The organism is Rhodococcus sp. MurmanLake-1 (assembly GCF_056945715.1).
In genome coordinates this window covers 627736-685406 of record NZ_JBWZNF010000002.1, presented here as the reverse complement: position 1 = coordinate 685406, position 57671 = coordinate 627736, and the positions used below count along the sequence as shown (strand labels likewise).

Genomic DNA, 57671 nt, shown 5'->3' with positions numbered 1-57671 from the left:
GCATCCAGCGTGGACACTCAATTTGATGGCAAATCCCACCGCAATCGTGACAGTGAAGGGCGTCGAAATACCGGTCGGTGCGAGTCTGGCGGAGGGCGCCACGCGTAAGAAGTTGTGGAAGCTCGCGACCACCACGTGGCCACCGTACGAAACCTACGCCGATCGAGCATTCGGGCGCCAGATCCGCGTATTTCGACTCCAACCTGTCAAATAGCTGCTGGCGAGCGCAGGATGGGAAGGACCACCCTGCCGATCTCAGGAGCATTCGCGAATGTCCACAGCACTGACTCACGCAGAAGACACACAGATCACAGCTTCCAACGGGCGGATCGCACTGGAGCCGAACCCCCGCCGCATTCGAGCATTCTTCGCTGGTCACGCCGTCGCGGACACCACTCGTTCGGTGTACCTTTTCGAACGCGGCCGCCTGCCGATGTACTACATCCCTCGCGCGGACGTTCGCACCGAATTCCTCGTCCCGACGTCGACGACCACCCATTGCCCCTGGAAAGGCGACGCCACCTATTGGACGATCGAGATCGGGGATCGCCGGGCCGAGGACGCCGTCTGGTCCTACCCTGAACAGTTCGACGGTTCCCTGGACCTGAGTGAGTACGCCGCGTTCTATTGGGATCGCATGGACGCCTGGTACGAGGAGGATCAACAGGTCTTTGTCCACGCCCGCGATCCATACGTACGTATCGACGCACTCCCCTCGTCCCGACACGTCCAAGTTTTTGTCGGCGACGTACTGGTCGCCGAGACGACGCGACCCAGACTGCTGTTCGAAACCGGACTGCCCACGCGGTACTACATTCCGAGAATCGACGTTCGCAGCGAGTACTTTGTGCCGTCCCCGACCACCACGGCCTGCCCGTACAAGGGCACTGCGTCGTATCTGTCCTTCACCGGCACAACCGAACTCGCACCGATCGAGGATCTGGCGTGGTTCTATCCGTTCACCACCGCCGAAGCGTCCGGGATCGACAACCACGTGTCGTTCTATCCCGAACGCGTCGGCAAGATCCTGGTGGACGGTACCGAAATCTGACAGGCGCCGAAATCTGACAGGTGCGGGGATCCGAGAAGGTGCGGGTGCCTATCCCACCGAGACAAGGGATTCCGGGATTCGCAGTTCAGTCTTTTCCAGCCGGCGATCGTGCATCCACACCAACGCCGTTGCAACCGAGAAGACCAACCCGGCGATGCATACTCCGTTCCAGCCGTACGACTTCCACACCATCGACCCCACAGCCGAGCCCACGGCGGCACCCACGAAGTAGGTGGTCATGTACACCGAGTTCACACGCGAACGCGCTTCGGGGACAAGGGCGTAGATCACGTTCTGGTTGCTGACGTGCACTCCCTGCAGCGCGAGGTCGGCAAGAACGATGGCAACAAGAAACCACACTATATGCGTGGCACCGGAGGCAAACGGAAGCCACGAGACCAACAGAATCGCGATAGCTCCGCCCGTCGCCACCTGACCCAGTCCCCGATCGGCCAGCCTGCCCGCCACGGTCGCCATCAACGCTCCCGCCACGCCGAGTAGTCCGACCAGGCCGATTTGAGTATCGCTGTAGCCGAATTCGCCGGAGAGAAGAAAGGCCATTGTCGTGAAGACTGTGCTGACGGCAGCAAAAGCCAGCCCGCCCATGGCCGATCGAGTTCTCAGGCGCGGCAAGGTCGCAGCCAACTTCCCTACCGACACGAGCGTTGCGCCGTAGCTTGCCTTCGGTCGATCGGCGGAATCGGAAGGCAGAGATCGCCACAATGCCACGGCCATCACCACCATCAGAACCGCCGCAACCTTGTAGACCGTCGACCAACCTCCCAGTCCGGAGAGCACGCCGGCAACACTGCGCGCCAACAGGATTCCGATCAGCAGTCCACTCATGATCGTTCCGACCACCCGGCCGGACCGCTCAGGTTCGGCCAGTGAGGCGGCAAACGGAATCAGCACCTGTGCAGCAACCGAAAAGACCCCTGCCACTGCGATTCCCACGGCAAGCGTGGCAAAGTTGGGCGCAAATCCGCTGACCGCTTGACCGGTAGCCGCCAGCAGCATGAGCCCTACCGTCAGCTTGCGTCGGTCGACCATGTCGCCTACCGGAACCAGAAGTATCAATCCGAGTGCATACGCGACCTGTGCGATGGTCACCGTCGCGGCCGCTGCGGAGGCCGAGACGTTCAAGTGGTCCGAGATGGAATCGAGGAGTGGCTGATTGAAGTAGTTACCGCCCGCGCACAGACCCGTCGCTGCAGCCATCAGCAGCACTATCGGTAGTCCGAGCCTCGGACGCGCGTCGCTTGAAATCATGTCGTCAAGCATGACCGGCAACACCGACGTGCGTCCAATAGATAGATATGCATGATCTATCTCCAGAAGCGATAGATTGGTGCGATGGAACTACGTCACATCCGCTACGCCCTGGCAGTCACGGAAGACAGACACTTCAGCCGTGCTGCCGCGCGGTTGCACGTTTCACAGTCCGCGTTGAGTGCCCAGATCAGAGACCTCGAAAAGGAACTGGGAGTCGAATTGTTCAACCGCAACAGTCGAAACGTCGGCCTGACTGCTGCCGGGGAGGTTTTTGTCGCCCGCTCCCGTGAGGTGCTCGGCGCCGTGTCGAGACTGGTCAGTGATGTCTCGGCACGGAGCAACGAGCAAGTGCGGCTGACGGTCGGCACCATCACCTCGGCGGGGCGCGTCGACGTCGGCCGTGCGCTGGCAGATCTGACACGCCGCCACCCTGCAATCAACATCACCGCGCGACCGTACGGCAGTGAAGTAGTTATCGAAGGAGTCCGGTCCGGCGCCATCGACGTCGGCATCGTCGGATTGGCCGCAGGCCGCTTACCCAAGAGCTTTGCCGCCGCACCGTTGTGGAGTGAACCCACCGCAGCGTTTGTTGCTCCCGACCATCCCTTTGCCCAGGCCTCGTCGATCAGACTCGAAGACCTACGGGATCACACTCTCGTGGACTTCGCCTCCGGCAGCGAGGCCCGTGTCCAAACCGACCAAGCCTTCGCCGAATCACAGGTCCCACGCGGAAAAACGCTCGAAGCCAACTCGGTGGACCTGATCTGTTCACTGACCGCCAACGGCCTGGGTGTCGGTTTGCTCCCCCAGTCCATGAGCGCCCTACATCCCGAACTGGTCTGTATTCCGATCACCGATGCGCCGCATCGGATCGTCCACGCAATTACCGAACCCACCCATTCGTCGGCGCTCGCCCGCGAATTCGTCGAACTACTCGCGGCGCAGTTCGCTACTTGAGCAGTTTCGACATTCGCCTGTCCGCCAACGGCTTACCGCCTGTCTGGCACGTCGCACAGTATTGAAAAGAACGCTCCGCGAACGACACCTCGCGTACGACGTCACCGCACACCGGACAGGGAAGTCCGGTGCGAGCATGTACTCGCATCCCCGAGCGTTTCTCACCTTTGAGCCGCGCCGCGTCCTGACCTTCCGAACGTTCGATCGCGTCGGCCAGCGTGGACCGCATCACGGCATACAGCGTCGAAATCTGCTCCGGCGTCAGCCGCGACGAGGTCGCGAATGGCGATAGTTTCGCGGTGTGGAGGATCTCGTCCGAGTAGGCGTTCCCGATGCCGGCGATCAGCGACTGATCGACTATCGAGTTCTTGATCCGCGCCGACGTCCCGCCCAGAATCTCTGCGAACTCAGCTTTTGTCACAGCCATCGCGTCCGGCCCCAACCGGGCGATGCCCGGAACCTCCTGCGGATCGTTCACCACCCACACGGCGAGGCGCTTCTTGGTGCCGGCTTCGGTGAGATCGAACGCCGGCGTCAACCCTTCAGGTGTGAAGAAATGAACGCGCAGCGCCAACGGCCCCTTCCCCGGTTTCGGCGGCGTTGGCGACGGATTATCGAGCCACCGCATCCAACCGGCACGGGAGAGATGCGTGACCAACCACAACCCGTCGCAATCCAGAGCCAGATGTTTCCCGAAGCGGGCGGCGCCCGTGACGTCACGCCCTTGCAAAGCCGTGATCGGCGGATCGAAGGTCTTGAGCACACTCAATGCAGCGATATCGACGCGTCCCACTACTGCGCCGACCGCGTGCTGACGAAGGAACCCTGCCAGCGCTTCCACCTCGGGTAGTTCAGGCATGGCATCAGACTAACGCCGACCACGGACACTCACCGTGTGCTCAGTCCGTTTCGGTCAGCAGAACCACCGAGTGTCCACCGCGCGCCTTCGCTGCGTACATCGCGCGATCTGCACGTCGCAGCAAAGTGGGATAGGCGATGAGTGCATCGTCCGGCGATTCGAAAGGACCTGCGACCTTCGCGATTCCGACGCTCAGGGCGACCTCGGAATGGTCGGGAGCAGCGACCGTTGATCGCTGAAGTTCTTGTTCGAGTCGATCGACCGAGCGTTGATCGCCCGAATCGACGATGATGAACTCGTCGCCGCCGATCCGTGCGATCAAGGCCGCCGGGCCGGCGCATTCGACCAGTCTCGATCCGACCTTCTCGATCACAGCGTCCCCGACTGTGTGCCCGTACTCGTCGTTGATGGTCTTAAATCGATCGATGTCGACAGCGGCGACAACGACAAGCGCCGAATTCGCGTACGACCGCTCCAGTAGCAGTCGCACCTCGTCGGCCAGTCCCCTCCTGTTGAGTAGTCCGGTGAGCGGGTCCAACTGCGAATTCAACGCATCGGTGCCGAGAATGGAGAAGATGAACTGACAGGCAAAGGGGATCACGTAGATCGCGGCGCCGACGAGAACTGTCAAAGCGACCAGAACCGGAACATCCGAATAGTTCTCGACAACGGAAATGCGCGTCACAATGCCGATGACTACGACGAATACCCACAGCATGTGCAGGCTCTGTATTCGAGCATTGTGGAAGAACGCGATGTATCCACCGATCACCGAGAACATCACGGCATGGGCCAGTGCCGCAAGTGGATTGGAATACAACAGCATTGCGGCCGCTATTCCCACTTCCGAATAGAGCACAAAGGCGTATGACCAGGAACGGGAGAGGTTGCGCCTCGTCGAGAGGGCGACGGCCATCATCACGGTTATGACGATGATGACTGCGTTCGCGGTGCGCGCGTGCGGAGTGGTCGGTCCCTGTGGACTGAAGCGAGTCAAGAACATGATCACCGTGACCAGCACCAACGAGCAGACGACAAGAAACCGCGAGGCGACGGTCAACCCTTTGTCCGCGAGATAGCGATTGAAGGTGTCGAATTGGTCCGGACGCCGATACCAATCGACAAGTTGAGAAGAGATCAGCCGGAATGCGGGACCGGAGAGCGGCCGTTGAGACGCGACGGCGTCCGAACGCTCCACACCCTCGGCAGATTCCATAGGGTCAGGGTAATCCAGTCAACTCCCCGCAATCAGACAATTCTCACTGTTTGCCGTCCCACATCACAACTCGATCGCCGCCGGCGGCCTTCGCGCGGTACATCGAGGCGTCTGCTACTCGAAACAGTTCCGTCAACTCCTCGTCGGAAATGATCGAAGACCATTCGGCAGAGGTGATCGCGACTCCGACGCTGGTCGTCACCGCCGGATCACGATCGTCGATTCGCAGGTGCCTTCGCAGATTGTCCTCGAATGCGGGCGCTGCACCGACGTCGATCGTGTCCACCAAGACGAACTCGTCCCCACCGAATCTGGCGAAGAGCGCCTTCTCACCGCCGCACCACCGCAGTCGATCAGCAATCTCACGAAGTACGAGATCGCCTTCTTCGTGCCCCCGCGAGTCGTTGACGCTCTTGAACGAATCGACATCGACGATCACAACGACATACGACGACTTGCTCGACGCATGCCCCGTTGCCCCCATTTCGACAACAGCTCGCTGCAGCCCGCGCCGATTCAGAAGGCCGGTCAACGGATCCACATCCGAACTGTCCGCGTCGGAGCCGAGAAGTGAGAGGACGAACTGGCAGGCGAACGGGATGACCACGATCCCGGTGGCGATGATCAGACACAGTGCGGTGGCCAACGCAGGATCCGCGTAGACCGCGACCTTTCGTCCGACCACTGCCAGAACCACGATGGACAGGGCGATGTGAATCGCCTGGAGTCTCGCGTTGTGAAAATACGCGATGTACCCACCGATCAGTATCAAGAGCACGCACTGGATCAACCCGATGAAGGGGTCGCTGTTCAAGAACACACCGACGAATACGCCGACCTCGCAGTAGGCGACAAAAAAGTACGACCACCGACGCGTGATTTCGGGCAGAAGGCAGAAGAGCACGATCACCGCGACCGTGACTCCGATGATGACGGCGTTGACGACGCTGGTGACGTGGTTGTGCACGCCCGCGTCGCTGAAGCGCAGCAGAGTCATCGCAACGATGACCGTCGTCAGGGAACCGATGACCAGCAATCGGACGGCTAGCTCCAGGCCCTTCGTGGCGAGGTATCGATTGAAACTGTCGAACTGATCAGGACGCCGATACCACTGAACGAGAAGGTCGAAAGCCGACTTCACAGCTGATTTTTCACGGCCACGCGGAGCGGGCAGAATCGACTGCAGTCGGTCCTGCCCGAACGATGTCATGCGCAGATCATAGGTGCGCAGACCGTCGTTCGGGATCAAGAGCGCAGGATCGAGGCCGCAAATCCGCGGTCGGTGTCAGCGCCGAACGAGGTACGTGTCCATGATCCAACCGTGCTTCTCGCGCAGCTCCGCCCGGCGCGCGACGATCCGATCTTCGACGTCGCGCAGGTTGCCGGAAATCAACTCCTCGTCCGCGGTTCCGAGGTATGCCCCCCACCAGATTTCGGCATGGTCTTCGGCCACCTGAGTGAAGGTGCAATGCGCGTCGAGCATGACGACGGCGTTGTCCACGCCGTCGGGCAATCCCTCGGCCAGTTTGCGGCCGGTCGTGATGTGGATGGGTTCGCCGATTCGGTTGAGGACGATTCGGTGCTGTGCAGCCAACGACTGCACGCTGGTGATTCCCGGGATGACGGAGTAGTCGAACGTCACTCTCCCGCGAGCGAGCACGCGCTCGACGATCCGCAGAGTGCTGTCGTAGAGGGAGGGATCACCCCAGACGAGAATCGCTCCGACGCCAGGTTCGGCCGCGAATTCCGCTTCGAATTTCGCGGCCCGACGCTCGTGCCAGTCCTCGACAACCCCCTCGTAATCGGTCGGGGTTCGGTCCCGCGGCGGGTCCGTGATCTCGACCACCTTGTAGTCGAGGTGAACGTGCTCGTCGAGGATGCCGGTTCGCAAGTCGACCAGAGCCTGCTTCTCGTCACCCTTTCCGATGATGAAGAACGTATCGGCCCTGTTCATAGCCTTGATCGCCTGAACCGTCACCTGGTCGGGATCACCCGCACCGATACCGATCACCAAGAGTTCGCGCATGTGCCGAGGCTATATTGCCGTGCGCCTTTATTAACCGCGGGAGGTTAATAAAGGCGCACGGCAAGGCAGGCCCTAGACTGATTCCCGTGACTGTCTCCACTGCTTACGAAGACCTCCTCCGGCTCGTCATGGAGACGGGTACTGCCAAATCCGATCGAACCGGAACCGGCACCCGCAGCATCTTCGGTCACCAGATGCGTTTCGATCTTGCCGACGGCTTTCCGCTCGTCACCACCAAGAAGGTCCACCTCAAGTCGATCGTCAACGAGCTCCTGTGGTTCCTGCGCGGCGACTCCAATGTGGCGTGGCTGCACGAGCACGGCGTCTCCATCTGGGACGAGTGGGCCGACGAGAACGGCGAACTCGGACCCGTCTACGGCGTCCAGTGGCGTAGCTGGCCCACCCCTTCGGGCGAGCACATCGACCAGATCACGCAGACCGTCGAGACTCTGCGCTCCAACCCCGATTCGCGGCGAATCATCGTCTCGGCGTGGAACGTCGCCGACATTCCGCAGATGGCGCTGGCTCCATGCCACGCTTTCTTCCAGTTCTACGTCGCCGACGGCAAGCTCTCCTGCCAGCTGTACCAGCGCAGCGCCGACATGTTCCTCGGCGTTCCGTTCAACATCGCCAGCTACGCGCTGCTCACCCACATGATGGCCCAGCAGGCCGGACTCGAGGTCGGCGAGTTCGTCTGGACCGGCGGTGACTGCCACATCTACGACAACCACGTCGACCAGGTCACCGAGCAGCTCGGTCGCGAGCCCCTTCCGTTGCCGACCTTGAAGCTGAACAAACGCGACTCCATTTTCGACTACACCTTCGAGGACGTCGAGATCGTCGATTATCAGCACCACCCCGCGATCAAAGCGCCGGTAGCGGTCTGACGATGACCGATCGCACAGTCACCCTCATCTGGGCGCAGGCCCACGACGGCGTCATCGGCGTCGACAACACGATCCCGTGGCGCGTGTCCGAGGACATGGCTTACTTCAAACGCGTCACCATGGGACATCCGGTGATCATGGGACGGCGCACCTGGGACTCCATTCCGCTGAAGTTCCGGCCGTTCAGCGGGCGTCGGAACATCGTCGTCACGCGCGATCCGCAATGGCAAGCCGAAGGCGCCGAGGTAGTCCACAGGCTGGACGACGCCTTGGCGTTGCCGGACGGTGACGTATTCGTCGTCGGAGGCGGGCAAATTTATTCGGCTGCACTGCCATTCGCGACGCATCTCCTGGTGACCGAGGTCGACCTCGACATCGCCGGTGATGCCTTTGCTCCCGAGATCGGCCCCGAATGGAACCTGAAGTCCGACGAGCCCTGGCAGACCTCGGAGAAGAGCGGGCTGCGCTTCCGCTGGCTGGAATACACGCGCTGACCGACTTCCGCCGATAACGAGGCACCTCGCGAGTGAGTCGGTCATACTCCAAGAACGACATTCACCGCTTCCGAGAGGTCTTCGATGGACAAGAAGTCACTGACCGCTCTCGCTCGTCAACAGTTGAAACTGGCGGGCTCGGCGACCAGCGGTCGCAGTTCACAAACCGTCTACGGCGGCCACCAGCGCAGCCTGCGACAGACGGTGATCGCCCTGAGCGCCGGCAAGAGCCTCGCCGAACACGACAGTCCGGGCGAAGCCACACTGTTGGTCCTGAGCGGGAAGCTGAATCTTGTGTGTGGGAGCGACCAGTGGAAAGGATCCACCGGTGATTTCCTCACCGTGCCGGCCGACCGCCACAGCGTCGAAGCGCTCGAAGACGTTGCATTTCTGCTCACCGTCGCCATGAAGGGTTGAAGTCGGTACCGTCTTCCGGGTGAGCGAAACCGTGATCGAAGTGTCCATCGTCGCAGCCCCGTCCGTTCTGTGGCCCGCCCTGCGCGACCCGTCGCTGATTCGTCGTTGGTTCGGCTGGGAGTACGACGGTCTCGACGACGAAATCGCCCAGATCTACTCCACCGCTGAGGCCGATCCCGAGGCACTGACGCTGAAACTCGGAAACGGTGACCGCTTCTCACTTCTCGAACAAGACGGCAAGACGGTCGTCCGCATCGATCGGCCGGCCAAATCTGCCGACGACGACTGGTACGACGACATCACCGAGGGATGGACGACGTTCCTCCAGTTGCTCAGATTCGCAGTGGAGCACCACGGACTCGCTGAGCGAAGAACCATCTATCTCGACGGCCTGCTGCTCCCTGGCGAGAATGCGGCAACCGTCCTCGGGCTCACCGAAATCGGTTTGGAAGCGGGAAGTCGGTACGCGGCGACAATCGCTCCCGGCGACTATTTCGAAGGCGTCGTCGACTACGTCACCGATCACCAATTCGGGTTGACAGTCGAAGATCTCGGTCCTGGTCTACTCTCTGTCGCGACCCAGTCGGTGACTCCGCAGCGGCCAGACGGAGGCATGTCCATCCTGCTGACCACCTACGACCTGAGCGATGACGAGTTCGACGAAATCAAGCATCACTGGTCGTCGTGGTGGGAAGGTCGCCGTCAGGAGGGCTGACGTTCCGCGAGGCGATATGCTTCGACCATGGTCGAAGCATCGGGTCACAGTCCGGCACGCACGTTCGGCGAGTTGCTCGACCGCCTGGGCGATTCCAATGCAGACATACCGACACTCCACCGTCTGCTCGAGGCGGTCCTGGTGGTCGGTTCAGGTCTGGATCTCGACCTGACTCTCCAACGGATCATCACCTCTGCGACAACGGTTCTGGATTGCCGCTACGGCGCCCTGGGGGTTGCGGCGCCGGGGGGCGGGCTCTCGGAATTCGTGTACGAGGGAATCTCCGGGTCCCAACGCGCGACCATGGGACATTTCCCCGAAGGTCATGGCGTTCTGGGTGTTCTGATGAATCACCCGCAGACTTTGCGTGTGGCGCATCTCGGCGACCATCCCGAATCGGTGGGATTCCCCGCAAATCATCCGCCGATGGAGAGCTTCCTCGGGGCGCCGATCATGATGCGAGGAAAGGTGTTCGGAAGCATCTACCTGACTGAGAAGCGCGGAAAAGCCGAGTTCACCCAAGAAGACGAGGTCATTCTCGAGGCCCTCGCCATCGCAGCCGGCATCGCTGTGGAAAACGCCCGGCTGTTCGAGCAGTCACGAACTCGTGAAAGATGGCTCACCGCAACATCTGCCATTCGCTCGCGGTTGCTGGCCGGTGACTCGCTCGAGGACGGCCTGCAACTTCTTGCCAGTCGCGTTCGGGACCTGACCGGCGTCGACGACGTGATCGTGGTGATCTGCGAGAACGGGTACGCACAGGTTCACGCTGCGGCCAGCGCCCGAACCACGTCACGTGGAGTCAGAATTCCAGCGACGACCTATCCGTTCGACGTGGTGCGGAGCACTCGAAAGCTACAGGTACTCACCACTTTAGGTGCACTCACCGAACTGGTGCCGTCGGCCGGAAGTGCGGTCGTGGCACCGATGTGCGTCGCCTCGGGTGTAGTCGGCGCGGTCATCGTGGCGTCGAACTCGACCAACACGCACTGGGATCACGACGAACTGACCCGGATCGAGTCGATGGCCGAACTCGGCTCCGTTGCAATCGAGTTCGACGAGAAACAAAAGGCGCAACGCCTGTTGTCGGTTCTCGCGGACCGCGACCGCATCGCACGAGACCTGCACGACAACGTCATCCAGCGACTGTTCGCTAGCGGAATGAGCCTGCAGAGCACGCTTCCGGACGAGACCCTCCCGGAGTCGGCGCGCGCGATTGTCAAACGATCCCTCGAACAGCTCGACAAGACAGTCCGCGAGATTCGGACAACCATCTTCGATCTGCAGACTCCCACAGCCACCGATTCGTCGAGCCTGCGCCGACGCCTCCTCGATGTCATCGGCGACGCCACCGCACAGTCCGCCGTGACCCCCAGCGTCCAATTCTCCGGCGCCATCGACACTCTGGTGAATCCCGGGATCCACCAGCACGCCGAAGCTGTGCTGCGTGAGGGGCTGAGCAACGTCCTTCGGCATGCACACGCACACCACATCACCATCGCAGTCACCGCGGACGTCGAATTTGCGATCACGATCGAGGACGACGGCGTCGGACTGCCCTCCGACTTCCACAAGAGTGGACTTCACAATCTCGAGCGCCGTGCCGAACATTGCGGCGGTACGTGCACGATCGTCAACCACGATCCGAGCGGTGCACGCCTGCTCTGGCGAGTACCGCTCGGGCGCACCAACTCGAATCGACCGAAGTCCGGTCGGTAGACCTATCGACTGCCGCTGCGGATTTCGGTGGCCAGCACCGCAGCCTGAGTACGACGCTGCATGCCCAGCTTCGAGAGCAGACGCGTCACGTAGTTCTTGACTGTCTTCTCCGCGAGGAACAATCGCGCGCCGATCTCCCGGTTGGTGAGTCCCTCTCCGATGAGGTCGAAGACTGCTCGCTCCTGATCGGAAAGTTCGGCCAACGGATCAGCTGTGCGGTCGCTACGGATCCGCTGCATCAGCGCCTCCGTCGCCCGACTGTCGAGCAGTGAACCGCCGCGCCCGACTGTGCGGACCGCAGCGACCAGATCGGTTCCGAGAATCTGTTTGAGGACAAATCCCGAAGCGCCCGCCATGATCGCGTCGAGTAGTGCCTCGTCGTCCGCGTACGACGTGAGCATCAGGCAGCGCAGGTTGGGCAGCATCGAGCGCAGTTCGCGGCACAGTTCGACGCCGTTGCCGTCCGGCAGCCGTACGTCCAGAACCGCGACGTCGGCATTGCTCTGCGGTACCGCAGCCAATGCTTCTCCCACGGATGCGGCCTCACCCACCACCACGAAGTCTTCGACCCCGCCGAGTAGGTCGAACAATCCGCGTCTGACGATCTCGTGATCGTCGACCAGGAATATCCGCGTTGTCATCGAACCCCTCCAAAAGACATCTCACGTCGAACGGTACCGGAGACGGTGGACTCAAAAGTCATTGAATGCATTCTCTTCACTTGTTGACGTGCCGGACGATGAGAACCGGGCAATCCGCAGTATGGAGCAGTGCCCGACTGGTCGATCCGAGGAGCATTCCCGCGAATCCGCCGCGCCCACGGCTGCCGACGACGATCAATTGCGCCGTCTCCGCGTATTCGCTCAGCACTCGGACCGGACGGTCACGCGCGACGACTCTCTCGACGACGACGTCTGGGTAACGCTCGGTGAAACCAGCCAATTGCTCGGCAAGAACAACTTCCTCACCTGTCTGGATGCTGCTCCACAGTGGATCGTCGGGGGTGGCGCCCAGGGAGGGCTGCACGCTCACATCGCTCCACACGTTGACGGCGATCAACGTTGCACCCCGAGCGGATGCCTGTTCGAAAGCATGCTCGACTGCCTCGATGCTGCTTTCGGATCCATCGACGCCGACGACGACAGGGCCTTCGGTCGGCGGTCGACCATCAAGCGTCCGGCCCCTGACTACCGCCACCGGAGATTCGCCGTGCGAGACGACCGACACCGTCGCGGAACCGACGACCAATCCGGTGAATTCACCATGCCCGCGGGGCCCGAGCGCAATGATGTACGCGCCCTTGGACAATTCGATCAGGCGATCGGAGACGCTGCCGTCGAGTAGTTCGGTGACGATCTCGAGGTCGTCGTCGATGCTTTGCCGCGCAAGGATCTGCGCGCTGTCCAGACGAGCGGTGGCAGTGCGGCGAAGTTCGTCCTTGAAGCTCTCGGCGAGGTACGGCTCGGAGTAGTAGAAAGCGGGGATGTGCACCACCGTCGCGATGTGCAGCGGACGACCGAGCGCCACCGCCGTTCGAGCGGCCCAGACGACAGCCGACGACGCCGATTCCGAGCCGTCCACTGCCACGACTACGGGTTTGGTTGCACTCATGTTCGTCCCTCCACGATCGACCAGAGAATCTCTTCGCCCTCACACTATTGCCCAATGACGGCAAAAAGGATTCATCAGCCGACGCGAGTCCCGAATCGGACATTCGGAGTTCGGGTGGACTGCGGCAACGGCCCCGCCAACATCCCTTTCGGGCGTCAACGAGGCCACCGGTGCCGGATTCGCACGCAAACCCTGGCTACTCAATCCACGTTAGGCGAAGAACCCGACCGGTCAGAAGTGAAAAAAGTCCCATATGAAAGCGCCAAAAATCGGGTTTCGTGCGCAAGAGATCCCGAATCACCCGCTCTGCTGTGCGCCTTTATTAACCGCCGGCGGTTAATAAAGGCGCACGGCAGGGTCAGTCACAAATCTTGCGGAACTTCTCGATCAGCTGAACACGGCCGTTGCGATCGGCCGCCAACGGCGTGACATTGAGCGTCGTGACGCCGGCTTCGGCGAAGGCTGCGACGCGTTCCTTGACGTAGCTCTCGGGACCGATCAACGACACGGCGCGAACCAGCTCGTCCGGGACCGCTGCTGCGGCCTCGTCCTTCTTGCCCGCGAGGTAGAGATCCTGAATCTTCTCGGCGGCCTCTTCGTAGCCGTATCGCACCGCGAGGTCGTTGTAGAAGTTCTTGCCCTTGGCGCCCATACCGCCGATGTAGAGCGCAAGGCTCGGGCGTACCCAGTCGAGCATGTGGTCGACATCGTCACCGATGGCCAGGGCCGGCGACGCGTACACCTGAAGCTCGCCGAGGCTCGGATCGCGCTTGGCCTTGCCCTTCGCAATCGGCTCGCCCCATACGCTTGCTGCCTTTTCCGGATGGAAGAAGATGGGTTCCCAGCCTTCGGCGATCTCAGCCGTCAGTTCGACGTTCTTGGGTCCGAGCGAAGCGATCAGGATCGGGATGCGCTCACGCACAGGATGATTGATCAGCTTGAGCGGCTTGCCCAGTCCGGTGCCCTTCTCGGCGGGGAGCGGAACCTGGTAGTACTTGCCCTGGTATTCGACCTTCTCGCGGCGCCACACCTGACGGCAGATCTCGACGACCTCACGCGTGCGTCCCAACGGAGCGTCGTACTTGACGCCGTGGAATCCCTCGATCACCTGCGGTCCGGAAGCGCCCAGGCCCATCACGAAGCGACCGTTGGAGACGAAGTCCAGGCCCGCTGCCGTCATGGCGGTCAACGAGGGCGTACGGGTGTAGATCTGGAAGATTCCCGAAGCGAGTTCGATGGTCGACGTCTTGGCCGCCAGGTAACCGAGCTGGCTGACCGCGTCGAAGGAATACGCTTCCGGAACGAAGGCGATGTCCAGGCCCGCCTTCTCCAGGTCACCGACCTCTTCGACGGTTTCGGCGAACCCGCCGCTGTAGTTCAAACCCATACCGATACGCACGTTGTAACCCCAATCCAGACGATTGCCGCCGTGTGCGACGCGCACACAGCCTTGGTACTCCCATCGAACACTTAACTCACATCGAACACTACGGAACATGAGTCCGCATTCATGTGACTACCCCGTTCGTATTCGATGACCGAAACGAACGGGGTAGCGGGAGAACCTGGAGAGGTCAGGATTCTTCGGGGCGAACCACCATGACGGGGCACTTGGCCGAAGCGATCAGAGTATTGCTGGTCGAGCCGAGGAGCATGCCACGGAATCCACCACGTCCACGGCTGCCGACTACAACAAGCTGCGCTTTTGCCGACCAGTCCAGCAGCCGTCCTCGTGGGTTATCGAGGTATACCTCGCGCCGGACCTTCACGTCCGGGTACTGCTCGGACCAACCGGCCAAGCTCTCGCTGAGTACGGCGTGCTCTTCCTCTTCGAGAGACTGCGGGGCAAGCGCAGCTGCCCTCGGGTCTTCGAATGCCGCGCTGCCGAGGTCACTCCACACGTGCAGCGCCACCAACTCGGCACCGCGGAACGCTGCTTCCTCGAATGCCGCGCCCACTGCTTGCGCGCTGAGCGCACTGCCGTCGACGCCGACCACGACGGGTCCCTCCGAAGGCACTGCGCCGTCGCGGTCCCGTACGACGATGACCGGGCACTTGCCGTGACTGGCAACACCGACCGCTGTATTGCCGAGAACTGCCGTCGCCGCCTTGCCTGAAGCGGACGCTCCGACAACGACCCGCCTGGCCTGCGCCGAACTCTCGATCAACCACTGAGTTGCGCTGCCGATGGCGATTTCGGTGTGAACTTCGAGTTTCGGATCGATCTCATGGGCGAATTGTTCCGCCTCTGCCAAGATCGCTTTTCCCGCCTCTTCGACCCATTCGTACACCCCACCCGCGTCGACGTACGGTCCGCCGAAACCGTAAGGCGCGAAGTCGAGAGCGTGGATGATGTCGAGTCGCAATTCGCGCTGGGCGGCGATCTTCGCGGCCTCGCGGAGCGCAGTGGACGCAGTGTCCGAACCCTCGACTCCGACAACAACACTGTTATGTTCGCGTGAACTCATGTGCCCACCTTCCTGAAGAAGTAACCGAGCCACTTTCACTCTAACCATCCCACTTGTCCGGCTTTTTTGGGGTCGCCCCCTCTTCATTTCGGGGACTTAGGTCCCCGAAACTGTTGACGGATAGGAGAATTAGCAGAGCAATCAGGACCAGGTGTGAACGGGATCTCCCGCCCGCATGTTCTCGACGTAACCGCGGAGCATTCCGGTGAGCGCAGTCGAGCGGTCCGCGCCCGAGGCCTCCGCGCGCGCCACGTGCTCTCGTTGCCAGGCGGCACCGGTCTGCCGATTCAGGCACCGCCCCTCGATGACGCCGAGATACCGATCGCGGGCCGCGGCGGACAATCCGAAATCCGCCAAACCCTCGTCCGCCAACGGCAGCAGCCTTCGCAGGACCAACTCGTCGGCACCGACCCAACCGATCTCCGGCCAGTACAAGGTTGCGTCGAGTCCGTACTTGGCGCCGATGTGCAGGTTCTCTTCTGCCGCATGGAACGACATGTGCGACCACAGTGGCCGCTCCGCGTTCACCAGCGCCCGAACTGTGCCGTAATAGAAGGCCGCATTGGCCATGATGTCGACGACAGTCGGTCCGGCCGGCAGCACTCGATTCTCGATACGCAAGTGCGGCTTGCCATCCGAGCAGTCGTACACCGGACGATTCCAGCGATAGACCGTGCCGTTGTGCATCTGAAGCTCGCTCAACTCCGGAACTCCGCCCGCCGCGAGCACTTCCAGTGGATCGATGTCCGACACGTCAGGCAGCAGGGCCGGGAAGTACCGTGAATTCTCTTCGAACAAGTCGAGCACCGAGTGGATCCACCGCTCACCGAACCACACCCGCGGCCGCACACCTTGGTTCTTCAGCTCGAAAGTTCTTGTGTCCGTGGCCTGCTCGAAGATCGGGATGCGCGATTCGTGCCAGAGCGCCTTGCCTGCCAGGAAAGGAGAATTGGCCGCCAACGCCACCTGTACGCCGGCCAGACACTGCGCGGCATTCCAATGCGCGGCAAACTCTTCCGGCGCAACGCGGAGATGCAACTGCATGGACGTACATGCCGCCTCCGGGACTACCGAATTGGTATCGGCCCGAAGAATTTCCACGTCGCTGCCAGGTAGCGCGACACCTTCGACGTCGAGTTCGATGTCCTCGCCTCGAGCGGTGAAAATTTGCTCGTTGAGCAATTCGTAGCGCGGGTTCGCGGTGATCCACTCTCGATCGAGATGCTCGAGTTGCAGGGTCGGCAGCATCCCGATCATCACCATCTCGGCGTCGTGCGCATGGATTCGCGCGTCTGCGACGTCGAGGGAGGCGCGCAGTTTCTTTTCCAATTCGAAAGTTGCATCACCGGTGAGTGGGCCGGGTTCGACGTTCATCTCGACGTTGAACTGTCCGAGCTCGGTTTGGAAAACCGCGGCGTCGTCGATGGATTCGAGCACTTCACGGTTGGACATCGCAGGAGCCATGTCCCCGTTCACCAGGTTGAATTCGATCTCCATGCCCAGCAGCGGCGCCGGCTTGTCGACGGCGTCTCGGAAGTCACCACCGTCGAGCATCTGCTTCATGGCGTCGACGCATGACCGCACTTTCTTGCGAAAGAGCCTACGGTCCGCCCGCGTGAATTCTCGCGCCGTGACTTCTGCACCCATCGCGCATTCCCCCTTCGACGATCAACGTCACTGAAGGCTATCCGGCCGGTGTCACCGACAAACGAGAACTGCGGTGGCACCGGGAAGAATTTCCCGACGCCACCGCAGTTCTCCGAAGGTTTCTCTTACGAGTTGTCTACCCAGGTGACAGCCACGCCGCGAGCCTGCAGCCACGCTGCGGGATCGACCTTTGCGCCGTTCTCGGCAACCTCGAAGTGCAGGTGCGGGCCGGTGGACTGTCCACGGTTACCCACTGTGGCGATCTGCTGGCCAGCATTGACGCGCTGGCCGACGTTGACCTGGTAGTCGTTGACGTGGCCGTACGTGGTGACCGTGCCGTCGTCGTGCTGGACGCGAACCCAGAGGCCGAAACCTGACGCCGGGCCGGCGTCGATGACCTGGCCGTCGGCTGCAGCCAGAATCGGCGTACCGATCGGAGCCGCGATGTCGAGACCGCCGTGGTGTGCTCCCCAGCGCGAACCGAAGGTGGAGGTCAGCGTTCCGGACACCGGCTGCACGGTGCGAGCAGAGGTGCCGGGGTTGATCCCCGCGAGGAACTGCTGTGCCTGCGTGTTGAGATCGGCAGCAAAATCGGGAAGCTCGGGAATGTCGAGAGCGGGAAGTGCCGCCAATTCAGCCGGAACGACAACGCCCTCGGGGAGCAGACCCTGCGGGATTTCGATGCCGGCGATGGTCTGAGTTGCCGGCGCCGCAGCAGCGGTTCCTGCACCCATCTGGCCTGCACCGACGAGGAGTGCACCGGTAGCCGCAGCTACGACACCCGCCTTGACACCGGCACCAGGGCCAGCCGACGGGGTGCGGTGGCGGCCGCTTGCTGCCTCGGGATCGATCTCGAAGACAACATCGTCATTGCCCGTGCGGTGGTGGTTTCCCACAGTGTGTACTCCGTCAGTCGTCGGCGTGCAGCGTCCTTCTGATGAAGCCCGCTCCTCTGTCTGCCGAAGAATGTAACAGTTTGATCAAGGCGGCCGCCACCGTTACCCGATCTTGACCAAAACTATTTCTCGCCGTTCTGTCGGCTGGCGTCCAGTTCTGACTTGAATGCGTCGTATCGTGCCCGGTGAGCGGGTCGGCGACGAATGATCGCCCACGCGATACCCAGAACCACGAACCAGATCGGCGTGACGACAAGTGCCTGCAGGGTGTCGTCCTTGGTTGTCAACGCCCAGAGGATGAAGACGAAGAACGCGAGCACGACCCAGCACATCACGATGCCGCCGGGCATCTTGAACTTCGACGCCTCGTGCAGGTGCGGACGACGCTTCCGGTACACCATGTAGCTCGCCAAAATGATCGTCCACACGAACATGAACAGCAGCGCCGAGATGGTCGTGACGACGGTGAAGGCCTCGATCACGGAATCGCCCGAGAACAGCAGGATCAGCGACGCCAGCAAGAAGATGCAGGAGAACATCAGGGCGTTCGCGGGGACCTTGCGCGAGTTCAGCTTGCCGAGGGCCCGCGGTGCGTCGCCCTCCTGTGCAAGGCCGAACACCATGCGCGAGGTGGAGTAGATACCCGAGTTGGCCGAAGATGCAGCGGAGGTCAGCACGACGAAGTTGATGACAGATGCAGCGATGCCGAGGCCGGCGAGTGTGAACATGGCGACGAACGGACTCTTGTCTGCGCTGATTTCGCGCCACGGAGTCACCGCGATGATCACGGTCAGTGCAACGACGTAGAACAGCAGGACACGAATGGGGATGGAGTTGATGGCCTTCGGCAGGTTCTTCTCCGGGTCCTTCGCCTCGGCGGCGGTGGTGCCGACGAGCTCGATTCCCACGAAGGCGAACACGGCGATCTGGAAGCCGGCCACGAAGCCCATGAATCCGGTCGGGAACATGCCGCCGTCGTTCCAGAGGTTGTCGATACCCGAGGTGGCACCGTTCGGCGCCGTGAACCCGGAGACGACCATGACGATGCCGACGATGATCAGGCTGACGATGGCGACGATCTTGATCAGCGCGAACCAGAACTCGGTTTCACCGAAAGCGCGAACGGTCGGGAGATTGAGGAGCAGCAGCGCCGCGATCGTCAGCAAAGCAGGTATCCATGCTGCAAGACCTGGCCACCAGTATTTGAAATACCCGGAAATCGCGATGACGTCCGCGATGCCGGTGACGATCCAGCAGAACCAGTAGGTCCAGCCGGTGAAGAATCCCGCCCAAGGGCCCAGCAGATCCGCGGCGAAGTCGGAGAACGACTTGTACGCCATGTTCGAGAGCAGCAACTCCCCCATCGCCCGCATGACGAAGAAGAGCATGAAGCCGATGATCATGTACACGAAGATCACGGAGGGCCCGGCAAGCGAGATCGTCTTGCCCGATCCCATGAACAGTCCGGTGCCGATGGCACCACCAATGGCGATCAGCTGGATATGCCGGTTGGACAGCTGACGTGAGAGGTGGGGGTCTTCGCCGGACGGCTTCGTCAGGTCTGGTGTATTCGCGTGGTCGGACACGGAGGATCCCCCTCGTCATACGGTTCATCCGGGGCATCGAAATCGTGCCCGTCGGGGGAACCTCGGAAAATGTGCTCTCTCAAAGTACGCGTGCACTGGCTCACATCAAGCATCGGAAAGCGGACGCCGATAACCTGTCGAGGTGAACACTGACAGCACGGCCCATCAAGACGGACATATCGCCGCGACGCTGTTCGATTTCTCCGGAACCCTCTTCCGTTTGGAGGAGAGCGACGATTGGACCGAGCACCTCGTCGATCATCAAGGCGATCCGCTCGACGTGCACGCTCAAGCCGAGTTGATGCGTCGGATGACCGCGCCGGTGGGCAGAACCGTTGAGATGGACGAAGCCGGGATCTACGCGTGGGAGAACCGCGACCGGGATCCGAAGTTGCATCGTCAGGCTTACCTCGACGTGTTGAGTAAGTCCGGGGTGCCCGATCCCGTTCGAGCCGAAGCTTTCTACGCGCTGCTGGTCGATCCGGACCAGTGGTCGCCGTACCCAGATACCGGTGAGGTCCTTAAGTCATTGTCGGAGAAGGGCGTACGCACTGCCGTCTTGAGCAACATCGCCTTCGACATCCGTCCGGCGTTCGTCGACCGCGGCTGGGACGTCTGGGTCGACGAGTTCGTCCTGTCGTTCGAGGTGGGTGCAGTCAAACCGGAACCCGCGATCTTCGAATACGCCCTGGCACAGCTGGATGTGGATGCGGCGCAGACCCTGATGATCGGTGACAGCGACGTCGCCGACGGCGCGGCCCGAGACGTCGGTTGCCAGTTCGCACTCGTCGATCCCCTGCCGACGACCGAACGTCCGCACGCGCTACTCGACGCAGTGCGGAAGTTCGGGCTTCTGTAGGGAGCGCTCAGACGCCTTCGGTGAGTTCGCGCAACGACGCGTAGCGCTCGCGCACGTGGGGAGCTGGTTCGGCGTCGAATCGTCGCTCTTCCGGTTTCGGCCACACCGGCGGCTGCGTGTCCCCGGACAGTGCCCATGCTGCTTGCCTGCATGCCCCTTCGGCGACGTACTCACCCGGAGCAGGGATTACGACCGGCACTCCGAGAATTGCCGGCGCAATCTCACAGAGAGCGCGAGACTTCGCTCCGCCTCCGACGAGGAGAACTCGCTTCACCTCGACGCCCTGACGAACCAGATCGTCGACGCCGTCGGCCAAGCCGCACAGGAGCCCTTCGACTGCGGCGCGCGCGAAATGCGCCGGCGTCGAATTCTGCAGCCGGAAACCGTGCATCGCTCCCGTGGCGTCAGGGCGGTTGGGCGTCCGCTCGCCCTCGAAGTACGGAATCATGACCAGTCCGTCGTTTCCGAGGGGCGCGGTCAACGCCAACCGGGACAGTTCGGCGTGATCGACACCGAGAATGGACGCCGTCGCATCAAGAATGCGCGCGCCGTTGAGAGTGCACACGAGCGGCAGGTGCAGACCGGTTGCGTCCGCGAATCCTGCCACGTTTCCACTGGGATCGTGCGTGGGGGTGGCCGATACAGCCGACACGACGCCGGATGTTCCGATCGAGATGATCACGTCACCGGGGACTGCTCCCAAACCCAGTGCGGCTGCGGCATTGTCACCCGTACCCGGTCCGATGATTCCCCCGGAGTCAGTGCTTCCGATCTTGTCGTTCGGCGATGCAACTCGGGGAACATGGGGGGTGCGATCGCGAAATGCCAACGCCAGCAAGTCGGTACGGTATTCGCGCGTCGAGGCAGCGTAATAGCCGGTTCCACTTGCGTCGCCCGCGTCTGTGGCGAGCTCCTCGATTGAACCGGACCCGCCCAATTTCCAGGACAGCCAGTCATGCGGAAGACACACCGCGGCAGTGCGATCGGCGTTGCCTGGCTCGTGATCTGCGAGCCATCGAAGCTTGCTTGCCGTGACCGCGGCGACCGGAACTACGCCAACCGCGTCGGCCCACGCCTTCGATCCGCCGAGTTCTTCGACCAGATCCTTCGCAGCCTTCGCCGAACGAGTGTCGTTCCACAGCAGCGCCGGCCTGACGACCTCGCCGCCGCTGTCCAGACACACCATGCCGTGCTGTTGAGCTCCGACGGATACCGCTGCGACGTCGCCGAGCCCACCCGCCGCGGCGATTGCATTGTCCATCGCCTCGAGCCAGCATGTCGGATCTATCTCGGTACCGACGGGATGGGCCGCCCGTCCTTCTCGTACCAGTTCTCCCGAATCGGCATCACGGACAATGACTTTGCACGACTGGGTAGACGAATCGATACCGGCTACGAGGGTCACACTGGCGTCCTTTCCGAAGGACCGTCAGCTCGCGTTGGCGACCGCGGGCATCCGGTTGCTGCGCTTACGCAGCGATCGCACATATTCTGCGCGCTCGGTCTCCGTCATTCCACCCCAGATGCCGTACGGCTCGTGGACGGAGAGTGCGTGTTCGCGGCACTGCTGGAGCACGGGGCACGTCGCGCAGACCTTCTTGGCGTTGCGTTCACGGTTCTCGCGAGCGTGTCCACGCTCGCCGTCCGGGTGGAAGTACACCGCGGAATCGTGCCCACGGCACGCTCCCTGCAGCTGCCAGTCCCACACTTCGGCGGTCGGGTACGGCATCGGAAGGTGCTTGTGCATGATGGCGACCTCAATTCCTTACTCGGGTGAAACGGATTCGGGTGACTCGGGGCTTATGCCGGGTCGGACTTATCGACGCCTGGCCGATCGGCCGAGTCGATGTGCACAGACCGTTGCGAGTTCGCCGGTGACCGGCGGAGTCAGCGCTACGACGCCGTCATCGAGAATCGCCTGCAGCCTGCGGAAATACTCGTCCGGGGCGAGGCCGAAAGTTACAAAGATCTCTTCGTCAGGTCCACCGTCGAACTGCTGCCACTTACGTGCGAACTCGACGATCTCTTGTGTATCGGTGCGGCTCATCAGGCTCTCCCCTGTTTGTGCGCCCTGCTTCACAGAAACTGCGACTCGTCTCCTCGGACGCCCGTGGCAGTGAGTCAAGACACAGACTATGCCTACTTCTGCTTTTTCACAAGACTTACTTACGTCTTTTTGTGGACAAAGTATGCCAACTTTCGCACGCTGAAGTTACCGACGAGGAATGCTTGAATAGGACAATGACCCGACCGTCCACGACTCCGGCTACCGCGGGAGAGGTATTCACGCTGATACGCAGCGGTTCCGCGACCACGCGCAGCGAGATCGGGAAGCTCACCGGCCTGTCCAGGACGGCGGTATCGGCCAGGGTTGCAGCACTTCAATCGCTTGGTTTGATCGCCGATGACGACGAGGGCCCGTCGACGGGCGGCCGGCCGCCGTCCACTCTCACCTTCGCGAACTCGTCCGGCGTGGTTCTCGTCGTGGCAATCGGTCGATCGCGGGCACAACTTGCCGTCACCGACCTGGCGGGCACGATCCTCGCGGCAGAAGACATCGACAAGTCGGTCGGGGTCGGCCCCGACGAACTGATGCCCGAAATTGCCGAGCATCTTTCGTCACTACTGGCCCAGGTCCACCGCGCGTCTACCGAGGTCATCGGAATCGGACTGAGCATTCCCGGAACGGTCGACGTCGCCGCGGGAGCGAGCCTCGACTCTCCGATGATGGCCGGATGGGACGGCGTCGCTCTTGCCCCCTATCTGGCATCGGTGACCACGGCGCCACTGTTTGCCGACAACGATGCCAACGTGATGGCCCTGGCCGAATTGAGCGAACGACGCGAGAGCGCGCCCAACCTCCTGATGATCAAGGCGTCAACCGGCCTCGGCGCAGGAATCGTCATGGGCGGAATCCTCCAACGCGGTTCACTCGGAGCGTCCGGCGAGATCGGGCATACCAAAACCGCTGCAGCGCGGGGCATGAAGTGTCGCTGCGGCGATGTCGGCTGCGTCGAAACCGTCGCCAGCGGTTGGGCTCTCGTGCACGCCCTCCGAGATCAGGGTCGAAGCGTCGGGCACGTGCGTGACGTTGTCCGCCTCGCCCTGGACGGCGACAGCGAAGCCCGCCGGCTCATCAGAAGCAGCGGCCGACTTATCGGCGACGTCATTTCCGGCGCGGTCAACCTCCTCAATCCCGAGGTCCTGATCATCGGCGGCGACATGGCCGAGGCAGACGAGCTCTTCCTCGCCGGACTTCGGGAGTCCGTCTACGGCAACGCAACGGCGCTTGCCACCCGAAAGCTTCAGATCGCTTCGGTCAGCCACGGCGCACAATCCGGGATCCTCGGTTGTGCGGTTCTCGTCCTCGACCATCTGCTCAGCGCAAGGGAAATCGATCTGCGGATCGCCGCGTCGCTCCACACCTGAGCAACTGATTTCTCGCATGCTCTGAACCAGATAATCAGACCTTTCCGGCACCCCTTGTGTTGACGCTCACACTTCTGCATAATTCATTACCTACCGATCATTCGGTTGCCAATATCGACAATGAGATCGCGCAGGAACGCTCCGAGTCAGCCAAAAGCATGCACCGAGCACACCGGCAACGTCGCAGATCGAACAGCGTTTCACCCCTGTTCCGACTTCGCAGTTCACCGCGCCGGTGAACCACGTGACTGGCAGAAAGTAGCTCGATGACCACAACCAGAACTGGCACCAAGCCCGCCGCGAAGGAGTACGACCGCGCCGCGATGGCGTCGATGGTCGGCACCACCGTCGAGTGGTACGACTTCTTCATCTACGCCCAAGCCGCAGCCCTGATCTTTGCCGACCTGTTCTTCAAGCCGATGGGCTCGGCAGGCCAGATCGTCTCCTACGTCACGGTCGGCATCAGCTTTGTCTTCCGTCCTCTCGGCGCCATCGTGGCCGGATATCTCGGCGACAGACTCGGCCGTAAACGTGTCCTGGTCGCGACGTTGGCGATGATGGGGGCCGCGACCGTTCTCATCGGCGTGCTGCCGACGTATGCCTCGATCGGCATCTGGGCGCCGATCCTGTTGATCCTTCTCCGAATCGTGCAGGGATTCTCGACGGGCGGCGAATGGGGTGGGGCTGCTCTTCTTGCCGTCGAACACGCACCCACCAAGCGTCGAGGATTCTTCGGAGCGTTCGTCCAGATGGGCGTACCGCTCGGAATGTTGCTCGCCACCGGCGTTTTGGCACTGTGCACGTTCACCCTCACGGACGAACAGTTCACCACCTGGGGATGGCGAGTGCCGTTCCTGCTCAGCGTCGTGTTGATCGGCGTCGGCTTCTACATTCGAAGCAAGGTCAGCGAGTCACCCGTGTTCGCCGAACTCAAGGAACGCCGCACCGAGAGCAACACGCCTATCCGAACTCTGTTCAAGAAACACCCGAAGCAGGTCGTACTCGCGGCCCTCTCCTTCATCGGCACAAACGGCAACGGCTACATGGTGATCGGCGGATTCATCGTCGCGTACGCAACCAAGACCTACGGCCTGGGTAAGACCGAACTACTGATTGCCACGCTCGCAAGTGCAGTCACGTGGGGCGTTTTCACCATGATCGGCGCTTACTGGTCGGATCGGCGCGGCCGCACCACGGTGATGAACGTCGGCAACCTCGCAATGATCCTCTTCGCGGTGCCGTTCTTCCTCCTCATCGACACCGGCAATCTCGGCTGGATCTACGTGGCGATGATCCTGTTCTCGGTCGGACTCGGACTGTCGTACGGACCTCAACCGGCATTGTTCGCCGAACTGTTCCCAGCTTCGATCCGCTACAGCGGCGCGTCGATCTCTTACGCTGTCGGCACCATTTTCGGCGGCGCCTTTGCTCCCACCGTCGCCCAATGGCTCCTCGGCAAGACCGGTGGCACTCTTGCCATCTCGATCTATCTCGCCCTGTTGGCCGCAGTGTCGTTTGTCGCCACGATGCTCATCAAGGACCGGTCTGGACGAGATCTGATGGTGTAATCGACCTGAATGAGAACGCCCCACGGCGTCGCGATGCCGGAGTTTGTCAGCCGAACTTTCGAATGGCGAACTCCGGCAACGTCTTCGCAGTATTCGCGGAGCGTACGATCTTGTGGTTCTTGCCTCGCATCAGCGCCAGTTGGATCCGCGATTCGATCCAGAACGCACCGCGTGGCGATCGGTTCCAGGTCTTGTGCAGCAACGTCTTCGTCGCTGCGACGGCGTCCGGCGAGCGAGTCATGATCTGCGACAACAGTTCCTGTGCCGGTTTGATCGGATTGTCACTGACTCCGCTCACGAACCCCCACTCGAGAGCCTGATTTCCATCGAACAGTTCAGCAGTCATGGCGAGGCGTTTCACGACGTCCATCGCCGCGAGTTCGCGCATCGTGACCGTTCCGGTCATGTCGGGGATCAATCCCCACTTCGCCTCCATCACCGAGAACGTGCAATCAGGGGTGGTGAATCGAAAGTCTGCGGCGAGCGCCAATTGCAGTCCCCCGCCGAAGCAGTGGCCGTGAACGACCGCGATGACCGGCACGGGCAATTCGCGCCACACCCAGCACGCACGTTGAAAGAGGTTGGTCTTCTGACCGGGAAATTTCGCGAACGCCTTGGCCATCCGTCTCGGCTGCTTACCGGCAGAAGCGAAGTCCAATCCGGCCGAGAATGCGTCGCCCGCGCCTTGCAGAACCACGCCCCGGATCGAACGATCAGTTCTGATCGTTCGAGCCGCGTCCACCAGCGCGTCGAGCATGTCCAGATCGAGACCGTTGAGTTTCTCCGGCCGGTTCAGCGTCACGTACGCCACCGACTGCACTACCTCGACACGAACACGATCACTCACGGCAACTCCTCCGATTCGACATATCCCCGACGAACTTACCTGAGAGTAAGTTCGTCGGGGATTCGTCATACCATCTCGGCAAGAAGTTCCATCGTCACTTGCCCGGCCGGATCCGAATCAGTGGATGAAGGCACGGCCACGACGGTGTCCACACCGACCGCTCGATACGCCTCGAGTTGCTCGCGCGCATCGGCCGCGGTTCCCACGATTCCCACTGTCGCGACCATCGCGTCCGAGACCTGACTCAAGATCTCTCGAGGCGCGGTCCCGGCCCTGGCTTCCTCGATCACGGATGCAAACCCTGCTCGCACGAACATGTCCGAGTACCCGGGGGCAGCGAGATACGGCACAAGCCCACGTCTGAGCTGATCGATCGACATCTGAGTTGGGCCTTCGGTTGCCACGGCCGCCGGCGCCCAAACCGACACCTGGGGCATCGGCGTTCCCATTTCAACCGCGATTTCCTTGCACCGTGCGATCAGGCGCCCCGCTTGCTCCGGGCTGACCAGATTGAGCACCAGTTCGTCGCCCAACTCCACCGCGGCGCGAAGGGCCTTGTCTCCGAAAGCTGCAACGATCAACCGCCCACCCGGCGGCTGAAGTCGCAGTCGGTATCCACTGGTCCGCATCACCGTTCCGGCGACTTCGCCCCGCTCGCCGTTCATCAGCGCTCGCACAGCGCAGGCTGACTCCGCGAGTGCACGTGCGGCCCCGGATCTGCTTCGCCCATGCCATTTTTCGACCACGACAGTGCTGGACGTGCCCAACGCTATCGACACGTGATGCCCGGTCAGGTCGGCTACCGACGCCGCCCCGATCGCGATCATCGCCGGATCACGAACCGTCACCGCGAGCGGGCCGACCACCAACTCGGAGTGCTCGAAGCCGGCGCCGACTGACGTCGCCAGAGCAAAGGCGTCGTACGTCGCCATCTCCCCCACCCACACTCGGCCGAACCCCAGTTTGTCGGCGAGGCGTGCAGTAGTGGTCACCTCCCGCGGCGGACGGTCCTGCCACAAGCCCAGGGAGATATCGATCGTCGGCAGTCGGCTATTCGAAATCGGAGACAAGACCCATTCCCTTCAAGAGTGTCGGACGGTCGTAGTATTCGAGCCACTCTGTGACCAGCCCGTCTGCCATGCTGAGGATTCCGACAACAGGAACGACGCCGTGGGTCCCGTCGAAGTGGAAATCGTCCACTCGCTGTACAAAAACCCTGCCGTCGATCACGCCGAGCGACTCGATCTTCAGGGTGATCCGTTCACACTTGCTTGCCAGCAATGCAATTCGGCCCGCTACAGCCTCCTTGCCGACAAGAGGTTCCTGCATCACGCTGTGGAGCACACCGTCTTCGGCGAACAGGTCGACGACGCGTGCCCAGTCCATGACGTCCCACGCTTGGAACATCTCACGCGCCAACGCAAGCTTGTCACTGTCGTTCATCACACTCATGCCACACTCTTCTGTCGAAGCTCACGCTTGAGGATCTTTCCGGTCGAATTGCGCGGCAGTTCTTTCCGAATCTCCAGCCGCTCGGGAAGTTTGTACGACGCGATGCGCTTGTCTTTCAGGAACGCAACCAGAGCATCGAGTTCGAGTTCCGTCTCGGGTCGAAGTGTCACCACTGCTGCGACGCGCTCACCGAGCACTTCGTCGGGGTCGCCGATGACGGCCACGTCCGCGACGGCCGGATGCTCGGCGATCAACCCCTCCAATTCGGCTGGAGCGATGTTCATTCCACCGCGGATCACCAGGTCCTTGCCTCGATCCAGGTAGCGGAGGAATTGTCCGTGATCACCGGCAATCTCGAAGATATCTCCGGTGCGCAGGAATCCGCGTTCGTCGAACGGTGACGGCCGATCGCCGAGATAGCCGGCAAAGACCGTCGGTCCGCTGATTCGCAACTCACCCGGGTGCCCGACTTCGGTGATGTCCTCGCCGGTGACCACATCGACCAAGCGAACGTCCATCCAGTCCGAGATCCTGGTGCTCCAGCGGAAGTTCTCGACACCGAAACGAGGGAAGTACCGTGCGCGGTCGTCCGGATCCGGCATGTCCGCAGGCGAGGAGAGCAGACTGATGCCTTCGTTGGACCCGAAGAAGTTGATGACTCCGATTCCATATCGCTCCTGCCATCCCCGCACCATCGGAGGTTGCAGTGGCACCGAACCCGAACCGATCCGCGTCAAGCTCGACAGATCGACCGCCGCGAGCATCGACTCGTCGGCGAGCAGCATCCACAACAGAGCAGGCGGCGCTACCGTGTATGTAACCCGCTCGGCCTCGATCTGCCCGAGGAACACTCGAAGGTCGAACGGGTGGTGCTGTACCAGTACACATCCCGTGCGGAGCCAGGGCAGGAACATTCCGTTGATTCCGGCCATGTTGACCATCGGGAACGGGTTCAGCAGGACGTCGTCGACGACGATGTCGGGAGCATCGATCGTGGCCCAGCAGATGGCCAGCCACTCGTAGTGCGAACGTGGGACCCCCTTCGGCTCGCTTTCGGTTCCGGAGGTCCAACAGATCGTCATCGCGTCGTTGGGGTCGTTCGGATCTTCGGTGTTTCGTCTGTCCAGAGCACTTCGCTGCGATTCGGTGGCTGCCCGAGGACTCAGCCCCACGACGCCGGTAGGAAGCTCAGCCGGAAGCTCTGATTCGGGAGCGTAGGCGAATACCGATCTCAGAGAGGCAATCCGGGATCTGATTGCAGCGATCTCGGTAGCCGGGAATCTGTCGCCGAAGCTGGGCACGGTGACAAATGCTGCAAACGCCGCCTGGTTGGCCATTCCTTCCACTTCACGTTCGCGGTACTGCATAGGCAAGGGTGAGACCACGATCCCCAGCGACCACGCTGCAAGGTAGACCTCGACCAGTTCGACGGTGTTAGGCATCTGAACGCCCAGAACGTCTCCCCGGCCCAAGCCTGCCTCGGTGAAGCGCGCAGCGAGCGAGATGACTTCGCTCTCCAGTTGGTTCCAACTGAGGCGTCGTGGATCTCCGCCGGACAACTCGCTGCGGTTCGCCGGATCAACTACGGCAAGCTCGTCCCCTCGGGTCCGCACCTGCACCCGGAACACGTGATCGATCGTCTCGTCGGACCACCACCCTTTCGAGGTGTATTCGTCCACCTTGACGCGAGGATGCAATCCCCTGTGTGTCTTGTTCATTCGCGCACTCGATTCAGTTCTCGTAACGGCCGGAAATGTCGATCACGTCGCCCTGCTTCTCGAACGCCTGAGTAGCGGCATTCCACTCGAACGGCTGAAAGGCCAGGATTCCCAACGCATGGTCCGCGGTCATCGTGAACTTGATTCCGTCGATGAACATCGGCGGGTGGTAGTCCTGCGTTCGCGCGGCACTCATGATGGTGGCACGTGAGAGTCCGTCGGATGACTGAGAGGCCCGAGTGAAGTTGTCCACCAACAGGTCACCGATGGCCCAGCCGTTCACGGTGTAGCTGTTGGTCGGGGAATCTGCACCGTGAGCCGCTGCACCGGCGAGATAGTCGCGCACCGCCGCGTCATCCTTGTAGAGAGCGTTGTTGGGATCCTTGAGCCACACCATCACCTGCTGCCCGTCCGCAGCATCACCGGCGGGTGCATACAGGGTCGCACCGTCGACGCAGTTCGACGGCTGAATCACGGTGTCGGGCTTCCATCCGACACGTCCGATCGCCTGAGTGATCGCGAGGCAGTCGGTAGTGACACCGGCGACCACCAAAACCTCGGCGCCGCTGGCCTTGAGAGTCGAAGCCGCCGTCTTGGGGTCGGTCAGCGCCTCCTCCGCCGCGATCTCGAAGTTGGTTCCTTCGATCGCGGACTTGAAGCCGTTGGCGATTCCCTGTCCGGACTCGGTCTGGTTCGTGGCCAGTGCGACCTTGGCGCCGTTCGGATACTTCTTCTTCAAGCTCTCGACCACTACCTCCATCTCGACGCCCGGATCCGGTAGATACTCCGTGGTCCACGGGAAGTCTTCGATGACCCGGAACTCGGGCATGCCTGCCTGCGCGAAGAGCAGCGGCACGCAGGCAGTGGTCTGATCGTCCGCGATGGCGTTCAACTGCCCGGCCCCGAAGGTGCCCAGAACGTCGACCTTGTCCTTCTGAATGAACTCTCCGACGTTGGCTTTGGCGCGCTCCGGGGAGAATGCATCGTCCTTGACCACGACGTCGAGCTTGACGCCGCCGATGCCGCCGGCCGCGTTCTCCACCTCGAACCGTGCTCGCATGCCTTCGATCACGTTGCCGACGGCGTCGGCGAGCGGGCCGGACGTCGGCCCACTCCATCCCACCGTGAGTTTGTCGGTGATCGGCGCTGCGGCACCGCTGGGATCACTGCAGTCGTCGACCGATACTGCGCCGGCCGATGTCGACGTGTTGCTCTCTGCGTCGGAGCTACCTCCGCAGGCCGAAAGGAGTAGTGCCGCAGCGGCGATGACTGCGGGAATCGTGGTCTGCCTTTTCATATCGTCCAGTTCCTTGCTGTGAGTTGAGGGAAACGAGAGTGGGCGAGGGAGACGGCACTCAAGTGCGAGGTTCACCCTCGCGATACTTGGGATGATCTGCGGGAACCACGAGGACGAACCGTCGGAGCACGCTGTTGATCCGTCCGACGATTCCGTCCGGCATCAAGAACACGATCGCGATCAGCACCGCGCCGAACACCACTCCCGACACGGGGCCGTCGGTGACGCTTCCGGTGTAGTACGGCAAGAACACCACTGCCGTTGCCCCAACGATCGGGCCGAATTGGGTTGCGATTCCGCCCAACACCAGTCCGGTGATGAACTCGATCGACTTCATCAGCGAGAAGGATTCGGGTGAGAGCGCGCCGATGTACATCGTGAACAGCGAACCTGCCAGGCCCGTGATCGCGCCGGAAAGCCCGAAAGCGAGAATCTTGACCCGCGCGACGTTGATGCCATTTGCGCTCGCCGCGATCTCGTTGTCACGCACCGCGACCATAGCCAGACCGAATCGACTCTTGACGAGATTGCGAATCAGGAGCATGACGATCGCCAGAGTCACCACCGACACCCAAAAGATCCAGAGGTAGGTGTCGGCTCGGGTCAGACCCGTCCATTTCGGCGGAACGAGCAGATTTGCGCGAACCACCATTCCGGCGGCACCACCGGTCAGATCCCCGGTCTTGCGGATCACCTCGGGAAATGCAACAGCGACGGCGAGTGTCACGAGAGCGAGATACAGCCCCTTGATCCGCAACGAGGGAAGACCGACGAGAAGCCCTAGTACAAAACACAATACGACCGCCATCGGGATCGTGGTCAACGGCGAGTATCCGCGATCGACGATCAGAACGCCGGTCGTGTACGCGCCCAGGCCGAAGAAGGCAGAATGGCCGATCGACAGAAGTCCGGTGTATCCGCTGACGATATTGAGTCCCGCAATGGCAATCGCGATGATGAAGACGCTCGTGAACTGCCCCACGCGAAACGGCGCGCTCTGTGACGCGAGAAGCAACGCACACACGGCAGCCACCAGCAGAACCAACTGGAGTATCCGGTACGACGTCGATCCGGCGACCACTACCCGCGGTCGCCTGACTGCCTTTTCGGCGACGGTGGGTTCATTTCTCTCGGCAAGCGTCGTCATACCCGCTCCAGTTTCTTGGTACCGAACAGTCCATTGGGTCTGACGAAGAGGATCACCACGATGATCAACAGGGCGGATGTCTGCTGCAGCGAGCCGCCGATGACCGAAATGTAGCCGCTGAGCATCGATTCCAGGACACCGATCGTCAACCCGCCGACCACGGCGCCGACGAGACTGTCCAGGCCGCCGAACAGCGCTGCGGCGGATGCTGCGATGAAGATCGGGAACATGGTCGTGAGACCGAGTTGTTGCGGCGAGAGCGGAGTGACCAGGACACCGGCCAGGGCACCGATGGCAGCTGCTACTCCCCAACCGATTGCGAGTATCCGGCTGGTCGGAACTCCGGCGAGAGTGGCAGATTCGGCATTGTCCGCGACGGCACGCATGTGCAGACCGACTCTCGTCTTGCGAAAGAGCAAGGACATCAACACAAGTAGGACAACGAGCGCCACCAGTACGCCCAGTGCGTCGCCGTACACGCGCGCACCGCCCACCGAGATGTAGTCGGTCGGACCGTTGGGGAACGGGCTCGGCATGATCTTCGTATCGCTCCCCCACAGCATTCCGGCCAACGAGTTGAGCCCGGTGAACAATCCCAGTGCCACGATCAGCACCGCCATGTCGCTTCGACGCTGAACCGGACGGATGAGCAGACGCTCCATCAATGCTCCGAGCAGGAACCCCAAAGCCAGGGCCGCTCCGATCGCCGACCAGATCGGCCAGGACATCGTCGTCAGCCACCAGGCGACAAAGGTTGTGAACAGGGCCAACTCGCCCTGAGCGAAGTTGATCGTGCCGGTGGCGCGAAACACCACCACTAGTGCCAGCGCGAGAATTGCGTAGATCGACCCGTTGGTCAATCCGGAGATGAGTCGTTCGAGAAAGAGTGTCACCGTTTACTCCTGGTACCCGAGGTAAGCGCTGCGCACGACGTCGTCGGAACGAAATTCCTCGGGCGTTCCGGCAGCGACGATGGTGCCTACGTCGAGCAGGAAGACCTTCGACGCGAGTTTCATCGCGAGATCGGCGTTCTGTTCCACGATCAGCAGTGCAGTTCCGTCGCTGCGGTTGATCGCACCGAGCGTGTCGAACAATTCGGCAATGACGATGGGCGCCAGACCCAGGCTCGGTTCGTCGCACAAAAGAAGGGTGGGACGGCTCATCAATGCCCGTGCGACCGCGAGCATCTGCTGTTCACCGCCTGACAGCGAACCGGCCAACTGGGTGGACCGCCTCGCGAGCACAGGGAATGTCTCACACCACCGCTCGATGTCGGCTTCGATCTCCGCCTTGTCCTTACGAAGGGCCGCGCCGACGAGCAGGTTGTCACGCACCGACAGTTGGCCGAGAGTTCCGCGGCCCTGTGGGACAAGGCTGACGCCGGCGGCCACGGCGCGTTCAGGTTTGGATCCCAACGGCGAACCGTTGAAGGTGATCGTTCCCTGATGCGGAATCAATCCGGCAAGCGCGCGCATCATGGTGGTCTTGCCTGCACCGTTCGCGCCGAGGACGACAGCGACCCCGCCGGGTTCCACGTCGAGCGAAATCCCGTGCAGTACATTGCCTCGCCCGTAACCGGCGTGCAGATCGTCGACGTTCAGCAGGGTCATGCGGCACGTCCCAGGTACGCGTTGATCACGGCGTCGTCCTGCTGGATCTCCGCCGGGGATCCCTGGGCAATTTTGTGGCCGAAGTTCAGGGCGACAACGTGATCGGAGATCCCGAGCACCAATCCCATGTGGTGTTCGACCAGAAGCGCGCCGAAGCCGAAGTCGTCGCGGAGCGAGACGATCAGTTCTCCCAGTTCTTTGACTTCACTGTGCGTGAGCCCGCCGGCAGGTTCGTCCAGCAGAAGCAGCGAGGGCTCGGACATCAATGCCCGTGCCAGTTCGACACGCTTGAGAGTTCCGAACGGTAGACCGGACGCGGGTGCGTTCGCGACGTCGACGAGTTCGAGACGTTCGAGCAGGTACCAGGCCTTCTCTCGAAGTTCTCGGACTCGCGCACGCGCCGGAGGCAGGCCGAGAAGCCCACTCGCGAGCCCGAAGCGACCTCGCGACGATCCACCGACCATGGTGTTGTCGAAGACACTCATGCCGCCGAACAGCGCGAGATTCTGAAAAGTTCGAGCGATTCCTGCAGATGCCAACGCATAGGGACGCAATCCCAACAGGTCGGTTCCTTGCCAGGTGATGACACCGCGACTCGGTTCGTAAATCCTTGTGATGCAGTTGAACAGCGTGGTCTTACCAGCGCCGTTCGGCCCGATGAGTCCGCAGATCTGTCCCGCGCGGACGTCGAAGCCGACGGCGTCGAGAGCCGTGACTCCGCCGAATTCGATCGACACATCGGAAAGCGTGAGTACGACCGGTGCATTCCCAGGTTGTGCGGGTGGTGTGTTTCCAAGCATTGGTTTCACCTCCTCGTGACACTTCAATTAACAGTGTGATAGAGATTACTACAGTAAACAGAGGCACTCCGTCAACGTGCGGCCCCCGATCCGGAGCCGAGAAGGGACATCATCGTGAGGTCCAACAACATTCACGCAGTCGACAGCGGCGGGGGCCCAGACGTCAGGGACTACAGCCCGGTCGACGCTCTCGTCGCCAAGCAGGAAATCTACGAGGTTCTGACTCGTTTCCTCCGAGCCGCAGACCGCGGCGACGTCGAGGACGCCAGGCGGTGTTATCTGCCCGGCGCAACCGAAGACCACGGGGGTGTCTTCACCGGCACCGCCGACGACTACATCGACCACATCGCCGGGGCCATCACCCACCCACGGTCACTGACCACCCACGCAATGACCAACGTCTTGGTCGAACTCGACGGGGATACAGCACACGTCGAGTCCTACGTGCTTGCCTTCGCACGAATCAAGACCTCGGACGGCATAGCCGACACACTCACCGCGGCGCGCCTGATCGACCGCTTCGATTTCGAGGACGGCAAGTGGGGAATCCGCCACCGCGCACTGCGGTGGGACTGGAACCACGACATGGCCACAGCCGAAGGCTGGATCTTCGGGATGCTCGCGCCTGAAACGTCATTGAAGAAGAGCAAGAAATTCCCCGACGACCTCATCTACACCCGACAGACACAGGAGAACTCATGACAACCTTTCGCGGAACTCCGGTCGAGGGTGCGACCGTCCTCGTCACCGGCGCCAATCGAGGCCTCGGGTTGGCCTTCGTCCAACAGGCGAAGTTGATGGGCGCAGCCAAAATCTATGCGGGGGTGAGAAATCCCGACGAGGTGCCGGCCGAACTCCGAGCCACCGGTGCGCACATCGTCGAACTCGACGTCACCGATCCAGGACTCGTCGACACTGCCGCCGGGGCGTGCGGTGACACCACGGTCGTCGTCAACAACGCCGGGCTGTTCACCGGGAATCGGCTGATCGAGGCCGACGACCGAGAGGCCGCTCGAGCCGAGATGGAGGTCAACTACTTCGGACCGCTGACGATGATCCGAGCCTTCGCGCCGGTCCTCGCCGCCCGCGGCGGAGGATCGATAGTCAACGTCTTGTCAGTCGCCGCAATCGCACCCACCGCCTTCATGGGCGGCTATTCACCGGCCAAGGCGGCTGCTCTGTCGCTCGGTGGCATCGCCCGTGCCGAACTCGAACCGCACGGCATCACCGTCACCTCGTTGATCGTCGGCAGTGTCGACACCCGCATGGCTTCACACGTGCAGGGCCACAAGGAAAATCCCCTCGACATCGCCGCGACCGGACTCGCCGCCATGCAACGCGGCGAGTGGACGTGCGACACCGATTTCATGGCAATCGACGCCCGTGCGCGTCTGGCTCGAGACCCGATTCGGTACGAACGCGGACTGGGCAAGCTCCTCTTCGCCGGCGAACTGACCACTCGATCATGAGCGATCCGATTCGTGTTGCCCAGTGGGCGACCGGCGCCATCGGCAAGACCGCGCTCCGCGGAATCATCGATCGTCCCGACCTCGAGTTGGTCGGCCTGTACGTCTACAGCGATGCCAAGGTCGGGCGCGATGCCGGCGACATAGCCAGACGCGCGCCGACGGGCGTGATCGCCACACGCGACGTGGACGAGATCATCCGCTCGCGCCCCCAGGTTCTCATCCACAGTCCGCGTTTGCAGATTCCGTACGAACGCCACGACGACGATTTGTGCCGTCTGCTGCGCGCCGGGATCAACGTGATCACGACGGCCGGGCAGCACTTCCCCCGCGCACACGGCACCGAGCGCGAGCACATGTTCGCCCAAGCATGTAAGGAAGGCGATTCGACGCTCTTCGGCGTCGGAGTGAGCCCGGGCGTCATCGGTGAGCGATTGGCGTTGGCTCTGACGGGAACATCGATCGAACTGGACCGCATCACGATCGACGAGGTGCTCGACGCTCGCGGCATGCCTGACCCCGACTTCGCATTCACCGTCATGGGAATGGGCTCGCCCCCGGAGGAACTGGACGGAACCGGGCCGTTGCCCTCGCTGTACGCGTCGCTGTATCTGGAGACCATCGCGTTCATGTGCGAACGTCTGGGGATCACCTACGACGAGGTCGTATCCGATCACAGGGTCGTTGCGGCGCGAACGGATCTCGACGTGGCCGCTGGACGCATCGCCGCCGGAACCGTCGGAACCACCGAATGGCGCTGGCACGCAATGGTCGATGGAAAGCAGTTCCTCACTCTGGCCATCATCTGGACCATGGAACCCGATCGTGAGGAATACGCGGGGCGCGATCAGTGGGAAGTCCATCTGTACGGCAAACCCGAGATCGTGATGACCGTCAATCTCGTCGAACCACAAGATCCGAACAGCCGGACAACCGCCGGTCAGTTCATCACTGCGGGCCCGGCACTACGCGCCGTCGAGCATGTACTCGCTGCTCCCACCGGCATTTTCGAACCCCCTGTCTTTGCCCCCTTCAGATTGGAGCATTCAGCATGACCACTCAGCCGACGGCCGTAGGTTCGACTGCCACCCGTGAACCCGCCACCCGCGAACCTTCTGTGAACGCGCTCCTACCCGATGGTCGCCCCGTGCAGAATCTCGAAGACTTGCTGCGCAGCCGGGCGATTGCCAGTCCGGAGAGCACCGCCGTCATCTCCGATGACGGCCGTACCAGTTTCCGCGAGCTGGACATCGAAGCAAATCGTGTCGCGAATGCACTTCTGCGCGATGGTGTTCGAACAGGTGACCGGGTGGCGTACATCGGCGCCAATGCACCGTCTTTCCTCTCCGTCCTGTACGGATCTTCGAAGATGGGCTCGATTCTGACGGCCGTCAACAATCGGCTGGCACCGGGCGAGGTCGACTACATCCTGAGCAACAGCGAGCCGACCGTCGTCGTACTCGGAGCAGGCGATGAGGGCCTCTCCGACGTCGCCGCGGCGGTCGGTAGCGTCCGGACCGTCGTCACGGTGGACGGTTCCGCAAACTCGGTCTCGTGGAACGACTGGCTCTCCGGTGCAGGGGACGACGACCCAGGAGTGTCACGCCTTCCCGACGATACCGCGCTGATCTTCTACTCGTCGGGAACCACCGGCCACCCCAAGGGAATCGAACTCACCGGCGCGAACCTCGGCCGCGCCCTCGCGACCATGTATCACCTGCTCGATCTCGACACCGATTCCGTGGCCATGTGCCCGGTCCCGTTCTTCCATGTGGCGGGGCTGGGTCTCGCTCTCGTCACGACGCTCGGCGGTGGCGCTCTACTTCTCAAGACCATCGCCGGTCCGCTGGAGCTGGTGGCGCTGATGCAGGAGTACCGGGTGACTCATGCGGTCGCTGTTCCCGCGGTGATCAGCGTCCTCACCTCCCTTCCTGCTGTACGCGAGGCGGATTGGAGTGCCCTGCAGTTCCTGGTCTACGGAGCGGCGCCCATGCCGCTACCCCTGTTACAGGACGCCACCAAGGTTTTCGGATGCAGTTTCCTGCAGGCCTACGGACTCACCGAGTCGACTGGCGGCGTCACCATGCTGACCCCCGAAGATCATCGGGCGACCGACGAGTCGACCGCGCATCGGTTGAAGTCCGTCGGGCAACCGATGTTCGGCGTACCCATCCGCATCGTCGATCCCGTGACGCTCGAAGACGTCCCGGTCGGTACCCGCGGCGAGGTGGTCATCGGCGGCGCACACGTCATGAGGCGCTACTGGCGCAACGAGGCAGCCACTGCGGCCACCATGTTGGACGGCGACTGGCTCCGAACAGGAGACGGCGGATCGTTCGACGAGGACGGGTATCTCTACCTCCACGACCGCCTCAAGGACATGATCGTCTCCGGCGGTGAGAACGTCTATCCCGCCGAGGTGGAGAGCGTTCTCTCCGGCCACCCCGACATCCGGGAGGTCGCGGTAGTCGGCATTCACTCCGATCGGTGGGGTGAGACTCCCATTGCGGTGGTCGTTCGTTCGGGCGATTCGGCTGTCACCGAAGCTGAGATCATCGAGTGGTCACGCGAGCGACTGGCGCACTTCAAGTGCCCCAGTGCAGTTCAGTTCATCGAGGAACTGCCACGCAACGCGAGTGGGAAGCTTCTCAAGACTCGTCTGAGACAGGACTTCGCTTGAGTCCATGAAAGGAATTCGGGGCCGGTCGCTTTGAGCGATCGGCCCCGATTTCTGTCGTTCGATGTGAAGCTGGCTCAGCCTGGGTGAATCCGGAATTCGACGCCGCCGACGATCAGGCCGGGCTCGACGGTGTTCGCTCCGATCGACGCCGCCAGATCGACCGCACTGAGCATCGACCGCTCGCCCGGAACGAACGACACGGCGCGCGACCCCAGCGCAATCGAGAGTGATTGCGCCGAATCCAGTTTCTTGCCGAACACTTCGGCCCACAGCGCCGCCGTCTTGGCCGGATCGGGAGAGGACACGTCGACGCCGAGAATGTCGTCGACCCGTGGATCGAGGGAAACCTCCTTCTCCGTCTGGTCCCAGAACCACTCGTCGGCGTCGGGAATCTCGTCGAGTTCTACGAGCAGTCCGAGATCACCGGGATGAAGTTGGACGATCCGGTGACCGTAGGCCTCGAGATCTGCCACCGTCCGAACATCGGCCGCAGCTGCACGTTCCAGATAGGGCTCGATGTTCGAAACCTGGATCGAGAGTGCATAGCCGCCCTCCCCTCCGCCCTTGCGGATCCATCTCGCCAGCGAGACCGTCTCGTCGAGCGGTGCGACGATCTCGAGAAATGCCTGCGGCCCGACGGCCACGGTCTCGTCGGCCAAACCGATGTCTTCGAGCAGTGGATCTGCGAATCCTGGTGCCAGATTCAACGCTTCACGTAATTGTTGACCGGTCTTGTCCAGGTCTCGTGCACCGATCACCACCTGCCGCAGGATCTCCCACGTGCCCGCGTCGTGCGTGCCCGTCACAGTCCGACCGCTTCGGCTGCGGTGTCGGCACTCTGCCAGCGTCGGAGCTCGGCACCCGGCGCCCACGTCGAGTGGGTGCCACTCGAAATCCGTTCGGGAAGGCGAAGTTTGCACAATGGTCCGTCTCCGACGCGGGCAGCGTCGAAGATCAGGCAGAAGGACGCGTCCTCGTTCATGTCGGTGGTCAACGTGATGAGATAGCCGTCGTCTTCGGCGGTACCACCCACGCGTGGTGCCATCGAGGTCTCGCTTCCATACACGCCGTCACCGAAGGAGAATCGTTCCTCGTTCCCCGTCAGCAGGTCGTGTTTGACCAAGCCGTCGAACAGGAACCACGACGGCTTACCAGAAGCCGCATAGGCGTATCGGTACTTCTCACCCGCGAAATTGCCGTTCATCATGCCGAATTCGGTGATCGAGTCACTGAGTTGCTCTTCACGCGTGGCTCCGGTGACCAGGTTCAAACGCCAGCGGTGAAGCCGGGTCTGCATGCGATCGAGAGCGAGGAAACGGAAGGCGCGCTCCCACTGATTGCCCATACCGTTGTCCGACGGCTCCGGATCACCCTGGTAGAAACCGTCCAGAACAATCTCGTCCCCCTCTTCGTAGGCGTTCACGAAGTGCAGGACGTAGGTCGGATCGGCCTCGAACCACTTGATGTCAGCGGTGTTTCCGCGGCGTGGGATGACTCCGAGACGGAGCGGGATATCGGGATGGAAATTCGCGACGTGCGCGCCCTTCTCCAGTAGAACCGGATCCCAGAACAAGGGGCAGTCGTTGAGGATCGCGTAGTTCTCCGTGAAGGCCATGTCGTGTGGCAACCGCGGACCGGGAAGCGGGACGTCGACGTAGTGGACCAACTCGTTGGCCGAGTCCACGACGCCGTAGTGCATGTACGGCGCTTCCTTGCTGTAGTTGAAGAACAGCATTTCTCCGGTCTTGTCGTCCACCTTCGGATGCGCGGACACACCCCATTCGAAGGGGAACTTGCCGTTCCAGCTTTCCTTTCCGAGTGTCTCCGCCGACATCGGATCGAGACGATACAGATCTCCGCACTGGTAGAAGCTGGTGAGAGCAGTCCCCCGGTGAACGACGACGTCGGTGCTGGACGCGTCTTTCATCCGAGTGCGCGCACCCTTGCCGCCCTCGGGGCGACTGAGTTTGGGAGACTCGGCGAGTCCGGCCCACAAGGCGCCGCCGGCATCCTGCTCGGCCGCCAACCCGTCAGTCCGTACGAATCGATTGCGGTAGAACGACTCTCCGTCACGAAAGCCCACGATGTGAATCATTCCGTCGCCGTCGAAGGGATGATAAGCCTTCATCGAGGGATGGAGCGGATTCTCGGTGTTGCGCAGGTAGACACCGTCGAGGTCTTTCGGAACCTCACCGAATACGACTTCGAGGTTGTCCGCTTTGAACTCGGTGGTCTGGGGTTGCCACGGGCCGGTGCGATACGGGTGATCGTCATCGGCGGGAAGGGTGGACAACAACTTGCCTACGATTTCGACGTCCATGGAATTCTCTTTTCGACTGATGGGGAAAGGCTGGGCTGCACTTTCAGGAAACTGCGTCGACGACAAAACTGACGGTGGTGGCCGTGCTTCCACCGAAGTTGAGCGTCGCAAAGCGGCTCGCACCCTCGACTTGGAAACCGCCGGCCGTTCCCGTCACCTGATGGGCCGCGTCGAGAAGCATTCGAACACCACTGGCACCCACCGGATGACCACCGCCGATCAGACCGCCGCTGGGGTTGATCGGTAGCTTGCCGCCCATGGCGATGTCACCACTCTCAATGGCTTTCCACGACTCGCCGGGCGCGGTCAGACCGATGTGGTCGATCGCGAGATACTCACTCGCCGTGAAACAATCATGTGTTTCGATACCGTCTATCCCGGCCAGGTCGACTCCGGCCCGGGAGAAGGCACCCATCACCGCATCCCGAACGTGTGGCATCACGTAGGGATTATCGGCGTCACGGGCCAGCTTCTGCTCGAGACCTAAACCAACAGTCCGGTGACCCCAGCCCGCGATCTGGGCCAGCGGAGTCGCCGAGGCATCAGGATGCTCACGGAGGTACTTGTCCGTCACCAGCACAACCCCGGCGCCACCGTCGGTCACCTGGCTGCAATCGAATCGTCGAACACCGCCTTCCACAACAGGATTGGTGGCGTCGTCGCCGCCTGCATTCCCGAGCAGATCGGGTACCGCCCAACCGCGTGTCTGTGCATTGGGGTTGTTCTTCGCGTTCGCGAAATTGATCTGCGAGATCGCGCGAAGGTGAGATTCGTCGATCCCGTAGCGCCGCCCGTACTCCTTCGACACACGATCGAACATGTACGGCCACATGAATTTTGCTTCCTGACCTTCGTGTCCGACCCAGGCTGCAGCGCCCAGATGTCCGGCCGCGTCATCACCCGGAACCGTCTTCTCCAGTTCGATACCCATCACCAGTGCCGCGTCGTAGTTGCCGGCGCGCAGGTCTGCCATCGCGGCGAGTACGGCGATACTGCCCGATGCGCACGCCGCCTCGTGCCGGGACGAGGGCACACCCCATAGATCTGGATGCACGGTGGCGGGCATCGCACCCAGCTGACCTTGGCCGGCAAACAATTGACCGAAGGCATTACCGACGTGGATCACCTCGATGTCGGCGGCAGGAACCTTCGCCGCGGCCAGGGTGTGGTTCACCACCTCTTCGGCAAGGTTCGCGAAATCGAGTTCCTCACGGGTGAAGTTCCGTGCGAAGTCGGATTGGTACCCGCCGAGAATCCAAATGTTCGAAACAGTCATGACCTCTCCCCTTGCCGATCCGGCATCGGTGACGTCACCGAGATACCCGTGCATCGGCGGTTGTAATTTCATCGCAACCGTACTACAACTAGCAGAGTAACTCTACTAATTGAAGGGTTGAAAATGACTGATGCTTTTGTCCTCGACTACGTGCGCACACCGCGCGGCCGAGCATCGACGCGAGGTGCCCTCCACGAACACAGCCCAGTCGATCTTGTCGTCCACCTGGCCAAGGCTTTGCAGGGTCGAACGAACCTCGCCGCAGAACAGATCGACGACGTCGTTCTCGGTTGCGCATCGCAGGTGGACGAGCAGGGCGCGAACATCGCGAGAACTGCCGCACTCCTTGCCGGTTGGGGCGATTCCGTTCCCGGCGCGACCCTCAATCGTTTCTGCGCATCCGGCGTCGACGCAGTCGGCCAGAGCGCAGCCCGCATTCGCAGCGACGACGTCTCCCTGGTCGTGGCCGGTGGCGTCGAAAGCGTCTCCCGCACTCCGATGTTCAGTGATCGCGGACCGCTGTGGATCGACCCGGCAACCATCGCGCAGATCGGCTCCATCCATATGGGTGTTGCCGCCGACTTGAATGCCACGATCGAGGGGTACTCCCGCGACGAGTTGGATGCGTACGGCGTCGAAACCCAGCACAAGGCTGCCGAGGCCTGGCGCAACGGCGCATTCGAGCGGTCCGTTGTGCCCGTTCCCGGCAGAAATGGTGAAGCCGGAATCGCGCACGACGAACTGGTCAGGGCAGAGACGACGGCAGAGGGACTCGCCGCGCTGCCTCCGGCCTTCGAAGGGCTCGGCGCCGCCGGTCAGGATGCACTCGCGCTCGCCGCCTACCCTGAGGTCGGCAAGATCGAACACCTGCACACCGTCGGATCCTCTCCCGCCATGGCCGACGGCGCAGCACTACTACTCCTCGGATCCGAGAAAGCCGCGGCCAGAGCCGGCCTGACCCCTCGCGCACGGATCATCGGATCCGCCTCGACTTCGGTGAATCCGGTTCTCATGCTCACTGCGGGCCAGAGCGCCGTGGAGGCAGTCATCGCTCGAGCCGGGCTTCGTCCACAGGACATCGACGTGTTCGAGTTCGCAGAGGCCTTCTCCGCGCTCTGCCTACGGTTCCGCCGCGATCTTGACGCCGGGCCGGACCGCATGAACCCCAACGGCGGCACGATGGCGATGGGCCATGCATTCGGCGCCACCGGAGCAATTCTCGTCGGCGCGTGTGTCGACGAACTGGTACGGAGCGACGGACGCTACGGTGTGGCCGCGGTCAGCGGCGCCGCCGGCGTCGGAGTCGCGGTGCTAGTCGAACGGATCGCCTCGTGACCGCCAGTTCACTCTCGGGCCGCGTTGCCGTCGTCACGGGAGGGGGTAAGGGCCTCGGCCGTGCCGTCGCACTGCATCTCGCGAGCCGAGGGGTCACGGTGATCGTCAACAATCGAAATCGCACACTCGACGGGAGCGGCCGGGGTCCTGCAGATCAGGTTGTCGACGAAATCCTCGAAGCCGGTGGCCACGCCGTCGCCAACCACGACGACGTCACCGACCCCGAGGTCGGTCGAAAGTTGGTGGACGACGCTCTCACTCGGTTCGGACGACTCGATTTCTGCATCACCAGTGCCGCGGTCAGCGGTCCACAGATGCTCCATCGCACCACCGCCGAGAACCTCAGCACCGTCATCACGACAAACGTCGTCGGGACCGCGCTGGTTGCCGCCGAAGCCTCCCGAGTGATGCGCGAGGCCGGATTCGGGCGCATCGTGATGATTGCCTCGACCGCAGGACTGCACGGCGAACCCACCGTATCCGCCTACGCCGCCAGTAAGGGTGCCGTCATCGCACTGGGCCGCACCGCGGCCGGCGAAGGCGCGAGTCGCAATGTGTTCACCAATGTCGTACTGCCCTATGCCACTACGCAGATGACCGAGTCCGGAATGGACCCACGATTCATCGACATCATGGGGGCCGATCTGGTAGCCCCGGTGGTCACTGCTCTCGTCGATCCCGAGTCCACGACCAACGGGCAGGTGATCGTCACCGCAGGTAACGGAGTGCGTTCGGCCGACGCCGTCGAGGGCTCGACCGAATTCTTGCCCACCACCACAGAACTCGATGCCAAAGCGCTCGACGCGCTGCTCGTGACCAGCCGGCTCGGCACTCCTCACACCTATCCGAGCGCACAGGAAGCCTTCGCGGACTTCGCTTCCGAACTGCTCGACCACCACAATCAGAAAGCGCGCGCATGACCGACATCCCATTGGGCGACCTTGCACTGAACTTCGGTGTGAGCGCACTCGCCGTACTCGTCTTCATCGCAGTCGTGATGGCCGTAGCCATCCGGATGAACAATCACTCGATCATCGACATCTGTTGGGGGCCTGGCTTCGCCGTCGTCGCCGTCGTCTCGTACCTGACGTCCATCGGATCGGACGGCAACGATCTGCGTCGCCTCGTGGTGCTGGCACTGACCGTGGTGTGGGGAATGCGACTCGGCCTCTACATCGGCTTCCGAAACCGTGGGCACGGGCAGGACAAGCGCTACTCTGCCCTACTCAAACATCAACAGGGACCGCTGGTTCCGTTCCTGATTCGCAAAATCTACGGCCTCCAGGGCGTTCTCATTCTCGTGGTGTCGCTGCCCATCCAGTTCGCGATGTACGAGTTTCGCGCCCTCGGAGTCCTCGGCGCGATCGGCATCGCAGTCTGGACCGTCGGCTTCGTCTTCGAATCGGTTGGTGACTACCAACTTTCCCGATTCAAGGCAGATCCGGCCAATTCGGGAATGGTGATGGATCGTGGACTCTGGGCCTGGACCCGGCATCCCAACTACTTCGGCGACGCATGTGTCTGGGTCGGACTGTTCATCCTCGCGCTTGGTGATCCATTGGCGCTGATCACGATCGTCTCGCCGATCGTCATGATCAAACTACTGGTGAGCTACAGCGGTAAGGCCTTGCTCGAACGAGGCATGCGCAAGAGCAAAGGCCAGGCCTACGACGACTACGTCGCCCGGACCAGTGGCTTCTTTCCCCGTCCGCCCCGTCCGGCACGAAACCACGCGTCGTGAGCGCCCCCACGAGTGGTCTCGCCGACGTCTTCGATCTGGAATCGACCGGCCCGGACCGGTGGCAGGGGTCGAACGACGGTGTTCGTCTACCTCAATTGTTCGGCGGCCAACTGGTAGCCCAGTCGATTCTCGCAGCCGGGCACACGGTTACCGACGGCAAAGCGATCAGTTCCGTCCACACGCACTTCCTTCGCCCGGGGTCGACGAATCGCGCAACCGAGTTCTCGGTAGATCGCCTTCGGGATGGAAAACGCCTGTCCACCAGAGGCGTCGACGTCCACCAGGACGGACGACTCGTCTGCCGTTCGACGGTCTCTGCTTCCTCGATCGACGAGGGCATCACTCACAGTCGCGCCGTACCCGCCGCACTCCCGCCCGCTGAGTGCGTGACGTTGCAGGAGTTGGCCGAGGCAGACGGCGGGTTGGGCGAGGTGTGGGAGGAGTTCTCCGCCATCGAGATTCGTGTGTCCCCCCTCGATTCGCAGTCCCCCACGACGCATTCGGCGGCGCCTCCGCGCAACATCTGGATGCGTTCGGCTCAGCGACTGAGCGACGATCCGCTGATTCACGTCGCTGCTCTCGCCTATGCCAGTGATCTGATGCTGATGGCAACCGCGCTGACTCCGCACGGCTACGACATCGGGCAGGAGCACTCGCTCGATACGGATTGGACGGGCGTGTCCCTCGATCACACGATGTGGTTTCAGCGTCCCGTGCGAGCGGACGAGTGGCTCCTCTTCGAGCATTCGACACCCACTGCTCATGCCGGCAGAGCAGTCGTGAATGCCGCGGTCTTCGATCAGTCCGGACTCCAGATCTGCCAGATCACCCAGGAAGCGTTACTCATTGCCCGTATCGAGTGATTCCCGACTCTTTCTGCAGACCACTCGGTACGGTCTCGCGGTGCCGCAGGGTTCGCGGGCTATGATTTCGGGGTGGTACGAGTGAATGCAACCGGATCTTCGGCGTCGGCCGGATCTCCGACACCCACGCCGTCGGTGGGCGTCACCGAGTTGCCTGCGGGCGGACCCAACGCACTGGCGGTCACGCTCGGGCTACTGGGAGACGAGTGGAACCTCTGGATTCTGCGGTTCGCCCTTTTGGGGTCGCGTCGATACAACGACTGGCTGGCTCTCGGGGGAATCTCCAACTCGGTGCTGTCCTCACGGTTGGCAGTCCTGACGGCCGGCGGAATGCTCGAGCGCCGGGAGTACCAGCAGAACCCGCCGAGGCACGAATACTCGGTCACTCGCAAAGGCCAGTCGATCTGGCCGGTCCTCATCACCATGTGGTCGTGGGAGAAGCAGTGGGCACCGAATGAAACCGCGCCACTACCGCCACTACGGCACAGCACCTGCGGAAACGACTTCACTCCGATCCTGCGTTGCAAGGAGTGCGGCGAGGACGTCGACGTGCGATCCCTGGACTCCCAAATGGGGCCGAGTGGGGACTTCTCACGCAGTGTGCCCGAAGCAACGTCGAGGCGCCGCTCGACCAAGTCCGAACGCCGACCGGAAATCCTGGCTCACACGATGGAACTCGTCGGCAATCGCTGGTCGGCAGCGATCATCGGGGCAGCTTTCCGAGGTGCCCGTCGTTACGGAGAGTTCGCCGAGATCACCGGTGCGCCGCCGGCAATCGTCGCCGATCGGTTGAAGCACCTCACCGAGATCGGTGTGATGGAAACGCGGCCGCTTCCGGATCGCCCACAGTGGTCGGAGTATCGACTCACCGACAAGGGAACCGCGTACTTCCCCGTCGTGATGTGCATGATCTCGTGGGGTCAGCGCTGGTTCAGATCCGCGGACGGTCCGGACATCGTTCTCCATCACAAGGCGTGTGGAAAGCGGTTCGAAGCAAGGCTGGGTTGTAGTGCGTGTGGTGAGGAACTGAGGTCTTCGGACATCGAGGCGATCGACCTCACCACCTCGGTGCACGTGCCTGGGTCCGGTTGGTCCTGAGATCCCCACTCAGCCGGCAGTGCGGATCCTGTCGAAGCTCCGGCCTCGGTGTTCGAGCGGCAGCCTGTCCCCTCGCCCGAACAATTTGTTGCGCAGCGTCCCCGCTTCGTAGTCGCTCTGGTAGGCGCCCCTTCTCGTCAGTTCCGGAATCACATGCTCCACAATGTCTTCGAAGGTTCCAGGAGTCACCGCGTAAGCGAGATTGAAGCCGTCGACGTCGGTCTCGGCAACCCACTTCTGCAACTCGTCGGCGACCTCCGCGCCGGAACCGACAACGATCGGGCCGAGCCCGCCGATACCCGCCCACTCCGCGATGTCTCCCACCGTCCATTCGCCGCCCTTCTCGTCGGCCTGACGAAACGATGCGACCGCGGATTGAATGGCGTTGCTCTCGACGTTCCCGATCGGCTCGTCCGCTCGGTATCCGGAGAGATCAATTCCCATCCACCCCGAGGTGAAAACGAGTGCGCCTTCACTACTCGCGTAGCTGCGGTAGTCCTCGAGCTTCGCCTGGGCCAACTCGGGGGTTCGGTCGGTGACGATCGTCAACAGTGTGTAGATGCGGGCCGAGTACGGATCGCGCCCGACCTTCGTCAGTTCGTTTCGGATTCGGGCAACGGTGTCTTTGAGAATCGCCTTTGTCGGTGCACCCACAAAGATCGCCTCGGCATTCTCGGCGGCGAACCGAACCCCGCGTGGCGACGCGCCGGCCTGGAAGATGACCGGCGTCCGCTGCGGAGAAGGTTCGGAGATGTGGATGCCCGGAACCGTGAAATGCTTGCCCTCGTGCTCGATCGGATGAACCTTGGAGGGGTCCGTGTAGACCCCGGTAGTTCTGTCACGCACCACCGCGTCGTCTTCCCACGACGTTTCCCACAACTTGTAGAGAACTTCGAGGTACTCGTCCGCGTGGTCGTAGCGATCGTCGTGCTGGAGTTGGTCGTCCTCGCCCATGTTCCGTGCGGCCGACGGGAGGTATCCGGTGACCACGTTCCACCCGATTCGCCCGTTCGTCAGGTGGTCGAGGGTGCTCAAGCGCCGAGCGAACGGGTACGGATGCTCGAAAGCTGTACCTGCGGTGATACCGAAGCCCAAGTGCTCGGTCACGGCAGCCATCGCCGACGCCAGCAGTAGCGGGTCCGAGACCGGTACCTGCGCGCCCTGCCGCAGCGCTGCGTCGTGATTGCCGCCGTACACGTCGTAGGTTCCCAACACATCGGCCAGGAACAGCCCGTCGAATCGTCCACGCTCGAGGAGCTTCGCCAATTCCGTCCAGTACCTCAGATCCGTATACCTGGACGACTGGTCCTCCGGGTGACGCCACAGACCTGGCGATTGGTGGGCGACGCAGTTCATGGCAAAGGCGTTGAAGCGGATTCTGCGGGTCATTCCCGCACCATGCCGTGCCTGCTCCGCGGTGAACACCATTGCGATCAGTGCGATCGGTTCGGCTCCTGCTTGCACCCGGCGATACCGTCGACTTCGCGACCTCGTCGGCGGGCCGCTACACTGACTAGCGCAGCTGTGACGCCCGAGGCTTCGTGCCGACAGGTCGAGCGGATGCAACAGTAGTATCGGGAAGCGAAAACCCCGGCAGCACAGGGTTTTCAGCACTTGTCGGTACGCTCCCCGCCCTCGTAGCTCAGGGGATAGAGCATTCCTCTCCTAAAGGAAGGGTCGCAGGTTCGAATCCTGCCGAGGGCACCAGGTGGGACTCTCCCCACATCGGCGTGACCAACGTGCCATTCTTGAATTCATGACGACGCCTCACTCCACGGCAACTCCCCCGAAGAACATGTCTTTGATCCCGGGTGGGACGTACTGGATGGGCTCCGAAGACTTCTATCCGGAAGAACGCCCAGTTCACCAGGTCACCGTCGACGGATTCTGGATGGACACGACGGCGGTGACAGTCGCCGAGTTCCGACGCTTCGTGAAGGCAACCGGCCACGTCACCACTGCTGAAATCGCCCCGGATGCCGCCGACTATCCCGACGCCGATCCAGCCCTCCTCGTCCCGGGATCGTTGGTCTTCAATTCGCCACCCGGCCCGGTTTCACTCGACGACTACACCCGGTGGTGGTCGTTCACTCCCGGCGCCGATTGGCGCCATCCCGAGGGCGCCGACAGCAACATCGGGGGACGCGAACGGCACCCCGTCACCCACGTGTCGTACTTCGACGCCCAGGCCTACGCCGCGTGGGCCGGCAAGGAACTCCCGACCGAGGCCGAGTGGGAGTTTGCCGCCCGCGGCGGACTCGATCGCCAGGCCTACGTGTGGGGCGATCACGACTCTCCGGGCGGGCGGCCCGGTGGCAACGTATGGCAGGGCCAGTTCCCCTGGGAGAACCTGCTCGAGGACGGGTACGAGCGCACCGCTCCGGTCGGAAAGTTCCGGCCCAACGGCTACGGACTGCTCGACATGGCCGGGAACGTGTGGGAATGGACGGCCGACCACTACACGTCCGACCACGCCCACAGTTCCAAGAACGTCGCGCCGGCCTCGTCGTGCTGCATTCCTCGCAATCCCCGCGCGGAGTTCGCCACCGAGGCCTTGGCCGGCGAACCCTACGCACGACGGGTGATCAAAGGCGGCTCACATCTGTGTGCACCGAACTACTGCTTGCGATATCGCCCCGCCGCGCGGCAGGGCGAATCCGAGGAGTCCTCGACCTGCCACGTCGGCTTCCGGTGCATCATCCGCATTCCGCAGGAGTAGATCAGAAGGGCCGGTCCCCCAGGATGGCCACCCGCTCCATGACGCGGCGATGCGGGAAGTAGTCGCTCGCAGCGTAGTGCTGGGTGGCCCGGTTGTCCCAGAAGGCAATGGAATTCGGCGCCCACTTGAAGCGGCACTGGAAGTCCGGGACCTTGACCTGCGCGAACAGCAGGTTGAGCAGATCGTTGCCTTCGACAGGATCCATATCCGGAATGTGGGTGGTGAAGAGGCTGTTGACGAACAGCGTCTTCCGCCCGGTCTCCGGATGCTTACGCACCATCGGATGCAGAACCGGCGGGTACTGCTCCTTCATCTGCTCCAACTTCTCCGGGCTCATGCCGCGTCCGAAGGACGGCACAAAATCGTGGATGGCGTCCTTGCCGTCGATCAAGTCCTTGATCTCGTCGGGGAGGCAGTCGAAGGCGTTACCCATATCGGCCCAGAGCGTGTCACCACCGGCAGGCGGCACGTCGATCGCCCGAAGTACTGAACCGAGTGGCGGCGTCTTCGTCCAGGTGACGTCGACGTGCCAGATGTTCTCCGTTCCTGGACTGTCCTCTCCGCGTTCGAATCTGACGACTGCCGGGACCTCTCCCTGCGGGAGAAGTGGATGAACCTCGAGTTCACCCCAATGGGCCGCGAAGTCACGATGATTCAAGCTCGAAATCGGCTGGTCCCGAAAGAACACGACCTTCCATTCGAGGAGGGCCCGGCGCACGTCCTCGATCTGCTCCTCCGACGGATCACGCAAGTCGATATCGCTGATCTCGGCACCGATGAACGGTGTGACGGGTGTCAGAGTGAACCGCTCGTACGGCCTCGATTCAACGCCTTCCGGATTGCGCCTCATTCCGCGTGGTCCGAATTCGATTGTGTGATTGCCGATTTGGACTGTTCGTGATGATGTAAGGGTAGCCATCGAATGACTCCGTCCTGTCGTGTCGTGTCGTGTCGCGGGGTCACACGTCAGTCGACGCGTGCAGCCGCTTTGCTCGTGTGCGTTTGTGTGTGCTTTGGGGCGCGGTCAGTGCTCCTACCGCGAGATCGACCAGATGATCCACCGTCGTATCGAAATCTGCCTGCACAACAGGGTTTTCGTCTTCGCGGCGCTGCTCGAAGATGGCCAGAGCGGAGACGCTCATGTTGAACGTCAGATCGATCCGTTCCACCGCGACGCGGCGGGGCAGATGCGGCAATGCCCGCGTCAACCTGCCGACAACCTCGTTGATTCCTTCACTGACCTCGCGAAACTCAGCACTCTGTGTATCGACTGACGGTGAAATTCTCGCGATGAACCGCGCATAGTTGGACCCGTCGACCGTCGCCATGAAATCGGCAAGCGGATACAGGAAGGCTTCGACCAAAGCACGGACCAGATCGGTCCGCCCACTGGCGTCGACGTCGTCGAGATACGTCAGTCGCGCTGCATTGATCTGATCCATCCGATGCCGGAATACGGCCAGCACCAGACCGTCTCGCCCACCGAAGTGATACTGAACTGCAGAGTTGTTGCGCTGCCCGGCCGCAGTCGCCACGTCCCGCATGGACACTTCGTGAATACCGTGCTCGGCGAACATCCGCTCGGCGACGGCGATCATGGCGTTCTTGGCATCCAACGAGGCGGGCATATACCGACCATATAAGTCACTGACTTAATTCCGCAAGACCCACCCCCTGTGCGCGGTTAGGGAGTGCAGGGACTCCTTAACCACTCACAGGGGTGACTATCCCAGTCAGCGAGACCTACGCCGCCAACTGAATTCCGATCGATACGCTCCAGATTAAGACGACTGCTTAATCGACCCGGTTTTGCATACGCCAAGGAGCCTGCTGGTGAATCGCCATTCCATCCCGATCATTCCCGAGACGCCGAACGTCGCGGCCGCCGTGTACTACCCCGATCAGAATCCCCCGTACACCCGCCCGGAACCGCTTCGCCCGCCGGCCGGGGCCCCGAACGTGCTGCTGATCATGATCGACGACGTCGGATTCGGCGCACCCTCCGCGTTCGGTGGCCCGTGCCGCACGCCCACCGCCGAGCGTTTGGCCGAAACCGGCGTGAAATACAGCCGATTCCACACCACGGCTCTGTGCTCGCCGACGCGTGCCGCCACACTGACGGGGCGCAACCACCACAGTGTCGGTATGGGTGTCATCTCCGAAATGGCCAACGCGGCACCGGGATACAACGGTACCCGCCCTGCCTCTGCCGCCACGGTCGCACGCGTCCTGCAGGGAAACGGCTATGCGACGGGCGCTTTCGGCAAGATGCACCAGACCCCGACGTGGGAGACCACCGCTGCCGGGCCGTTCGATCGGTGGCCGGTCCGTGAGGGTTTCGACAAGTTCTACGGTTTTCTCGGTGCCGAGTCCGATCAGTTCACCCCGGTTCTCTACGAGGACTTCACGATGGTCGACTTACCCAAGACGCCACAGGAGGGTTACCACCTGTCCGAAGATCTCGTCGACCACGCGATCGAATGGGTCGAGGGCGTCAACACGATGGACCCGGACAAGCCGTGGTTCTGCTACCTCCCCTTCGGCGCGTGCCACGCTCCACTTCAGGTCCCGGACCGCTACCTGGACAAGTACGTCGGCGAATTCGATCACGGGTGGGATCGCCAACGTGAGATCACCCTCCACAAGCAGAAGGAACTGGGCGTCGTCGCTCCTGACACCGAGTTGGCCCCGTGGGCTCCGGGGCTCCCACACTGGGACGAACTCGACGACGACCAGAAGAAGGTCTCGGCCCGTTTGATGGAGTTGTACGCGGCATTTCTCGAGCACACCGACGACGAGGTAGGCAGGCTCGTCGACCGGTTGCAGGAAATGGGTGTACTCGACAACACTCTGGTGCTCTACATGATGGGTGACAACGGCGCCTCCGCCGAGGGCGGCATGGAGGGCTCGTTCAACTACCTCGCCGGCCTCAACGGTTACAAGAGTGCGACATCCGACGTACTGGCGCGCTACGACGAATTGGGGACCGAAACCAGCTACCCGCACTATCCGGCGTCGTGGGCTCTGGCTCTCGACACCCCGTACCAGTGGGCCAAGCAGGTTGCGTCCCACTACGGCGGTACCCGAAACGGTCTGATCGCCCACTGGCCCAAGGGGATCGACAAGCCAGGAATCAGGGAGCAGTGGCATCACTGCGTCGACATCACGCCGACAATCCTGGAAGCTGCCGGCATTCCGGCACCGACCAGCGTCGACGGGGTCACCCAGAAACCGATGGAAGGCGTGGCGATGAACTACACCTTCGCCGAGCCCGACGCCGAAGAGCGCCACACCACACAGTATTTCGAGATCTTCGGCAACCGCGGAATCTACGATCACGGTTGGACCGCAGTCACGGCCCACCGCGCACCCTGGCTGATGGCCACTCACGGCCTCGAGCTCACACCGATGAGCGAAGACCGCTGGGAGCTGTACGACACCTCGGTCGACTGGTCGCAGGCCCGCGATCTCGCGGACGAGCATCCCGAGATCCTGGCCCGGCTCAAGGAAAAGTTCCTCGTCGAGGCGGCCAAATATCAGGTGCTGCCGCTGGACGACAGAACGGTCGGTCGCCACGCCACCGCGGAATCACGACCCCCGCATCCGATGATGGGCCGCAAGACCCTCACGCTGTACCCACACATGAACGGCCTGGTCGAGAAAGCCGCGCCGACGTTCTTCAACCGCTCGTACACGCTGACCGCGAGTCTGGGTAGCGTCGCCGACGGCATGCTGGTCAGCCTCGGTGGCCGGTTCGGCGGATTCGCTTTGTACATACTCGATTCCGTCCCCGTCTACTGCTACAACTTCAGCGGCGGTGGTCGGACCTTCGTGCGTGGGCGCAACCCGCTGGCACCCGATACCCGCGAGGTGTCCGTCCACTTCGAGTACGACGGCGGCGGAATCGGCAAGGGAGGAACCGCCACCCTGAGCGTCGACGGCGAGGTGGTCTCCGAGGGCCGGATCGAGAAGACCACTCGGGCGATCTTCAGCATGAACGAACAGCTCGACGTCGGCATCAACCGGGGAAGCCCGGTCGCGGAAGAGTTCGCGGACAAAGGCACGTTCCGCTACGGCGGCAAACTCAGCAGCGTGACGATCGACTTACGCTCCACCCGCGACGTGGTGTCCGCGGAGGAACGGGAGAAAATCTCAGTCGCCGTGCACTGACCGAACAGGCGACGCTCGCCGATTGTGCAGCCGCGCGCGATATCTGCCGTGCGGCTGCACAATCGCCCTGCGTCTATCCGACCGTGTACATCTTCAGGCACGGCCCCACCGCGCGAGCTTCCAGGATGTCGCGCGCCTTCTCACGCGCCGCGTTGAACTCCCAGGGCGCAGTGGTACCCGGCACTCCGAATCGATATCTGCTCAAGGCACATGAACGCTGCGGTTCCGGTAGACGATCCAAGGCAGGCACCGCGTCGACAGAGAGCCCGTGCAAGTAGGAAACGTCGATGCTCTTGCCGCCCTCGAACCGCTCCACGTTCTTTTGCGCGATGTACGCATCGGGGTTGAACACCGCGAAGGCAAGCAGCGCGACGGCCGAAGTGGCGAGAACAGCTGTGGGCAGCCACTTCCCGGACATCCGAATACCTGCGACGAGCAACAACACGAACACGAAGCCCAGAAGCAGCTCTGTCGCGAAGACGCTGACCCGGAGCACCGTGAAACCGTACTGATTCTCGTACAACCACATCCGGTGCACAGCGGATGCCACAATCACCAGACTGAAGACACACAGTGCACCCAACAGTCCGCGGGCAAGACGCCTCGATCCAGCGTCGCGGCGGTCGATGTACCGCACTGCGACGGCGATGACGAGCAGCGTCAGCACGGTAACCGCCATGAGCTGCCAGAAGCCCTCACGCGCGTAGTCCGCGTAGGTCAGTCCGTCGGTCACCTGTACGTGCTCGTCTCCCCCGAACAGCGTCTTCGTCTGTACTGCAACAAAACCGAGGAACAGCACGTTGAGCACTCCGAGCGGGACCGCCCACTCCCACATCGGCAACGGCGTCGCCGGCGCAGGTGCAAACGCGTCCACCGTCGGCGTTCTGCGACGCAGGTACACCGCAACCAGTGTGCCGAACGCCATCACGACGCCGGCAAAGATCCGTGCCCCCGGGTTCGACACCGAGATGGCAGGAGCGAAGCCGCCGAAGATCTTCGCGAACTCCGGATCCGCACTCACGAACAAAGATCCGAAAATCAGCAGGAGAAGAATCGACACTGCGCTCACGACTACAACTCGCGCCGCCGGCACCCGCGGAGCAGAGCGGGTAGCAAGTTTTCGACGACGAACGAAGTTGACCGTCCGGTGGGGTGCCCGCCAGGGAGCGAACGTTCCCAGAAGTATTCCGGTCCACGTCCGCCCGCCGATCAGAGTCCACGTGAACAGAACCCACGCAGCTACGACGCAGAGGAACACCAACCACTCCGCACCGCGAACGGCGGCAACGCCCAGAAGTGCGAGCATCCCCATCGCGGCGGCCCACTGCGTCGTAGACATCCGCGGCGGCGTCAGAATCCCGAACACGATCACCACGCCGACACCGACGATCACGTACGCGATACTCACGAACCCTGGATCGAGCATCAGGGCCGCCAGCGCCCCAACGCCGCTCGCGCCGACGAGCATCGAGCGGGTGGCCATCGACGTGCGATCGGGACGCCAGAACCGGCTGGGTCGCTTGGGTTTTGCAACCGGTATCGGCGCTTTCGGCGGAATGACTATTGGAGCGCTCATGTGATCTCCCATGTTTCGGGTTCAAATTTCGGGTTCGGAACTACGGGCGAATGCCTGATGAAGGCATGCGCCATCGCGAGATCTCTCGATCTCGTTGGAAACTTTGATTCAGCTCTGCGGCAGCACTACTCGAATGCAGCAGCCCGACGGGGCATCGACGACGGCGATCCTGCCGTCATGTAATTCGACCGCCCACTTCGCGATCGCGAGGCCGAGCCCGGTACCCCCGTCGGTCGATCCGCCGCGGATGAAGCGGTCGAACACTCGCTCACGGGCGTGTGGCTCGATGCCGGGGCCGTCGTCGTGGACATCGAGCACCAACTCCCCTGCACTGCCGGTACGTACTCGGATGACAACTTTCGTGTCGACGTTCCCGTGCTGAACCGCGTTGTCCACCAGGTTGGTCACCACCTGATGGAGGCGATCCGGATCGGCTACCACGGACAATTTCGGAGGCTTGACGTCTATCTCGATGTCGCCCGCACTCACACTCGACAGCTCACGTAGGAACGGCTCGACCTCGAAACGGCGGCGCTTCAACGGCATAGCGCCGCCCTCGAGTTTCGAGAGGTCGAGAAGGTCGGCCACCAGCGCTCCCAGTCGTTCCGTCTGCCGCAACGCCGATTTCATCATCGCCGGATCCGGTTCTTCGACACCGTCGACAACATTTTCGAGCATTGCTTGCAAAGCGGTGATGGGCGTCCGTAATTCGTGGGAGACGTTGCCGATCAACTCGCGACGGTACCGGTCGTCGGCCCCGAGGTCCTCGGCCATCCGATTGAACGCATGGGCGAGTTCGCCTACCTCGTCGCGGGAAGTCGCTCGTACCCGCCGCGAATAATCGCCGCGCGCCATCGCCTTCGCAGCGGCCGTCATCTCGCGAAGCGGTGACGTCATTCCGTGTGCGAGCACTTGTGTAACTCCGAGAGCGACAACCAGCGCCGTCAGGAGAGCAAAACGAAACGGTTGTTGCGACGTCAGCCAGAAACCGCCCGCGGCGAACAACAGCGCTGCGACAACCAGGAGGCCGACCTTCACTTTGAACGATCGCATCGGGTCCAGCGGCCGCGGCCACCGTGCAAAGAGTCGGTCGACGCCGCTCATCGCGGCACGTCCCAGGCGTACCCGACGCCGTGAACGGTCCGGATCACGGAAGGTCCGAGCTTGCGTCGTAGAGCCTTGACGTGGCTGTCGACGGTCCGACTACCCGCTCCCTCACCCCAGCCCCAGATCTCCTCGAGCAGCGACTCCCGCGGGATCGCCGCTCGCGGCCGCTCCGCCAGGTAGGCGATGAGATCGAATTCGGTGCGAGTCAGGTGGACTTCCTGCGTATCACGACGCACTCGACGTTCGGTCAGGTCGATCACGACGTCGCCGAACTCGAGCAAGTCGGCCACCGGGCGAGCAGCGTGCTCCGCACGATCAGCGCGCCGAAGCAATGCCTGAACACGGGCGACGAGGACACGCATGCTGAACGGCTTGCTCAGATAATCGTCGGCCCCGACGCCGAGACCGATCAGCATGTCGGTTTCATCGGCACGAGCGGTCAACATCAGCACGGGCACCGGGCGCACGGCCTGGATGCGGCGGCAGACTTCGAGGCCGTCGAATCCCGGCATCATCACGTCGAGCACCACTAGGTCGGCATCCATCTGCTCGCAGCGGGTCACAGCACTGGGACCGTCGAATGCCAACTCGACGTCGTAGCCCTCGGCACGCAGCCTCGCTGCGATGGACTCGCAGATACTGACCTCGTCGTCGACCACGAGCACTCTTCGCTGACTCATGGAACTGACTGTATTCGGCCCTCGTGGATGAACCTGGGAGGACTTGTGAAGGTTCTGTGCAGGTTCTAGAACCTGCGGATGTTGTTGATCGG

56 protein-coding genes and 1 tRNA gene (2 of these 57 only partly in view) are annotated in these 57671 nt (G+C 62.3%); 23 read left to right on the top strand and 34 right to left on the bottom strand.

All coding sequences use genetic code 11. From position 1 onward, the window contains the following. Both AC2ETI_RS09635 and AC2ETI_RS09630 read left to right on the top strand, forming a co-directional pair. Positions 1-214, top strand: the final stretch of a protein-coding gene (locus tag AC2ETI_RS09635) for a nitroreductase/quinone reductase family protein (RefSeq protein WP_019744776.1). The gene continues 263 nt to the left of window position 1, outside the view; only the last 214 of its 477 coding nucleotides appear in the window; the start codon falls outside the window, past its left edge; it ends in the stop codon at positions 212-214. 57 nt (positions 215-271) lie between these two features. Beyond that, on the top strand, positions 272-1051 hold the full coding sequence (locus tag AC2ETI_RS09630; protein ID WP_019744777.1) for a DUF427 domain-containing protein: 780 nt from the start codon (positions 272-274) through the stop codon (positions 1049-1051). A gap of 48 nt (positions 1052-1099) precedes the next feature. Here AC2ETI_RS09630 and AC2ETI_RS09625 read toward each other — a convergent pair whose 3' ends face one another. Next, on the bottom strand, positions 1100-2332 hold the full coding sequence (locus AC2ETI_RS09625; protein ID WP_021332286.1) for an MFS transporter: 1233 nt from the start codon (positions 2330-2332) through the stop codon (positions 1100-1102). A 72-nt stretch (positions 2333-2404) separates the two neighbouring features. Here AC2ETI_RS09625 and AC2ETI_RS09620 point away from each other — a divergent pair, with 72 nt between their 5' ends. Next, a complete protein-coding gene (locus AC2ETI_RS09620) occupies positions 2405-3280 on the top strand; it encodes a LysR family transcriptional regulator (RefSeq protein ID WP_483633827.1) in 876 nt (291 codons plus the stop codon). Here AC2ETI_RS09620 and AC2ETI_RS09615 read toward each other — a convergent pair. From AC2ETI_RS09615 to cobF, 4 genes are all read right to left on the bottom strand, one after another. Continuing rightward, positions 3273-4139 carry an Fpg/Nei family DNA glycosylase gene (locus tag AC2ETI_RS09615; RefSeq protein WP_483633826.1) on the bottom strand — a complete coding sequence of 289 codons (867 nt, stop codon included), beginning with the start codon at positions 4137-4139 and terminating at the stop codon, positions 3273-3275. The genes AC2ETI_RS09620 and AC2ETI_RS09615 overlap by 8 nt on opposite strands. Positions 4140-4179: 40 nt before the next feature. Continuing rightward, positions 4180-5355, bottom strand: a complete 1176-nt coding sequence (locus tag AC2ETI_RS09610; RefSeq protein ID WP_020970372.1) for a GGDEF domain-containing protein — start codon at positions 5353-5355, stop codon at positions 4180-4182. A gap of 43 nt (positions 5356-5398) precedes the next feature. Beyond that, positions 5399-6565 (bottom strand): GGDEF domain-containing protein, encoded by a 1167-nt coding sequence (locus AC2ETI_RS09605; protein WP_483633825.1) that lies wholly within the window; start codon positions 6563-6565, stop codon positions 5399-5401. Between the two features lie 75 nt (positions 6566-6640). Further along, positions 6641-7381, bottom strand: coding sequence for a precorrin-6A synthase (deacetylating) (gene cobF, locus AC2ETI_RS09600; protein WP_021332282.1), 741 nt, complete (start codon positions 7379-7381; stop codon positions 6641-6643). Positions 7382-7467: 86 nt separating this feature from the next. Between cobF and AC2ETI_RS09595 the strand changes: the two genes are divergently transcribed. The 5 genes from AC2ETI_RS09595 (at position 7468) to AC2ETI_RS09575 (ending at position 11613) form a co-directional block, all read left to right on the top strand. Beyond that, positions 7468-8268 (top strand): thymidylate synthase, encoded by an 801-nt coding sequence (locus AC2ETI_RS09595; RefSeq protein WP_021332281.1) that lies wholly within the window; start codon positions 7468-7470, stop codon positions 8266-8268. 2 nt (positions 8269-8270) lie between these two features. After that, positions 8271-8762 carry a dihydrofolate reductase gene (locus AC2ETI_RS09590; RefSeq protein ID WP_019744784.1) on the top strand — a complete coding sequence of 164 codons (492 nt, stop codon included), beginning with the start codon at positions 8271-8273 and terminating at the stop codon, positions 8760-8762. A gap of 84 nt (positions 8763-8846) precedes the next feature. Beyond that, on the top strand, positions 8847-9179 hold the full coding sequence (locus AC2ETI_RS09585; protein ID WP_003946336.1) for a cupin domain-containing protein: 333 nt from the start codon (positions 8847-8849) through the stop codon (positions 9177-9179). Positions 9180-9198: 19 nt separating this feature from the next. After that, positions 9199-9894 (top strand): hypothetical protein, encoded by a 696-nt coding sequence (locus AC2ETI_RS09580; RefSeq protein ID WP_019744785.1) that lies wholly within the window; start codon positions 9199-9201, stop codon positions 9892-9894. 27 nt (positions 9895-9921) lie between these two features. Continuing rightward, the gene (locus tag AC2ETI_RS09575) at positions 9922-11613 is read left to right on the top strand and encodes a sensor histidine kinase (protein WP_021332279.1); all 1692 of its coding nucleotides are present in this window, start codon (positions 9922-9924) and stop codon (positions 11611-11613) included. A gap of 2 nt (positions 11614-11615) precedes the next feature. Here AC2ETI_RS09575 and AC2ETI_RS09570 read toward each other — a convergent pair whose 3' ends face one another. The 7 genes from AC2ETI_RS09570 to cycA all read right to left on the bottom strand — a co-directional run bounded on the left by AC2ETI_RS09570 (position 11616) and on the right by cycA (position 19821). After that, the gene (locus AC2ETI_RS09570; protein WP_019744786.1) at positions 11616-12254 is read right to left on the bottom strand and encodes a response regulator; all 639 of its coding nucleotides are present in this window, start codon (positions 12252-12254) and stop codon (positions 11616-11618) included. A 76-nt stretch (positions 12255-12330) separates the two neighbouring features. Continuing rightward, on the bottom strand, positions 12331-13224 hold the full coding sequence (locus tag AC2ETI_RS09565; protein WP_003946389.1) for a universal stress protein: 894 nt from the start codon (positions 13222-13224) through the stop codon (positions 12331-12333). A gap of 358 nt (positions 13225-13582) precedes the next feature. Further along, the gene (locus AC2ETI_RS09560; protein WP_007727670.1) at positions 13583-14623 is read right to left on the bottom strand and encodes an LLM class F420-dependent oxidoreductase; all 1041 of its coding nucleotides are present in this window, start codon (positions 14621-14623) and stop codon (positions 13583-13585) included. Between the two features lie 175 nt (positions 14624-14798). Continuing rightward, complete coding sequence (locus AC2ETI_RS09555) at positions 14799-15692, bottom strand: universal stress protein (RefSeq protein WP_019744789.1); 894 nt, start codon at positions 15690-15692, stop codon at positions 14799-14801. Positions 15693-15833: 141 nt separating this feature from the next. Next, complete coding sequence (locus tag AC2ETI_RS09550; protein WP_021345194.1) at positions 15834-17339, bottom strand: glutamate-cysteine ligase family protein; 1506 nt, start codon at positions 17337-17339, stop codon at positions 15834-15836. A gap of 125 nt (positions 17340-17464) precedes the next feature. Then, on the bottom strand, positions 17465-18235 hold the full coding sequence (locus AC2ETI_RS09545; protein WP_003946431.1) for a M23 family metallopeptidase: 771 nt from the start codon (positions 18233-18235) through the stop codon (positions 17465-17467). Between the two features lie 122 nt (positions 18236-18357). Continuing rightward, positions 18358-19821 carry a D-serine/D-alanine/glycine transporter gene (cycA, locus tag AC2ETI_RS09540; RefSeq protein WP_019744791.1) on the bottom strand — a complete coding sequence of 488 codons (1464 nt, stop codon included), beginning with the start codon at positions 19819-19821 and terminating at the stop codon, positions 18358-18360. Positions 19822-19963: 142 nt separating this feature from the next. Between cycA and AC2ETI_RS09535 the strand changes: the two genes are divergently transcribed. Then, positions 19964-20680: an HAD family hydrolase gene (locus AC2ETI_RS09535; protein ID WP_020908678.1), complete on the top strand. Its 717-nt coding sequence runs from the start codon at positions 19964-19966 to the stop codon at positions 20678-20680. 7 nt (positions 20681-20687) lie between these two features. On the opposite strand, the gene xylB is transcribed toward AC2ETI_RS09535, so the two are convergent. The 3 genes from xylB to AC2ETI_RS09520 form a co-directional block, all read right to left on the bottom strand. Continuing rightward, on the bottom strand, positions 20688-22085 hold the full coding sequence (xylB, locus tag AC2ETI_RS09530) for a xylulokinase (protein ID WP_046379005.1): 1398 nt from the start codon (positions 22083-22085) through the stop codon (positions 20688-20690). Between the two features lie 24 nt (positions 22086-22109). Continuing rightward, positions 22110-22427 carry a WhiB family transcriptional regulator gene (locus tag AC2ETI_RS09525; RefSeq protein ID WP_003946343.1) on the bottom strand — a complete coding sequence of 106 codons (318 nt, stop codon included), beginning with the start codon at positions 22425-22427 and terminating at the stop codon, positions 22110-22112. 69 nt (positions 22428-22496) lie between these two features. Next, positions 22497-22727, bottom strand: coding sequence for a DUF3263 domain-containing protein (locus AC2ETI_RS09520; RefSeq protein ID WP_230814393.1), 231 nt, complete (start codon positions 22725-22727; stop codon positions 22497-22499). Positions 22728-22921: 194 nt separating this feature from the next. Between AC2ETI_RS09520 and AC2ETI_RS09515 the strand changes: the two genes are divergently transcribed. Both AC2ETI_RS09515 and AC2ETI_RS09510 read left to right on the top strand, forming a co-directional pair. Further along, positions 22922-24109, top strand: coding sequence for an ROK family transcriptional regulator (locus tag AC2ETI_RS09515; RefSeq protein WP_019744795.1), 1188 nt, complete (start codon positions 22922-22924; stop codon positions 24107-24109). 266 nt (positions 24110-24375) lie between these two features. Then, the gene (locus tag AC2ETI_RS09510; RefSeq protein WP_092763081.1) at positions 24376-25677 is read left to right on the top strand and encodes an MFS transporter; all 1302 of its coding nucleotides are present in this window, start codon (positions 24376-24378) and stop codon (positions 25675-25677) included. A gap of 46 nt (positions 25678-25723) precedes the next feature. Here AC2ETI_RS09510 and AC2ETI_RS09505 read toward each other — a convergent pair whose 3' ends face one another. From AC2ETI_RS09505 to AC2ETI_RS09465, 9 genes are all read right to left on the bottom strand, one after another. Further along, positions 25724-26524: a crotonase/enoyl-CoA hydratase family protein gene (locus AC2ETI_RS09505; RefSeq protein ID WP_037133488.1), complete on the bottom strand. Its 801-nt coding sequence runs from the start codon at positions 26522-26524 to the stop codon at positions 25724-25726. A gap of 65 nt (positions 26525-26589) precedes the next feature. Continuing rightward, positions 26590-27594, bottom strand: coding sequence for an LLM class F420-dependent oxidoreductase (locus tag AC2ETI_RS09500; protein ID WP_472795457.1), 1005 nt, complete (start codon positions 27592-27594; stop codon positions 26590-26592). Beyond that, positions 27575-27976, bottom strand: a complete 402-nt coding sequence (locus AC2ETI_RS09495) for a nuclear transport factor 2 family protein (RefSeq protein ID WP_019744799.1) — start codon at positions 27974-27976, stop codon at positions 27575-27577. The genes AC2ETI_RS09500 and AC2ETI_RS09495 overlap by 20 nt, the downstream gene beginning before the upstream one ends. Further along, complete coding sequence (locus AC2ETI_RS09490; protein ID WP_483633824.1) at positions 27973-29694, bottom strand: class I adenylate-forming enzyme family protein; 1722 nt, start codon at positions 29692-29694, stop codon at positions 27973-27975. Before AC2ETI_RS09490 ends, AC2ETI_RS09495 begins: the two co-directional genes overlap by 4 nt. 13 nt (positions 29695-29707) lie before the next feature. Further along, positions 29708-30991 carry an ABC transporter substrate-binding protein gene (locus AC2ETI_RS09485; protein ID WP_029255959.1) on the bottom strand — a complete coding sequence of 428 codons (1284 nt, stop codon included), beginning with the start codon at positions 30989-30991 and terminating at the stop codon, positions 29708-29710. A 58-nt stretch (positions 30992-31049) separates the two neighbouring features. Then, a complete protein-coding gene (locus tag AC2ETI_RS09480) occupies positions 31050-32138 on the bottom strand; it encodes a branched-chain amino acid ABC transporter permease (protein ID WP_019744802.1) in 1089 nt (362 codons plus the stop codon). Next, positions 32135-33031: a branched-chain amino acid ABC transporter permease gene (locus tag AC2ETI_RS09475; protein ID WP_019744803.1), complete on the bottom strand. Its 897-nt coding sequence runs from the start codon at positions 33029-33031 to the stop codon at positions 32135-32137. Before AC2ETI_RS09475 ends, AC2ETI_RS09480 begins: the two co-directional genes overlap by 4 nt. A gap of 3 nt (positions 33032-33034) precedes the next feature. Continuing rightward, on the bottom strand, positions 33035-33748 hold the full coding sequence (locus AC2ETI_RS09470; RefSeq protein WP_264613179.1) for an ABC transporter ATP-binding protein: 714 nt from the start codon (positions 33746-33748) through the stop codon (positions 33035-33037). Beyond that, positions 33745-34548 (bottom strand): ABC transporter ATP-binding protein, encoded by an 804-nt coding sequence (locus AC2ETI_RS09465; RefSeq protein ID WP_264613180.1) that lies wholly within the window; start codon positions 34546-34548, stop codon positions 33745-33747. The genes AC2ETI_RS09470 and AC2ETI_RS09465 overlap by 4 nt, the downstream gene beginning before the upstream one ends. 114 nt (positions 34549-34662) lie before the next feature. On the opposite strand from AC2ETI_RS09465, the gene AC2ETI_RS09460 reads away from it, so the two are divergent. Genes AC2ETI_RS09460 through AC2ETI_RS09445 form a run of 4 tightly spaced genes read left to right on the top strand, consistent with a single transcriptional unit; the run spans position 34663 to position 38694 of the window. Further along, positions 34663-35250 (top strand): nuclear transport factor 2 family protein, encoded by a 588-nt coding sequence (locus AC2ETI_RS09460; RefSeq protein WP_483633823.1) that lies wholly within the window; start codon positions 34663-34665, stop codon positions 35248-35250. Further along, entirely contained in the window at positions 35247-36017 is a 771-nt protein-coding gene (locus tag AC2ETI_RS09455; RefSeq protein ID WP_020970390.1) for an SDR family oxidoreductase, read from the top strand. The genes AC2ETI_RS09460 and AC2ETI_RS09455 overlap by 4 nt, the downstream gene beginning before the upstream one ends. Continuing rightward, a complete protein-coding gene (locus AC2ETI_RS09450; protein ID WP_097387043.1) occupies positions 36014-37069 on the top strand; it encodes an NAD(P)H-dependent amine dehydrogenase family protein in 1056 nt (351 codons plus the stop codon). The genes AC2ETI_RS09455 and AC2ETI_RS09450 overlap by 4 nt, the downstream gene beginning before the upstream one ends. Next, positions 37066-38694 carry a long-chain-fatty-acid--CoA ligase gene (locus AC2ETI_RS09445; protein WP_092763071.1) on the top strand — a complete coding sequence of 543 codons (1629 nt, stop codon included), beginning with the start codon at positions 37066-37068 and terminating at the stop codon, positions 38692-38694. The genes AC2ETI_RS09450 and AC2ETI_RS09445 overlap by 4 nt, the downstream gene beginning before the upstream one ends. A 74-nt stretch (positions 38695-38768) precedes the next feature. Here the strand turns inward: AC2ETI_RS09445 and AC2ETI_RS09440 are convergent, their stop codons facing one another. From AC2ETI_RS09440 to AC2ETI_RS09430, 3 genes are read right to left on the bottom strand one after another with little or no spacing between them, the layout of a single operon-like run. Then, on the bottom strand, positions 38769-39500 hold the full coding sequence (locus AC2ETI_RS09440) for a VOC family protein (RefSeq protein ID WP_446695635.1): 732 nt from the start codon (positions 39498-39500) through the stop codon (positions 38769-38771). Then, positions 39497-41014, bottom strand: a complete 1518-nt coding sequence (locus AC2ETI_RS09435) for a carotenoid oxygenase family protein (RefSeq protein ID WP_019744811.1) — start codon at positions 41012-41014, stop codon at positions 39497-39499. The genes AC2ETI_RS09440 and AC2ETI_RS09435 overlap by 4 nt, the downstream gene beginning before the upstream one ends. Before the next feature lie 43 nt (positions 41015-41057). Further along, positions 41058-42290 (bottom strand): acetyl-CoA acetyltransferase, encoded by a 1233-nt coding sequence (locus AC2ETI_RS09430; protein WP_069146487.1) that lies wholly within the window; start codon positions 42288-42290, stop codon positions 41058-41060. A 123-nt stretch (positions 42291-42413) separates the two neighbouring features. On the opposite strand from AC2ETI_RS09430, the gene AC2ETI_RS09425 reads away from it, so the two are divergent. The 5 genes from AC2ETI_RS09425 (at position 42414) to AC2ETI_RS09405 (ending at position 47327) form a co-directional block, all read left to right on the top strand. Further along, positions 42414-43625: an acetyl-CoA C-acyltransferase gene (locus tag AC2ETI_RS09425; protein WP_047890093.1), complete on the top strand. Its 1212-nt coding sequence runs from the start codon at positions 42414-42416 to the stop codon at positions 43623-43625. After that, positions 43622-44545 (top strand): SDR family NAD(P)-dependent oxidoreductase, encoded by a 924-nt coding sequence (locus AC2ETI_RS09420; protein ID WP_020970396.1) that lies wholly within the window; start codon positions 43622-43624, stop codon positions 44543-44545. Before AC2ETI_RS09425 ends, AC2ETI_RS09420 begins: the two co-directional genes overlap by 4 nt. Continuing rightward, positions 44542-45366: a DUF1295 domain-containing protein gene (locus AC2ETI_RS09415; protein WP_483633822.1), complete on the top strand. Its 825-nt coding sequence runs from the start codon at positions 44542-44544 to the stop codon at positions 45364-45366. Before AC2ETI_RS09420 ends, AC2ETI_RS09415 begins: the two co-directional genes overlap by 4 nt. Beyond that, positions 45363-46229, top strand: coding sequence for an acyl-CoA thioesterase (locus AC2ETI_RS09410; RefSeq protein ID WP_020908689.1), 867 nt, complete (start codon positions 45363-45365; stop codon positions 46227-46229). The genes AC2ETI_RS09415 and AC2ETI_RS09410 overlap by 4 nt, the downstream gene beginning before the upstream one ends. An 81-nt stretch (positions 46230-46310) precedes the next feature. Further along, positions 46311-47327: a winged helix-turn-helix transcriptional regulator gene (locus AC2ETI_RS09405; RefSeq protein ID WP_021345229.1), complete on the top strand. Its 1017-nt coding sequence runs from the start codon at positions 46311-46313 to the stop codon at positions 47325-47327. A gap of 9 nt (positions 47328-47336) precedes the next feature. On the opposite strand, the gene AC2ETI_RS09400 is transcribed toward AC2ETI_RS09405, so the two are convergent. After that, on the bottom strand, positions 47337-48716 hold the full coding sequence (locus AC2ETI_RS09400; protein ID WP_256063315.1) for an LLM class flavin-dependent oxidoreductase: 1380 nt from the start codon (positions 48714-48716) through the stop codon (positions 47337-47339). A 242-nt stretch (positions 48717-48958) separates the two neighbouring features. Between AC2ETI_RS09400 and AC2ETI_RS09395 the strand changes: the two genes are divergently transcribed. Together AC2ETI_RS09395 and AC2ETI_RS09390 are read left to right on the top strand one after the other, a co-directional pair. Next, positions 48959-49034: transfer RNA gene (locus AC2ETI_RS09395), tRNA-Arg, on the top strand. A gap of 49 nt (positions 49035-49083) precedes the next feature. Continuing rightward, positions 49084-50046 carry a formylglycine-generating enzyme family protein gene (locus tag AC2ETI_RS09390; RefSeq protein WP_483633821.1) on the top strand — a complete coding sequence of 321 codons (963 nt, stop codon included), beginning with the start codon at positions 49084-49086 and terminating at the stop codon, positions 50044-50046. A 1-nt stretch (position 50047) separates the two neighbouring features. On the opposite strand, the gene AC2ETI_RS09385 is transcribed toward AC2ETI_RS09390, so the two are convergent. Both AC2ETI_RS09385 and AC2ETI_RS09380 read right to left on the bottom strand, forming a co-directional pair. Beyond that, complete coding sequence (locus tag AC2ETI_RS09385) at positions 50048-50965, bottom strand: TauD/TfdA dioxygenase family protein (protein ID WP_029255969.1); 918 nt, start codon at positions 50963-50965, stop codon at positions 50048-50050. Positions 50966-51005: 40 nt separating this feature from the next. Further along, entirely contained in the window at positions 51006-51674 is a 669-nt protein-coding gene (locus AC2ETI_RS09380; protein ID WP_046379021.1) for a TetR family transcriptional regulator, read from the bottom strand. 205 nt (positions 51675-51879) lie between these two features. Between AC2ETI_RS09380 and AC2ETI_RS09375 the strand changes: the two genes are divergently transcribed. Further along, positions 51880-54216 carry an arylsulfatase gene (locus AC2ETI_RS09375; protein ID WP_483633820.1) on the top strand — a complete coding sequence of 779 codons (2337 nt, stop codon included), beginning with the start codon at positions 51880-51882 and terminating at the stop codon, positions 54214-54216. Between the two features lie 73 nt (positions 54217-54289). Here the strand turns inward: AC2ETI_RS09375 and AC2ETI_RS09370 are convergent, their stop codons facing one another. The 4 genes from AC2ETI_RS09370 to AC2ETI_RS09355 form a co-directional block, all read right to left on the bottom strand. Further along, positions 54290-55792: a DUF4153 domain-containing protein gene (locus AC2ETI_RS09370; protein WP_483633819.1), complete on the bottom strand. Its 1503-nt coding sequence runs from the start codon at positions 55790-55792 to the stop codon at positions 54290-54292. A gap of 108 nt (positions 55793-55900) precedes the next feature. Continuing rightward, the gene (locus AC2ETI_RS09365; RefSeq protein WP_047890295.1) at positions 55901-56896 is read right to left on the bottom strand and encodes a HAMP domain-containing sensor histidine kinase; all 996 of its coding nucleotides are present in this window, start codon (positions 56894-56896) and stop codon (positions 55901-55903) included. Next, positions 56893-57579, bottom strand: coding sequence for a response regulator transcription factor (locus AC2ETI_RS09360; protein WP_020908708.1), 687 nt, complete (start codon positions 57577-57579; stop codon positions 56893-56895). Before AC2ETI_RS09360 ends, AC2ETI_RS09365 begins: the two co-directional genes overlap by 4 nt. A gap of 65 nt (positions 57580-57644) precedes the next feature. Continuing rightward, positions 57645-57671, bottom strand: partial view of an NlpC/P60 family protein gene (locus AC2ETI_RS09355; RefSeq protein WP_029255974.1) — the end only. 507 nt of this gene lie beyond the right edge of the window; only the last 27 of its 534 coding nucleotides appear in the window; its start codon lies beyond the right edge, outside the window; the stop codon is at positions 57645-57647.

Bases quoted from the DNA above. Each gene is read 5' to 3' on its own strand.
- AC2ETI_RS09630 (WP_019744777.1), top strand. From the start codon at position 272: ATGTCCACAGCACTGACTCACGCAGAAGACACACAGATCACAGCTTCC.
- AC2ETI_RS09625 (WP_021332286.1), bottom strand. From the start codon at position 2,332: ATGCTTGACGACATGATTTCAAGCGACGCGCGTCCGAGGCTCGGACTA.
- AC2ETI_RS09620 (WP_483633827.1), top strand. From the start codon at position 2,405: ATGGAACTACGTCACATCCGCTACGCCCTGGCAGTCACGGAAGACAGA.
- AC2ETI_RS09615 (WP_483633826.1), bottom strand. From the start codon at position 4,139: ATGCCTGAACTACCCGAGGTGGAAGCGCTGGCAGGGTTCCTTCGTCAG.
- AC2ETI_RS09610 (WP_020970372.1), bottom strand. From the start codon at position 5,355: ATGGAATCTGCCGAGGGTGTGGAGCGTTCGGACGCCGTCGCGTCTCAA.
- AC2ETI_RS09605 (WP_483633825.1), bottom strand. From the start codon at position 6,565: ATGACATCGTTCGGGCAGGACCGACTGCAGTCGATTCTGCCCGCTCCG.
- cobF (WP_021332282.1), bottom strand. From the start codon at position 7,381: ATGCGCGAACTCTTGGTGATCGGTATCGGTGCGGGTGATCCCGACCAG.
- AC2ETI_RS09590 (WP_019744784.1), top strand. From the start codon at position 8,271: ATGACCGATCGCACAGTCACCCTCATCTGGGCGCAGGCCCACGACGGC.
- AC2ETI_RS09585 (WP_003946336.1), top strand. From the start codon at position 8,847: ATGGACAAGAAGTCACTGACCGCTCTCGCTCGTCAACAGTTGAAACTG.
- AC2ETI_RS09575 (WP_021332279.1), top strand. From the start codon at position 9,922: ATGGTCGAAGCATCGGGTCACAGTCCGGCACGCACGTTCGGCGAGTTG.
- AC2ETI_RS09570 (WP_019744786.1), bottom strand. From the start codon at position 12,254: ATGACAACGCGGATATTCCTGGTCGACGATCACGAGATCGTCAGACGC.
- AC2ETI_RS09565 (WP_003946389.1), bottom strand. From the start codon at position 13,224: ATGAGTGCAACCAAACCCGTAGTCGTGGCAGTGGACGGCTCGGAATCG.
- AC2ETI_RS09555 (WP_019744789.1), bottom strand. From the start codon at position 15,692: ATGAGTTCACGCGAACATAACAGTGTTGTTGTCGGAGTCGAGGGTTCG.
- AC2ETI_RS09550 (WP_021345194.1), bottom strand. From the start codon at position 17,339: ATGGGTGCAGAAGTCACGGCGCGAGAATTCACGCGGGCGGACCGTAGG.
- AC2ETI_RS09525 (WP_003946343.1), bottom strand. From the start codon at position 22,427: ATGCACAAGCACCTTCCGATGCCGTACCCGACCGCCGAAGTGTGGGAC.
- AC2ETI_RS09520 (WP_230814393.1), bottom strand. From the start codon at position 22,727: ATGAGCCGCACCGATACACAAGAGATCGTCGAGTTCGCACGTAAGTGG.
- AC2ETI_RS09515 (WP_019744795.1), top strand. From the start codon at position 22,922: ATGACCCGACCGTCCACGACTCCGGCTACCGCGGGAGAGGTATTCACG.
- AC2ETI_RS09510 (WP_092763081.1), top strand. From the start codon at position 24,376: ATGACCACAACCAGAACTGGCACCAAGCCCGCCGCGAAGGAGTACGAC.
- AC2ETI_RS09495 (WP_019744799.1), bottom strand. From the start codon at position 27,976: ATGAGTGTGATGAACGACAGTGACAAGCTTGCGTTGGCGCGTGAGATG.
- AC2ETI_RS09490 (WP_483633824.1), bottom strand. From the start codon at position 29,694: ATGAACAAGACACACAGGGGATTGCATCCTCGCGTCAAGGTGGACGAA.
- AC2ETI_RS09485 (WP_029255959.1), bottom strand. From the start codon at position 30,991: ATGAAAAGGCAGACCACGATTCCCGCAGTCATCGCCGCTGCGGCACTA.
- AC2ETI_RS09480 (WP_019744802.1), bottom strand. From the start codon at position 32,138: ATGACGACGCTTGCCGAGAGAAATGAACCCACCGTCGCCGAAAAGGCA.
- AC2ETI_RS09470 (WP_264613179.1), bottom strand. From the start codon at position 33,748: ATGACCCTGCTGAACGTCGACGATCTGCACGCCGGTTACGGGCGAGGC.
- AC2ETI_RS09465 (WP_264613180.1), bottom strand. From the start codon at position 34,548: ATGCTTGGAAACACACCACCCGCACAACCTGGGAATGCACCGGTCGTA.
- AC2ETI_RS09455 (WP_020970390.1), top strand. From the start codon at position 35,247: ATGACAACCTTTCGCGGAACTCCGGTCGAGGGTGCGACCGTCCTCGTC.
- AC2ETI_RS09450 (WP_097387043.1), top strand. From the start codon at position 36,014: ATGAGCGATCCGATTCGTGTTGCCCAGTGGGCGACCGGCGCCATCGGC.
- AC2ETI_RS09445 (WP_092763071.1), top strand. From the start codon at position 37,066: ATGACCACTCAGCCGACGGCCGTAGGTTCGACTGCCACCCGTGAACCC.
- AC2ETI_RS09435 (WP_019744811.1), bottom strand. From the start codon at position 41,014: ATGGACGTCGAAATCGTAGGCAAGTTGTTGTCCACCCTTCCCGCCGAT.
- AC2ETI_RS09430 (WP_069146487.1), bottom strand. From the start codon at position 42,290: ATGACTGTTTCGAACATTTGGATTCTCGGCGGGTACCAATCCGACTTC.
- AC2ETI_RS09425 (WP_047890093.1), top strand. From the start codon at position 42,414: ATGACTGATGCTTTTGTCCTCGACTACGTGCGCACACCGCGCGGCCGA.
- AC2ETI_RS09415 (WP_483633822.1), top strand. From the start codon at position 44,542: ATGACCGACATCCCATTGGGCGACCTTGCACTGAACTTCGGTGTGAGC.
- AC2ETI_RS09400 (WP_256063315.1), bottom strand. From the start codon at position 48,716: ATGACCCGCAGAATCCGCTTCAACGCCTTTGCCATGAACTGCGTCGCC.
- AC2ETI_RS09390 (WP_483633821.1), top strand. From the start codon at position 49,084: ATGACGACGCCTCACTCCACGGCAACTCCCCCGAAGAACATGTCTTTG.
- AC2ETI_RS09385 (WP_029255969.1), bottom strand. From the start codon at position 50,965: ATGGCTACCCTTACATCATCACGAACAGTCCAAATCGGCAATCACACA.
- AC2ETI_RS09380 (WP_046379021.1), bottom strand. From the start codon at position 51,674: ATGCCCGCCTCGTTGGATGCCAAGAACGCCATGATCGCCGTCGCCGAG.
- AC2ETI_RS09370 (WP_483633819.1), bottom strand. From the start codon at position 55,792: ATGAGCGCTCCAATAGTCATTCCGCCGAAAGCGCCGATACCGGTTGCA.
- AC2ETI_RS09365 (WP_047890295.1), bottom strand. From the start codon at position 56,896: ATGAGCGGCGTCGACCGACTCTTTGCACGGTGGCCGCGGCCGCTGGAC.
- AC2ETI_RS09360 (WP_020908708.1), bottom strand. From the start codon at position 57,579: ATGAGTCAGCGAAGAGTGCTCGTGGTCGACGACGAGGTCAGTATCTGC.